Genomic DNA, 57,671 nt, shown 5'->3' with positions numbered 1-57,671 from the left:
ATCCCATTTTTTGTATAATATCCTGTAATTACATTATTATCAGGTGAAATTGTGTAATGATACATATACCCTTGATCTATAGTTTTACCATTAATTACTGATGGAAACACTTTAAAATTCATTTGTCTACCTTCAAATTCTCCTTCACCTTTATATGATTTCCAAATTTTTGTGTTAATATCAATCCAAGAAATAATAATAACAAACCTATTTCCCTCTTGCCAAATATTTAAGCGGTCATCTTGATCTCTTGCTCCCCGATGCGCCCAACTTCCATAAATATTAATTGGTAGTGTTTCTTGTTTTGTAGGTAATTTTATAGTTGAACTTGCAGAGCTAATTTTTGTTCCATTCCATTTTTTAGTCGGCAAACTGCTATTATATCCATATTTACCTATAAAAGATGAAAAGTCTGAATTAAAAATAAATTCGAATTTTCCACTTTTATTACTTCCACTATTACTCCAAGTTCCTATAAGTTTATTTCCATTTAAAGTTGCGTCAATCTTTCCATTACCACTTTCGTAAGTTCCCGTAACTTTAAACCCTTTTTGTTGAAGCGTCATTTCTTTATAATCTGTTTTATAAACGCCTGCAACGTTGTGCAATATAGGTGCGTCTTCTTTAATGGATACAACTTTTGTGTTAGAAGATTTAATTTTAGTTCCATTCCATTTTTTAGTTGGTGAACTGCTGTTATATCCATATTTACCAGTAAAAGATGAACAATCTGAATTAAAAATAAATTCAAAATTTCCACTTTTATTACTTCCACTATTTCTCCACGTACCTACAAGCTTATTCCCATTTAAAATTGCGTCAATCTTTCCATTACCACTTTCGTAAGTACCTGTAACTTTAGTGCCATTTTGCTGAAGTGTCATTTCTCTGTAGTCTGTTTTATAAACGCCAGAAACATTTTGTGAAAACCCACTAAAACTAACAAAAAATGTAACTAGCAAAATAATTAGATGCTTTTTCATTGTCTAAAAATTAATGCGTTAATTAAATGCCTACTCTATCGATTTTCAGCTTTTTCTCGGCTACTCATTTCATTGGTGTCGAATTTCGCTTTCACATTTTCGACGTTGGGTGTTTAGCCCCTTAAAACCTTTATCAAATTTATAATTGTATAAAATGATTGGGTGAAACTTTTTAAATTTTTTAGTTAAAACAGAAAATAAGGGCGAAACAAAAATGAGGTTAAATTCATATTAAATTTAACAAAAAAATACGAACTAAACTTGCTGATATATATTCTTTTATCACCAAATAGTAAATTTTTATAAAAAGCTTTTAATATTTATCTTTTAAAGCGTTAAAAATTCGTTTTATTTTAAATAATCAGCAGTATTTTCTAATTTATATTTTGGATTATTTTCTAAAAAAATATCAAAATAAGCTGTATGAGTGGCACCCAAAATAATTAAAACTCTGTCGTTTTTTTGCAAAGGAATATCACAAAAGTTAGCATACATTCTTAAATTTCTTTTATAAAAATCAGCAATAATATCAGCACCTTCAAAATTATTTTCACTGTGCATTGTAGCTAAAAAATTATAAAAATTAAACGTTTCGTTTTTATAAGCTGATGAATTTATTTTTATAAATTGTTCAAATATTGGTAAACTATTTACTGAATCATAAGATTTCATTATTTTTTCAACAAATAAACTATCGGACTTTTTTTTATTGGCAATTGCAATTAAACTTGGGTAATCAAAACCTATTTGACTATCAATTCCATAAATTTTATGAACACCGCTTAACCTTCCTGTTTCTAAACCAATTGAGTTAATTTCATCAGAATAATTTAATCTATTAGATTGATTTATAATATATTTTTGATAGGTTTCATTAACAAATTCATTGTTATCAGGCTGCATTTCTATACAAATAATAGTGGGTTTGTAGTTAACTAAACAAGTAACTATTTTATTTATAGCATCTTTCACATGCTTATCATCTAAATTTCTATTTGCACTTTTTGCATCTGATGTATATGATAAATGTACCGTGGCAAAATTAAGCACACTAATTTTGTCTGTTGGGTTATTTTCAACTTTAAGGTTTTGTTCCTTTTTAAAACTACAGTTAAAAAAAGTAACTACAACAAATAATAGTAAAAGTTTTTTCATAAATATTTAGCTAGTTTTTAAGTAAAAATTCTAATTGTTTTACCAAAGTATCAATATTTTCTTCATTATAACCTGTTGTTATAAAATTAATTATTCCGTTTTTATCAATTATAAAATTTTTAGGAATTGATCCTGTAGCATAACTATTCCAAATTATTTTATCAGGATCAATTCCAACATTAAACACAATACCCTTTTTGCTTAAATATATCATTTTGTCTTTTACAATTTGCACATCTTCTCCAATTGAAACTGGAAGAAATATAAAATCTTCGTTTTTAAATTTGGTTAAAATTTTTGAAGGAATTTCATAAAATTCTCTAATACAAGGTCCACACCAAGTAGCCCAAAAGTTTAATAACACAACTTTTCCTTTTAAATTGGCTAAATTAATAATGTCACCATTAAGCATTTTTAAATTAAAATCTACAGCAATGTCATTTACTTTTAATAGATATTCATCCTTAATTTTTGTTGGAGTTGATTTTTCTGTAATTGTATTTACTTGCGCTTTTTGTTCATTCATTTCAGATTCGGTAAAAATTTTAATAATTACAATAAATTCCTTTTCACCAAGATTTTCACCAAGTTTACTTTTTAAATTTAAATATTGCTGATCTGTAATGCTGTTTTGCATTTCTTTTATATAACCTTTGCTTAAATATTCCTCTATTTTTTGTTTGGAAACAATTTTTTCATTTACAACAAAAATTGGATCTGAAGCAATTTTATTTTGTGCTAAAAGTGTTAGATTAAAAAAAACTATCACAATTAATGTATTTATTACTTTTCTCATTTATAACGTTTAATTGTTTAAAAATAAATTTAATCAAATATAATAACTATTTTTATAGTTACATAACTAAATAAATAGTTTTTAAACATTTAAATAATAGTAACATAAATTAAACCAATTTAATTTTTATAAAAAGTAGAATAAATAAATTTTTGCGTATTATACAGTAGCGTTATCCGATTTGTTAAAACAAGCTTCAATAAGTTCTAATAATTGATTACTTTGAATAGGTTTAGATATATATTCATCACATCCTGCTTTTATTGATTTTTCTCTATCTCCAGACAATCCAAAAGCAGTTTGAGCAATAATAACAACATTTTTATTGAATTTTCTTATTTCACGAGTGGCTTCATAACCATTTAAACCGGGCATTTGAATATCCATTAAAATTAAATCTATATCGGGATTTTCCTTACAAATTGTAATTGCATCAGTACCTGATGCAGCTGTTAAAATGGTATGAGAAATATTGCCAATAGTTTCTGAAAGGTACATTTTAGATATTTCGTCATCTTCAGCGACTAACACTTTTAAGTGTATTTTTTTAGCAGAAACAGGAACATTCAACTTATGATGTTCTTGGTTTTGACTGCTCAAATTTATATTATAAGGAACTGTAAAATAAAATGTAGAACCTACCCCTTCTTCACTTTCAACTCTAATATTACCACCTAGTAACTCACAGAATGCTTTAGAAATAGACAATCCTAATCCAGCACCTTGACGAGCCATACTATTTTTAATATCCGCCTGAATAAAACGCTGAAATACAAGATCTTGTTTAATTTTTTGAATTCCAATACCCGAATCTTTCACAAAAAATTCATAAAAATTATCTTTTACTTGATAGCCAAATTCAATTATACCTTTATCAGTATATTTAATAGCATTTTTTATAAGGTTTGTAAATATTGAAAGTAGTTTTTCTCTATCAGTTTTAATAACAGCCATTTCAATAGGTAATTTTTTATTAAATATAAAATCAAGACCTTTAGATGTTACTTCTGGTTTAAAAAAAGTATATAAATAATCCCCTAATTCATTTATATTAAACTCAGTAATTTCAAGTTCCATTAAACCAGCTTCAATTTTAGAGATATCAATAATATCGTTTATTATGTTTAGCATTCTTGCTCCACTTTTTTCAATAATATCAATATATTGCTGTTGCTTTTCTCCAGTTAATTCGGGGTTTTTTAATAATTCTGAAAATCCTAAAATTCCATTCATAGGAGTCCGTATTTCATGACTCATGTTTGCTAAAAATGCCGATTTTAACTGATCGCTTTGTTCTGCTTTTTCTTTGGCAATTTTTAAGTTAAAAATTAAATTCTGACGTTCGCTTATATTTCTGATAATTTCTAAATTCCCTATCCATTTGCTATTTGTATCATATAATTTAGCACCAAAGGTTTCACCAGGAAAAACATCATTATTTTTGTTTTTGTACAATGTAAAATAAAAATTATCAGCATTTTTCACATTCTCATCATAAAATTTTGCACCTGCATCTTTAAATTTTTCAATATCAGCGTAGAGTATTTGAGTAGTTTTTCCTAATAAAACTTCTGGATCATACCCAAATGTAGTTTCAATACCTTTATTAGCTAAAATTATTTCTCTTTTTGTATTAGTTATTACTACGCCATCTGTTATGGTATTGAACATAGTTTCAAACAATTTTTTTTGATTGTACAAATTCAATTGATTTTGTTTTTGAGTTGTAATATCTTTTGCTATAGAAATTACAAGTTTTCTACCATCGCTAAACTTACCTAATAAAGCTGAACTAAAATCCCAAACTAATTTAGTGCCTTTTGAAGTTAAGACTTCGTACTCCCCTTCAATCGCTTTTCCATTTAAATCGTAAAAACTCTTATTCTTTTCTCCAATACTTTCAATCTCATTTTCAAATGCTTTATTTATCCAATCAACAATCGTTGGAATATCTTTGAGTGAATAACCCGTTAATTGTTCCCAAGCTTCATTTATAGTTAATACTTCTCCATCATCAGCATAAATCATCGTTGGAAATGGTGATGCCATAATTGCCCTTTTCAATTTATCTTCACTTTCTTCAGCTCGTTCTTTTGCAAAAAGTAGCTTATTATTTAAAATTATTAATTCATCTAATTGTTCCTTAATTTGTAGTTTAATTTTTTCTTTTTGTTTTAATTCAGATGGCAGCCATTTTCTAATAATCATTATTAAAATTAATAACGCAACAATTAAGTTTAAAAGTTTAGGATAAAAAACAATTTTGGGTTGTGCTAAATAATTGAAAATTTCTATTGGAATTATCCCTGATAATGAAGTATACCACGTACCAAAATATATACTTTCAAAAAGCGTTCTAAAAGCATCAATTGCTAGTATAAATAATAAAAGATTTAATAATTTATCACCTTCATTTTTTCTATTAATTTTTTTTAAATAGAAGACAAAAATATAGCCCCAAATTATTACTAGTATCCAATAAATTGCTGGTGTTGCATACTTAAATAATGCTTCCATATAATCTGTTTTGCTATTTACACTAAAAATAACATAATTTTCATAAAAAAATACCTTTCAATTAAAATTTTATTATTCATTGAATCTTTTGTATTTTTGCAAACCAAAAAAAAGAATATGATTTTACCTATTGTGGCTTACGGAGATCCTGTTTTAAGAAAAGTAGGCGTAGAAATTGATAAAAACTATCCAAATTTAGCTGAACTTATTGAAAATATGAGAGAAACCATGTTAAACGCTCAAGGCGTTGGTTTAGCTGCTCCACAAATTGACAAATCTATTCGATTGTTTATAGTAAACACAACACCATTTGGTGAAGATGAAGATTTAGACGAAGTTGAGCGTACATTTTTAGCTAATTTTGACAAAGTATTTATAAATGCTAAAATAATAAAAGAAGAAGGTGATGAATGGGCTTTTACGGAAGGATGTTTAAGTATTCCTGATATTAGAGAGGATGTTTTTAGACAGAGTAAAATTACCATTGAATATTTAGATGAAAATTTTGAAAAACATACTGAAGTAATTGACGGTTTAGCTGCACGAGTAATTCAACACGAGTACGACCATATTGAAGGTATTTTATTTACTGACAAAATTTCATCATTAAAAAAACGATTGCTTAAAAAGAAATTAGAAAACATTTCAAAAGGGAAAGTAAATGCTGATTACAGGATGAAATTTCCAACCTTAAAAAGAAAATAACTATATGGAATTAAAAAATATTGTTGCCATTAATGGTAAACCAGGATTGTTTGAGATTAAAGCACAATCTAAAGGCGGAATTATTGTAGAATCACTAATTGACGGAAAAAAAACACCCGTAACTGCTACACATAATATTAGTGCATTAAATGAAATTGCCATTTACACTTATGAAGAAGAAGTTCCATTACGTATTGTTTTTAAAGCTATAGCCGAAAAAGAAAATAGCAAAGAAGCATTAAACCCTAAAGAAAGTGGCAAAGTATTAACGTCATATTTTAGAGAAGTTTTACCAAATTTTGACGAAGAACGTGTATACACTTCAAATATTAAAAAAGTGCTACAATGGTATAATTTATTAGCTTCTAAAAACTTTGACTTTTCTTCTATTAAAGAAGTTGAAGAAGAAACAACCGAAGAATAATGCACACAAGAGAACAGCAACTTCAAGCATTTGGTCGACTTTTAGACATTATGGATGAGTTGCGTTCTAAATGTCCTTGGGATCAAAAACAAACATTTCAATCACTCCGACATTTAACTATTGAGGAAACTTATGAGTTAGGTGACGCCATTCTTAATAACGACTTACAAGAAATTAAAAAAGAATTAGGTGATGTATTATTACATATTGTTTTTTACGCTAAAATAGGTTCAGAAACAGATGCTTTTGATATTGCAGATGTAGCTGAAGCTATTTCAGAAAAATTAATTCACCGTCATCCACACATTTATGGAAACGTTGAAGTAGAAAATGAAGACGACGTAAAACAAAATTGGGAAAAACTAAAACTAAAAGAAGGAAAAACTTCAGTTTTAGAAGGCGTTCCAAAATCATTACCTGCATTGGTAAAAGCCAACCGAATTCAAGATAAAGTTGCAGGCGTAGGCTTTGATTGGGAAGAACCACAACAGGTTTGGGAAAAAGTACAAGAAGAATTGGCAGAATTAAATGCTGAAATTGAAAAAGGAAATACCGATAATATAGAAGCTGAATTTGGTGATGTGTTATTTTCTCTTATTAATTACGCCCGTTTTATTAAGGTAAATCCAGAAAATGCGTTAGAACGTACTAATAAAAAATTCATCAATAGATTTCAGTATTTAGAAAAAGCAGCAAAAAAAATGGATAAATCATTGCATGATATGTCTTTAGCTGAAATGGACGTGTTTTGGGATGCAGCTAAAAAAATCTACAAATAAAGATTTAGTCAACTTCAATCAATTAATTTTTTTAAATTAGTATTATAAATTCATTTATATGGAAAAAATAGTAATTATTACTGGAGGAAGTAAAGGTTTGGGTCATGGCATTGCTGAAGAATATCATAAAAATGGCTATAGAGTTATTTCCATTGCTAGAACTAAATTAAAAAAGGAATATGCTGTTGAACAATACCAATGCGATTTAAATGATATTATACAAATTGAAAAGACTATTAAAGAAATATTTTCACATTTAAATAGTGAAAACACTTCTATTTTAACACTGTTCAATAATGCAGGTAATTTAGGGACCGTAAATACACTTGAAAATATTGAACCAAAAGATATTAGTTATACTATTCAAATAAATTTAACAGCTCCACTTATTTTAAGTTCTCAATTTATAAAACTTTCAAAAGAGTTTAATTGTAAAAAGAAAATTATCAATATTTCATCCGGTGCAGCTATCAATCCTTATGAAAGCTGGACTATGTATTGCGCTTCTAAAGCTGGATTAGACATGATGACTAAAGTTATTTCTAAAGAACAAAAAGAATTAAAAAATGGCGTTAAAATAGTTTCTGTTTACCCAGGTATTGTTGATACTGATATGCAAGAATTGGCAAGAAATACTCCTAAAGATAACTTTAAATCTGTACAACGTTTTATCGATTTTTATGAGCACGGAGATTTATCAACACCTAAACAAGTTGCTGAACAAATTTACCAACTAGATGTGTCTGGTGAATTAAAAAACGGAAAAATTATTGATGTAAGAAATTACAAATAATAAAAACCTTTTTAGTTATTTAAAATTTATTACAAAATTCAATAAGCTTTTAAAGTAAAATTATTAAAAGTAAAATAATGATTAAAGATCATAAGTTGAATTAACTATCTTTACTTGGATTGAATCTTGGTATTATAAAAGAAGAATAAACTCAACTTTAGGGTATAAAACTATAAAAGAATTTGAAATAGAAATGTATAACCAAAATGCAGCTGCTTAAATCACGCAATTAATTGTACCGTTTTTTATTGCAAGTACAAATTGTTAGACATTAAAAAAAAGGTGTACACCTTTTTTTAATAGTTGCACACCTTTTTTCAATAGTTGCGCAACTTTTAAAATTTGTTGTGCAACTTTTAAAAGTATTGTAAACAAAAAAAGAGCAACCATTTGGCTGCCCTTTTAAATTATTGTCTTTTTAAATTATAAACTACTTATAATTTTTTTGCATTTTTAACTTTCTGCTTCATCAAAGCTAAATCAATTACTTCTCTCATTTCAGTAACATAATGGAATTTTAATCCTTTTAAATAAGATTCTTTAATTTCCAAAATATCTTTTTCATTTTCTTTACATAAAATTATTTCTTTAATATTAGCGCGTTTTGCAGCCAATATTTTCTCTTTAATTCCTCCAACAGGCAATACTTTACCTCTTAAAGTAATTTCACCTGTCATTGCTAATTTTGGCTTTACTTTACGTTGTGTAAATACAGAAGCTATTGATGTAAGCATTGTTATACCTGCACTTGGACCATCTTTTGGAGTTGCTCCTTCAGGAATATGCATATGCATTTTATAGGAATCTAACCATTCTAATTTTATTCCAAAATCATTAGCGTTTGCTCTAATATATTCCATTGCAATGGTAGCAGACTCTTTCATTACATTACCTATATTTCCAGTAATAGTTAATCCTCCTTTACCTTTTGAAATGATCGATTCAATAAATAAAATATCACCCCCAACACTTGTCCAAGCTAAACCTGTAACAACACCAGCAACATCATTACTTTCATATTTATCACGTTCTAAATGCGATGGGCCTAATACTTTCTCAATAATTTCAATAGAAACTTTTGGTTCATAAACCTCTTCCATTGCAATAGATTTAGCTGCATAACGAACCATTTTAGCAATTTGTTTTTCTAAACCTCTAACACCCGATTCACGCGTGTAAGCTTCCACAATTTTTTCTAACTCACGTTTACCCATTTGTAAATGTTCTGTAGTTAAACCGTGTTCTTTTAGTTGCTTTGGTAATAAATGACGTTTGGCAATTTCTACTTTTTCTTCAATAGTATAACCAGAAACATTTATAATTTCCATTCTATCTCTTAACGCCCAAGGAATGGTAGATAAACTGTTAGCCGTTGCAACAAATAATACTTTAGATAAATCGTAATCAAGCTCTAAAAAATTATCATAAAACGTAGTGTTTTGCTCAGGATCTAAAACTTCCAACATTGCTGAAGAAGGATCTCCATTATGACTTGATGATGCTAATTTATCAATTTCATCTAACACAAAAACCGGATTTGAAGTTCCTGCTTTTTTAATATCTTTTATAATTCTACCTGGCATTGCACCAATATATGTTTTTCTATGTCCGCGTATTTCAGCTTCATCACGTAAACCTCCTAAAGACATACGCACATATTTTCTACCAATAGATTCTGCGATTGATTTTCCTAAAGAAGTTTTCCCAACACCTGGAGGACCGTATAAACAAATAATTGGCGATCTCATATCTCCTTTTAATTTTAAAACAGCCAAATGTTCAACAATACGCTCTTTTACTTTCTCTAAACCAAAATGATCTCTGTCTAATATTTTTTGAGCACGTTTTAAATCAAATTTATCAACGGAGTATTCATTCCAAGGTAAATCTAACAATAAATCTAAATAATTACGTTGTACAGAGTAATCTGCCATTTGCGGATTCATACGCTGTAAACGTCCTAATTCTTTATCAAAAATAGCTTGCACTTCCTTTGTCCATTTTTTTGATTTAGAACGCGTTTTCATTTCTTCTAATTCTTCATCAAAAGAAACACCACCTAACTCTTCTTGAATAGTTTTTAGTTGTTGATGCAAATAGTATTCACGTTGTTGTTGATCCATATCCGTTCTAGTTTTAGACTGAATATCGTTTCTCAACTCTAAACGTTGTAACTCTGCCCCCATCTTTTTTAAAGTAAGTAAAGCTCTTTCTTTTAAATTATTAGTTTCTAATAATTCTTGCTTTTCCTCTACTTTTAAATTCATATTTGCCGAAACAAAGTTGATTAAAAATGGATTGCTTTCAATATTTTTAATAGCAAATGTAGCTTCTGTAGGTAAATTTGGATTTTCTTTAATTATCCGAATTGCCATTTCTTTAATAGATTCTATAATTGCATCAAACTCAACATCCTTTTCTTCGCTTCTATCTTCAACACACGCTTTTGTTGTTGCCTGAAAATAGGGTTGTTCTTGCACTATAGATTCTATTTCAAAACGCTTTTTGCCTTGTATAATAACTGTTGTATTTCCATCAGGCATTTTAAGCATTCTTAAAATAACAGCTACTGTTCCAACTTTATGAATATCATTTACAGTTGGATCTTCAATTGCTTCATTTTTTTGTGCTACAACTCCAATTATTTTGTTGCCTTTATTGGCTTCTTTAATTAACTGAATAGATTTATCTCTACCAGCAGTAATAGGAATTACAACCCCAGGAAACAACACCGTATTTCTTAATGGTAATATTGGCAATAATTCTGGTACATCTTCTCTATTTATCTCTTCTTCGTCTTCAGGAGTCATTAATGGTATTAAATCAGCATCATCATCTAAAATATTATCTAATGACAGATTGTCCAGTTTTAAAAATTTTGTATTACTCATAGTATATTATTAGTCATTTTGTCATTTATTTTTTTTATCAAAAAGAAATAACAACCATAAAATTCATTTATTAAATTGATTATCAAGCTTCTAAAAATAAATATTAAATAAGCTCTATTAGTATTTTTCAATTGTTGTGCCAAAATTACGATAAACATCCACTAATTTTTTTATAAATTTAACTAAAAGTGTAACAGTTTAATTTTTACACTGTCTTTTAAGTAGAAATCAATTTTTGAAAACAGAAATTCAACATATTAACCAACTGTTAGAACTTTGTAAAAAAGGGAATGCTAATGCACAATTTACTGTGTATAAACAGTATTATAAAGCAATGTATAATACTGCTATTAGAATTGTAAATGACAGTTTTGAAGCTGAAGATATTATGCAAGAATCTTTTTTAGCAGCATTTACAAAACTAGATTCATTTAGTGGAACTGTATCTTTTGGAGCTTGGTTAAAAAAAATAGTGATAAATAATAGCATTACTGCTTTAAAAAAGAATAAACGAATTGAAACCAAACCTTTAGAAAATTTAAATTTAAGTGAAAACGAAGTAAATGATGTTGAAGATTATGATGCATTAAGCGCAAAAGAATTACTTCAAAAAATAAATGAATTAAAAACAAATTATAAAGTATCACTTACATTACATTTTATTGAAGGATATGATTACGAAGAAATTGCTCAAATTATGGATATATCATACGAAAATAGTAGAACAACCATTTCACGAGCAAAAAACAAACTGAAACAACTTTTATCTGTACAATATGAAAGATAATTTAGAACATATTTTTAAAAACCTTGAAAATCAATTTGACACTGAAGAGCCTACTCTTGGTCATTTTAACAGGTTTGAAAAAAAATTAAAACAAAAAAAAGCTACACCTATAAAAAAAATAAATAGAAGCTTTTTACTGTTACCTATTGCTGCCTCAATTCTGCTTTTTATTGGTATTTGGATTGGTAAAAATTATTCAAACAACGGTTTAGAATTGGCTAGTATTTCACCTAAAATGGAAGAAACACAAAGTTACTTTGTAACCACCATTCAAAAAGAATTAGAAACTATACAATTAGAAAGAAATAGCGATACTGAACAACTAATTAATGATGCATTATTACAACTTAATAAACTTGAAACTCAATACAATCAACTTACTTTAGAGCTCAAAGAAAGTACTGAAGATAAAAGAATTATTTACGCAATGATCTCTAATTTTCAACAACGTATAGAGTTATTACAAAGTTTATTAGCTCAAATTGAAGATGTTAAACAATTAAAAAAACAACAAAATGAAAACCATGTATAAAATAATATTTCTATTTATCCTAATACCACTCACAATTTCTGCTGGAATTAAAGATGGTAAATACACAAAAAATAAAGTCATTAAAAAAGATTTTAATGTTTTAAAAGATGCGTCTTTAACTATTAATAACAAATATGGCAATATTGATATTGTTAGCTGGAACGAAAATAATATTAGCATTGTAGTTAGCATTACAACTAACGGTGATAATGAAGAAAAAGTACAAGAAAAATTAGATGCAATTTCTATAGATTTTAATGGCAATAGTAACAGCGTTTCTGCAAAAACAATTATTGAAAAAATTTCTAACTCTTGGAGTTTTTGGGGAAAAAGCAGTAATGTAAGTATGGAAATTAATTATTTAATTAAAATGCCCATAACAAACAATGTAAATTTAACAAATGATTACGGAAGCATTAACATTGATAAATTAGAAGGAGCCTCAAAAATTAATTGTGATTACGGAAAATTAAACATTGGCGAACTATTAAATAGTAATAATCATATAAATATTGATTACACTAACAATTCTAAAATTCAATTCATGAAAGATGGTGTTATTAATGCTGATTATTCTACACTTCATATTGAAAAATCGGGTAAAATAAAACTAAATGCTGATTATTCTCACCTATCTTTTGGCTTGTTAGAAGATTTAGATTTTAACTGTGACTATGGCGATTTAAAAATTGAAAACGCAGGTAACATACAAGGAAACTGCGACTATATGCATACTACAATTGGTAAATTAAAAGGAAGTGCAGATTTTATAATAGATTATGGATCTTTAAAAATTAGCGATTTAAATACCAATTTTAAGTTTGTAAAAGTACAATCATCTTACACGCATATTAAACTTGGCATAAATACAACTAATGCTTTTAATATAAATGCTTCTTTAAGTTATGGTAGTTTAAAAGGTACAAATGGATTTAATTTCAATAAAGAAATCAGCAATACTTCTTCAAAATATTACGAAGGTTATTATAACAAACCAACATCAAACGCTTCAATTTCTATAAAATCAAGTTATGGAAGCGTAACATTTACTAACAACTAAAATTTAAATTATGAAAAAAATTACAAGCCTATTAGTACTAATTATTTTAAGTTCGCAATTAAGCGCACAAATGTTTTCAAAGAAAATAAAAGGAAACGGTGATATTACAACCACCAACAGAACTGTTGCAAATTATGATAAAATTGGTATTGGAGGCGCATTTCATGTAACTTTATTAAAAGGAAAAGAAGGTGCAATTACTATTAAAGCACAAGAGAATTTATTGCCATATATTATAACAGAAGTAAAAAATGGAGAACTAAATATTAAAACAAAAGATGGCTATCAAATTCAATCAAATAAAAAAATTGAAATAACCATTCCTTTTGAAGAAATTGATGCAATTTCATTAGCAGGTTCTGGACATGTTAATTCAAAAGATATTGTAAATACAAATAACTTAAAATTAAGTTTAGCAGGTTCTGGAAGCATTCAATTAGAAGTTGCTACAAATACTATTAATTCAAATATAGCGGGTTCTGGAAACATTCAATTAAATGGAAAAACCTCAAATCTTACCTGTAGTATTGCAGGTTCTGGAAATGTGAATGCGTACGATTTAAAATCAGACATTTCAACTATAAAAATTGCAGGTTCTGGAAATGTAAAAGTAAATGCAGTAAATGAAATACATGGATCAACTGCGGGGTCAGGAAATATTATTTATTCAGGAAATCCAACAATTGTAAAAGTTAAATCTGCGGGTTCTGGTTCTATAAAAAAAAGAAGCTAAAATAAAATATTCTTTTAAATAACAACGCTGTATAAAATTATACAGCGTTGTTTATTTTAAAAATTTCTATATTTTGTGGTGATATCAAAAACATGAGCTAAAATTTTTTGCTCCTTGTCATCAAACTCTAAATCTCGCCTTTTGTAAACCAACTTTGCAGTTTCTACAGCTTTATTAATTTGATACACTGAGAAACCTGCAGCACCACCCCAACTAAAGGATGGTATAAAGTTTCTTGGAAAATTACTTCCATAAATATTTGCGCTTACGCCAACCACTGTACCAGTATTAAACATAGTGTTTATCGCACATTTAGAATGATCTCCCATTATTAAACCACAAAATTGTAATCCAGTTTTAGCAAAGTTTTCAGTTTCATAATTCCACAACCTAACTTCAGCATAATTATTTTTTAAGTTTGAATTGTTAGAATCTGCACCAATATTACACCATTCACCTAGCACAGAATTTCCCAAATAACCTTCATGGCCTTTACTGGAATATGCAAATAATATTGAATTGTTTACTTCTCCTCCTATTTTGCAATACGGACCAACAGTAGTTGCTCCATAAACTTTAGATCCCATTTTAACTACAGATTCTTCTCCCAAACTAAAAGGACCTCTAATTAAACTTCCTTCCATTATAAGTGCATTTTTTCCTATATAAATAGGTCCAGTACTTGCATTTAAAGTTGAAAATAATATTTCGGCTCCTTCTTCAATAAAAATATTTTCTTTGTTAATTACATTTACACCTTTTGGAATTGGTTGCGAAGTTCTTCCTTCAGTAATTAAGTCAAAGTCTGCTTTTAAAGCTTTTTCATTTAATGAAAATAAATCCCAAGTATTTTTAATTTGAAGAACCTTATCATTAAACTCAATTATTTCATAAGTATCAAAATCAACCTCATCTTGCGTATCATTTGTATAAAAAGCAATTATTTCATCACCTGTAATAATTACCTGATTATTGGTGAGTTCAGAAATTTTTTCTACTAATAATTTATTAGGCAGAAAAGAAGCATTTATCATAATATTTTGCTCCATTTCAACCATCGGAAATTTATCTTCTAAATATTCTTCGGTAAGAGTTGTAATGGTAAAACCAAGGTATTCTTCCCATTTTTCTCGAATTGTTAAAATACCAATTCTTAGTTCAGCTACTGGTCGAGTGTATGTTAAAGGCAATAAGGATGCTCTAACTGTTCCATCAAATAAAATGTAATTCATTATAAACTAATTTTTACAAATGTACAGTAAGTTTTTTCTTCAACAAACCAAAAAAGGTGTTAGTATTATAATACTTTCGTTTTTTTTAGGTAAGTATCTATGCTGTCTGCAGCATCAAAACAAGCGCTTACTGAATTAATTTCAGAACAATATCTAGAGTCAATTGGATGATTTTTACAACCAATTGCACTTAAGTCTATTTTACTAAAATCTTTGTCAATTGCTACACACTTGTCAAATAAACTTGCAATTGTTTCATTACCTTCAAGTTTTGCATTGTGCGATACTAAATAACCTTTTAGGTAATTTTCGATAGCAAATTGTGAATTTTTACATACAGAATAACTTACAAAATCTTCTGCAGGTTTAAATAATTCGTTTTTTGCTTCATTTAATTTTTTTGTTGCTTCTTTAAAAAAAGCTTCTGACCTATCATTCATATCAATTGGTTTTTAAAGAGTTAAAAAAAGTGCTGAATACATTACGTAAACAGCACTTTTTCAGTTAATCAAAATTTATAAATTTTTATAAAGTTCTAATCTTTCCCATTGAGAATCTACTTGCTCTTGTGCTTTTTCTAATAACACGCCAGCTAATTCTGGGTTTTCTTTTGCAACTCTTGTAAAACGAGTTTCTTTATACATAAAGTCTTGAAGAGGTGCAGAAGGTGCTTTTGAATCTAATCTAAATTTCTTTCCTTTTTCTGATTGAGGATTGAATCTAAATAAAGGCCAATAACCTGTTTCTACCGCTTTTTCTTGGTGTGAAGCTCCGTCTTTTAAATCGTAACCGTGTTCACCACAATGTGCGTAAGCAATAATTAAAGATGGTCCTGGATACGCTGCTGCTTCTTCAATTGCTTTTAATGTTTGGTTATCTTTAGCACCAATTGCAATTTGAGCTACATACACATTTCCATAAGAAACTGCTTGCAATGCTAAACTTTTCTTAGATGTCATTTTACCATTAATTGCAAATTTCGCACTTGCTCCCATTGGTGTTGCTTTAGATGCTTGGCCTCCAGTATTTGAATACACTTCAGTATCCATTACTAAAATATTGATATTTTCTCCTGAAGAGAATAAGTGATCTAAACCACCATATCCAATATCATAAGCCCAACCGTCACCACCAAAAATCCAAACGTCTTTTTTACGTAAATACTCAGAAAGGTTTCTTAGTTTTTTAGCATCGTAAGTATCAATTGTATTTAAAATTACGTTTAACTCATCTATTTGATTTAATTTTTGCTCTTTTAAAGTTTCATTAGTTTCATCATTGTTTAAAATATCATTAACCAATGTGCTTCCTATTTTACTTTCTAAAGTTTTTAATAAATCAACTGCTATTTCTTGTTTTTTAGATAAAGCTAGTTTCATACCTAAACCAAACTCAGCATTGTCTTCAAATAATGAGTTAGCCCAAGCTGGTCCACGACCTGCTTTATTTTTAGTATAAGGTGTTGTTGGTAAATTAGCTCCATAAATTGAAGAACATCCAGTTGCATTAGCAATCATAATGCTATCACCATACAACTGAGTAATCATTTTAATATAAGGTGTTTCTCCACAACCAGAACAAGCGCCTGAAAACTCAAACAATGGTTGTAAAAATTGTGATCCTTTTACAGTTGAAGTTACCAACTCTTTTCTGTCGTAGTCTGGTAAATCAATAAAGTAATCCCAATTTACATTTTCAACTTTTTCAACTTCACGTTTATCAGCCAAGTTAATTGCAAATGTATTTGCTACTTCTTTACTTTCAGCTGGACAAACAGCAACACAAAGATCACATCCTGTACAATCTTCTGGAGAAACTTGTAGTATGTAACTTTCAGTTTTTGCATCAAAAGGTCTACCTTTTGCTGGTACATGTTTTAGTGAATCTGGTGCGTTTACTAATAAATCATTTGAAACAACTTTAGCTCTAATGGCTGCGTGCGGACAAATTGCAACACATTTGTTACATTGTGTACATAAATCTGCATCATCCCAAGTAGGTACAAAAGTTGCAATACCACGTTTTTCATATTGTGTAGTTCCTGTAGGGAAAGTTCCGTCTACTGGGAATGCACTTACCGGTAAAGTATCTCCATTACCTGCTAAAATAGTTCCTAAAACTTCTTTTACAAAATTGTCAGCATCACCAGTCATTAATGGCAATAATTGATCTTCGTTTGTTGTATGAAGTGGATATTCAACTTTTTGAAGATTTTCTAATGAAGTATCAACAGCTTTAAAGTTCATTTGTACCACTTTATCTCCTTTATGAGAATATGATTTTACAATAGCATCTTTAATTTTTTTGATTGCTTCATCTTTTGGTAATACACCAGAAATAGCAAAGAAACAAGTTTGTAATACAGTATTTGTACGTTTACCTAATTTAGCTTCTAAGGCTACTTTTGTAGCATCAATAACATAAAATTCAATATTATTTTCAATAATTCTTTTTTGAATTACACTTGGTAGTTCAGCCCAAATTTTATATTTAGAATGTGGTGTGTTTAATAAGAATGTACCTCCTTCTTTTATGTTTTTTAGAATATCATATTCATACACAAAGTTAGGTTGGTGACAAGCAATAAAATTAGCTTTATTAATTAAATAACTTGAATAAATTGGTTCTGGTCCAAAACGTAAATGCGAAATTGTTTGTGCTCCGGCTTTTTTAGAATCGTATACAAAATATCCTTGTACATAATTATCAGTTGTTTCACCAATAATTTTAATAGAGTTTTTGTTTGCTCCAACCGTACCATCAGATCCTAAACCGTAGAACATACAGTTAAATGTTGATTTTCTTGTTTGGAAATATGGATTGATTGGTAAACTTGTATGTGTAACGTCATCATTAATACCAACAGTAAAATGATTTTTTGGCTTTTTGTTTTCTAATTCATCAAAAATACCTTTAACCATTGCTGGTGTAAATTCTTTTGAAGAAAGCCCATAACGACCACCAACAACTGTAGGCATAGATTCACCCATTTCAACAAATGCAGTAACTACATCTAAATATAATGGTTCACCAACACTTCCTGGCTCTTTTGTTCTATCTAAAACAGCTACTTTTTTAACTGATTTTGGTAATTCTTTTAAGAAATCACTTACTGAGAAAGGACGGTATAAACGCACAAATAATGCTCCTACTTTTTCTCCTTTTTCAACCATTGTGTCAATAGTTTCTCTTACAGGTCCTTCTCCAGATCCCATAATAACTACTACTTTTTCAGCTTCTGGATGACCTATATAATAGAATAAGCTATATTTTCTGCCTGTATGTTTGTAGAATTCATCCATTGTTTCTTGTACAATTCCAGGTACTTTTTGGTAATATGTATTACACGCTTCACGTGCTTGGAAAAATACATCTGGGTTTTGAGCTGTACCTTTTATTGTAGGATTGTCTGAATCTAATGAACGCTTTCTATGTTTCATTACTTCTTCCTCAGGCATCATTGCGGTAATTACTGCATCAGGAATAGCATCTATTTTAGAAATTTCATGTGATGTTCTAAATCCATCAAAAATATTTAAAAATGGCACTCTACTTTTTAAAGTAGCCACTTGAGATATTAATGCAAAATCGTGAGCTTCTTGAACGCTTCCAGCAAATAACATTGAAAAACCTGTTGAACGTGCAGACATTACATCTGAATGATCTCCAAAAATTGATAATGCGTGAGTTGCAATTGTTCTTGCAGCAACATGTATAACTGAAGGTAATAATTCACCAGCCATTTTATACATATTTGGAATCATCAATAATAATCCTTGAGATGCTGTAAATGTAGTAGTTAAAGCACCCGCCTGTAAAGAACCATGCACAGCTCCTGCAGCACCACCTTCACTTTGCATTTCTACAATGCGAGGAACGTTATTCCAAATGTTTTTTCTACCCTGAGAACTATAAACATCTACATGTTCACCCATTGGTGAAGCAGGTGTTATCGGATAAATGGCACATACCTCATTTGTTTTGTGTGCAACAATAGCAACCGCTTCATTGGCATCACAAATTAATTTTGAATTCTCTTCTTTCATTATACTTATATTTACACTTAATAAATTGAACTATTTATATTAAAAACAGAAAAGCATTACAAACAATATAAATTATGCTATTCTATTGATGTGGTAAAATTATAGGATTAAAGTAAGAGTTATAATGACATATATCAGCTAAAACGTTTGAAAAACTATTTGGAATGTGTAAAAATAACTTTTTTTAATTACTGACTATCAGCTAAATACACTAATTGGTTTACCAATTTTAAGAAAGACTGTAACAAAATTAACATTAAAATAACATAATTTTTTCTGCTTATTTTATGTATTTACATAGCAAACTCATAAAAAAGTAGTGAGGTATTTTTTATATGTTTTTTTTAAATTTAATGTCAAAAATATAACTTTCTGAAAAACTGTAATACGTGTAAAAAAAGTTGATTTTAAAAGAATTTATGCAAATGAAATATTAATTCAGTCTTTCTTTAATACGGATAAATAACGTTCTCTGGCAAATTTATGTTCCACAATTTCTGGAGCATTTTTAAAATTAGAATTCCACTTTTTAGTATATTTTAAATCTGAGTCAAATTTTTGTTGTTGGGTTAACGGATTAAAAACTCTATAATAAGGTGCAGCATCGCAACCAGTTCCTGCAACCCATTGCCAATTACCGTTGTTTGCAGACAAATCATAATCTAATAGTTTTTTTGCAAAATAAGCTTCTCCCCAACGCCAATCTATTAGTAAATGCTTGCATAAAAAGCTAGCCGTAATCATACGAACACGATTATGCATATAGCCAGTTTGATTTAATTGTCGCATTCCAGCATCTACAATTGGGTAACCGGTTTTACCTTCGCACCATAATTTAAATTCCACTTCATTATTTCGCCAAGGAATATAATTATATTTTTCTCTAAAATTTTGATGTACAACTTTAGGAAAATGATATAGTATTTGCATAAAAAATTCACGCCAAATAAGTTCACTGGCAAATGTTGCATTTGTTTTAATTGCAAAATCTGCCAATTTACGAATGCTAACTGTACCGAAACGCAAATGAACCGATAGGTTTGAAGTTTCTACAAATGGTAAATCTCTAGTTTTATTGTAACTTGAAATACACTTATTATTATATGGTAGTACTTTTATTTCACTTAATTGAAAACCAATAGCACTTAGTGAAGGAAAAATATAAATCTCTTTATGTAAGTTTTCGAGGAATTGTTCAGAGGGAAATATCTTAATTGTATTTTCTGAATACTTTTTTAGCCATTTGTTTTTATAAGGAGTGTAAACTGTATATGGTAATCCATCATCTTTAACAATTTCAGCTTCTTCAAAAATTACTTGATCTTTAAAAGATTTAAACGCTATATCTTTTTCTGAACATAACTGTTCAATTTTTAAATCTCTTTTAATAGCATAGGGTTCATAATCTTTATTTGAATAAACTTCTTTAATATTAAAGTTTTTTAGCAATTTTTCCCAAACTTGTTCAACCGAGCCGAATTCTATTTTTACAGCACTCCCAATTTTAATTAATTGATTATTTAATGCATTTAAAGTTTCATAAATAAATGAAACCCTAGCGTCATTTTTAGGCAATTCGTTTAGAATATCTTTATCAAAAATAAAAATAGGAATTACTGGATAACCCGATTTTAATGCGTGAAACAAGGCACAATTATCGTGTAATCTTAAATCTCTTCTAAACCAAAAAATAGCAATTTCTTTTTTACTCATAACTTATTAGTTGAATACTTTTTTAAACTTTTCAATCAATATTAAGTTGGCAAAAAGCATACTAAACGCGTAAAAAGCATCTTCTATAGGAATTGTGAATAAACGAATTCCTAAATTTTCTGCATTGTCATACCAAACAACTTCCTGATGAATAAAACTTCCAGTTAAAATACCATTTACAATAAAAAATGGAATTAAAATCACTAAAAAAGTAATGTAGAATTTTTGTAAAATAGTATTCTTAGTAACAAAAGCATATATGAGTAAACCAGCAAAAACCAACAAATTAATAAATGTGTACCATTTATCTGTATTGAAAATCAACACAATTGCTGATATTAAAAACAATATAATTGTAATATAATTTGTAACTTTTTTTGATAGTTGAAGATTTGGATAAAAATATCCTACTGCATAATGTGTAAAAATACTTGCGTAAGGAATGCAGATGAAAAATAATATTTCCTCTAACGGAAGTCCTAAAATAGTGAAATTAACATGATACACAGGATTAAAACCCCAAACACCCATTTTGGTGAAAAATATATCCCAAACTAAAAAAAAGAACGCAACAATAAAAATGGAAAGAAAAACAGATTTCCACCACTTTATAAAGCGCATTTTTTTTTCAAAACTATAAACGAATGGAACTATAAATGATGCGATATTTAATACTAAATATAAACTCATTACATTCTAAAATATTTAAAAGGCACAAACAACATACCAAAACATTCCCCTTCTTCTTTTCCTAAATGTTTATGATGCACTTTATGCGCTTTTCTTAAACCAATTAAATACTTATTAGTTGTTTTATTAAACCATTTAAATCGCCTATGAATTAAAACGTCATGCACTAAAAAGTAAGCCATTCCGTAAAGCAAGATTCCTAAACCAATAAAAAAGAAGTAATTCAATCCACCTTGCAAACCAACGTAAAATAATACAATACTAGGAATGGCAAAAATTACAAAAAACACATCATTTCTTTCAAACCAACTTTTGTATTGCGGCTGATGGTGATCTTCATGAAAATACCACATAAAACCGTGCATTACAAATTTATGCGTTAACCAAGTAACACATTCCATACATACAAATGTTATAAGTGTAGTTAAAAAAAATATCATAATTTTTGAATTACTTTGTTTATTTTTGTTGATTGACTTACTGTTAATCCTTTTACTAACAACATTTTACCTAACATTGTTTGTTTAAACTTTAAAGGTAATGAACTATTTACAATGTTATTAACTATAAAAGTATAATCTTCTTCTATATTTTTATGATAGCCTAAAAATTTAGGAATTTCACTTTGAAACAAAAAACGGATATAGCGCATTTCTATATTTTTTGCATCAGTTTTAATTGCATTATCTAATAACTCTGAACCTTCTTTAAAATAACTCCATTTATTAAAAGGAAAAAATGCAAATTTTGCTTTCATTAATAATAGTGCTGCTTTGTAAGCATTTGCTTCTTTTAAGTCACTTTTCTCTAATAACTGAATGTAATTATCAGCTTCTTTAATAGTTTTTACAGTTAAAAAATTATTTCTAATCTCCTCTATTCCTGTTGAATATACAGAAACTGTAACAAATACAAAAAACAGAAAGATTTTCATAATTATTATAATAAATTTAATTTAAATACCAAAAAAGAACGTGCTAATAAACTTACTTTCATTGGGTTAGAAACTCTAATTCTGGTTGTTAAAATTTTCTCTGACGGTGTACTTTTTAATTTTGATAACAATCTTCTATAATAAATATAAGCAGTGTATACACCAAATTTCGCCTCAATTGGCAATAATTTTATGCCTTTATATGCTTCAACAAAATCTTCTTCAATTTCATTAATAATAGATTGCTTTGCATTTAAGTCTAGCGACTTAAAATTTACTCCTGGAAAGTAAGAACGATTTAAAATTTCATAATCATCTTTTAAATCTCTCAAAAAATTTACTTTTTGAAATGCCGAACCTAATTTCATAGCAGGTTCTTTTAAACTTTCATATTTTTCATCATCACCATTCACAAATACTTTTAAACACATTAAACCAACTACATCAGCCGATCCATAAATGTAATTATTATATTCTGCCTGCGTTTCATATTCTGTTTTGTTTAAATCTAGTTTCATACTTGTTAAAAAAGCCTGCACCAAATCATCAGTAATATTATTCTTTTTAACTGTTTTTTGAAAACTATTTAAAATTGGATTTAAGCTAATACCAGCTTCCATTGCGGTATAATAATCTGTTTCAAACTGATTGATTAATTTATTTTTATCATAGCCATGAAATGAATCTACAATCTCATCTGCAAACCTCACAAAAGCGTAAATACTATAAATATCTTCTCTAATTTTTGGTGATAACATTTTTACTGCCAAAGAAAAAGAAGTACTGTATTTTTTTGTAACAATTTTGCTACAAACAAAGGAAGTATCATCAAATATTTGCTTCATAATCTTTAATTTTTTTAGTTAGTAGTAGTATATTTTAAACAGCATTTTTTAAGACCATTTCCGACACAATTTTACCCGAAATTATTGATGGCGGAACGCCCGGTCCTGGCACTGTTAATTGACCTGTGAAAAATAAATTTTGTACTTTTTTACTGATAATTTTTGGTCGTAAAAAAGCAGTTTGAGTTAATGTATTTGCCAACCCGTAGGCATTCCCTTTATATGAATTATAGTCTTCTATAAAGTCATTTACACAATACGATCTTTTAAATAAAATACTGTCTGATACTTTTTGATTTGTTAATTTTTCTAATCGCTCTATAATTACATTAAAATAATGTTCTCTAATTTTTGGATTATCTTCAATACCCGGAGCAATTGGAATTAAAAAAGTAGCCGCTTCTTTATTAATAGGGGCAAAACTATTATCGGTTATACTTGGGAAACTTGCATAAAAAAGCGGCTCTTTTGGCCATTGAGGCGTATCGTAAATATCTACTGCGTGTACATCAAAATCCGTATCAAAAAATAACGTATGATGTGCAACATTTTCTAATTTTTTATCGAAACCTACATAAAACAATAAGGATGAAGGTGCGAATGTTTTTTTACTCCAATATTTTTCAGAGTACATTCTATACTTTTTATCTAGCAACGTTTCTGAATGATGATAATCTGCGCCACTTACTACAATATCTGCAGGCATAAACAAGCCATCAACAGTTACACCAGTAGTTTTTCCATTTTCAACTTCAATTTTTTGCACATTCTGATTTGTTTTAACAGTAACGCCTAATTCCGTGGCTAATGAAACAAATGCTTTTACAACTTCAAACATTCCTCCTTCTGGATGCCAAGTTCCTAAACCAAAATCGGCATAATTCATAAAACTGTAAAAACTTGGAGTGTTTGATGGTTTTGCGCCTAAAAACAATACAGGAAATTCTAATATTTGAATTAACTTTTTGCTTTTAATATTAGCTCTTACTTCTGTACTGATACTTTTAAAAAACTGATTTACATTTTTTATGGTATCAAAAGTGATTAATTCTGTGATAGAATTTCCTGGTTTGTATACCATATTATTCACAGCAATTTCATAATTAAATTTTGCTGCTTTCAAAAACTTCTTCAAGTATTTTGAACTTCCTTTTTCTTCTTTCTCAAAAAGCTCATAAATTTCTTTAATATTATCTGAAATAGTTAATGACTCAAGTACATCAAAATAAACCTGATATGCAGGAGCTAACTTTTTTAAATCGTAATAATCTGATGGTTTTTTATTGAAATCATTAAAAAATTTCTCAAAAACATCTGGCATCCAATACCAAGTTGGACCAATATCGAATTTAAAACCATCCTGTTCTAAAACTCGTGCTCTTCCTCCTACACTTGAATTTTTCTCAAGTATAGTTACGTTAAATCCCTTTTGAGCTAAGTAACACGAAGCTGAAAGTGATGAAAATCCCGAACCTATTATAATTATGTTTCTCATATTTTGTTTAACAAATATACAAAAAGATTAAACAAAACAAAATTTAATAAAAAAAATTACAGAATATTTAACATTGCAGTAGGTGAAGGAAATAAAGATATTTGTGCTGGTGTTTGATAATTTTCTTCAATTTGTTGCAATTTAAAGCCAGTAACCCACAACTTATGCGTTGTATTTATTAGCACATTATTAAATAGCTCTTGTAAATATTCTTCAGTTGAAATTTTACTTGGTTCTACCGTTAAATAAGTAACAAAACAAATTTCTTTATATACATTCTGAAGATCTTTTAAATTCTCTACTGGAACACTTTGCCCTAAATAAATAGAATGCTTTCCTTGAAATAACAATTCAAAATGTAAGTACAATAACCCTAACTCATGAATTTCATTTAAAGGTAAAAACAATACATATTTTTCATTACTATCATTCACATTTAACAATTGAAGTTTTTCAATATTTAAATATAATTTTTGCTTAATTAAATTCGTAATAAAATGCTCATGTGCCGGTGTTATTGAATTTACCATCCATAAAACTCCTATTTCATTTAAAAACGGTAAAAATATTTTTGTGAAAATAGACCTAAATGAGCTATGAGATATTAAACTATTATATGTTTGATTGAATAAGGGTTCATCAAAATTTAACATTGCTAATTTAAATGAGTTTAAGGCGCTGCTTTCAAAACCTTCTTTAAAAACAATTTCCTTCACCTTAATTTCCATTTTATTTTTAGAAAGATCAGCGATTTTAGAAATTTTTAATCCACTATTGTACAGCAGAGTAACATTTAATAATTTTTTTAAATTATCAATATTATAATATCTAATGTTTGATTCTGTTCTTTGTGGTTCAAACAAATTATAGCGTTTTTCCCAAATTCTAATGGTATGTGCTTTAATTCCAGAAAAGTTTTCTAGATCTTTAATTGTAAATTCAGTTTTAATATTGTTCAAACCTTTTGTATTTTATTTAAACAAATGTAATTTTTAAATTTATAAAATCAAAAAAACATTTCAATTTAAACCTTTTTGCATTTTACAAGTCTAATTTCCATAAGTAATTATAAAATAAAAATAATGAGAAAACCAACACTGAATTTTATCATAAATGCTCTAATGTTCTTTTGTATGTCTGCTGTTTTAGGCGTCGGTTTATTAATTAAATACACTTTAATTTCTGGCCAAGAACAAATAAGTAAATATGGAAGAAATGATAAACTTTTATTATTAGGATTGAACAGACATGAGTGGGGAGAAATTCATCTTATAATTGGATTTCTTTTAATTGGATTATTAATTCTCCACATCATTTTACATTGGAAAGCAATTAAAAGTGTATATGAACGGCTATGTTATAAAAAACTAGCTTTAAAGATTTTTTCAATCGTTTTTTTTACTATTTGTTTTTTATTTTTAATTCTTCCTTTTGTTGTGAATCCATCATCTAAAAATATAATAAATCAAAATAAAATTGAACACATCCAATCACATCGTAATCATTAAAATTACAATGTAAAAAAGCCCTTATATTTAAATATAAAGGCTTTTTTTCACTCTTAAGAATATTATTTATTCAAATACATTTTTCTACGAGAATACAATTCATAAAACTGATCGTCTTTTAAACTATCAATAAATAAAATGCTTTCTCCTGTTGATTTCATTTCTGGTCCTAATTTTTTATCAACGTTAGGAAACTTATTAAATGAGAACACTGGTTGTTTAATAGCAAACCCTTCTAATTTAGGATTAAATGTAAAGTCTTTTACCTTATTTACTCCTAACATTACTTTGGTTGCATAGTTAACGTATGGCTCTTGGTATGCTTTTGCAATAAACGGAACTGTACGAGAAGCTCTTGGATTGGCTTCAATGATATAAACCGTATCATCTTTAATAGCAAACTGAATATTAATTAAACCAACCGTTTTTAAAGCTAATGCTATTTTTTTGGTATGATCTTTAATTTGTTGCATCACAAATTCACCTAAATTAAAAGGTGGTAACGTAGCATTTGAATCACCGGAATGTACTCCACAAGGCTCAATGTGCTCCATTATTCCAATAATATACACATCTTCACCATCACAAATTGCATCTGCTTCTGCTTCAATAGCACCATCTAAATAATGATCTAGCAATAACATATTATTTGGAATACTTCTTAGCAATGCAACCACATGTTTTTCTAATTCTTCTTTATTGATAACAATTTTCATTCCTTGTCCACCTAATACATATGATGGACGAACTAAAATTGGAAAATCTAAATTATCAGCAATTGCAGCTGCTTCATCAGCAGTTGTTGCTGTTCCATATTTTGGAAAAGGAATGTCTAACTCAACTAATAATTCAGAAAAACGTTTTCTGTCTTCAGCTAAATCCAGTGCTTCAAAGCTAGTTCCTATAATTTTTACACCCCATTTATCTAATTTTTCAGCTAATTTTAAGGCTGTTTGCCCGCCTAACTGAACGATAACTCCTTCCGGTTTTTCATGTTGAATGATATCATAAATATGTTCCCAAAAAACTGGTTCAAAATATAATTTATCGGCAGTATCAAAATCTGTGGAAACAGTTTCAGGATTACAGTTAATCATAATTGTTTCATAACCAGCTTCCCTAGCAGCTAGCACTCCGTGCACACAACAATAATCAAACTCAATTCCCTGCCCAATTCTATTTGGACCAGAACCTAATACAATGATTTTCTTTTTATCGGTTACAACACTTTCATTATGTGCATAACTGCCTTTTTCTGCAGTTATCATTTTATTTTCAAAAGTTGAATAATAATATGGTGTTTGCGCACTAAATTCAGCCGCACAGGTATCAACTAATTTATAAACTCTATTGATATCTAATTCTTGTCTTTTTGCGTAAACTTCACTTTCAAAACAATCTAACATATGCGCAATTTGTCTGTCGGCAAATCCTTTTTGTTTTGCTTCTAGCAATAATTCATAGGTTAAAGTTTCTAATTTATTGGTAGTAATTTCTCTTTCTAAAGACAATAATTCTTCATATTGCTTTAAAAACCACATATCAATTTTAGTGATTTCGTGAATTCTACTTAAAGGAATACCAATTGAAATAGCATCATAAATTACAAAAACACGATCCCAACTTGCATTCGTTAATTTCTCTATAATTGTTTCATAATTTGTTTCACCTTTTCCGTCTGCTCCTAAGCCATTCCTTTTAATTTCAAGGGATTGTGTTGCTTTATGTAATGCCTCTTGAAAACAACGCCCAATTCCCATTACTTCTCCAACCGATTTCATTTGCAAACCTAAAGTTCTGTTTGCTCCTTCAAATTTATCGAAATTCCAACGTGGTATTTTTACAATTACATAATCTAATGTTGGCTCAAATAACGCCGAAGTAGTTTTTGTAATTTGATTATTTAATTCATCTAAATGATAGCCAAGCGCTAATTTAGCTGCAATTTTAGCAATAGGATATCCTGTTGCTTTTGATGCTAAAGCTGATGAACGCGATACACGTGGATTGATTTCAATTGCAATAATATCTTCTTTCTCATCAGGGCTTACAGCAAACTGCACGTTACAACCACCTGCAAAATCTCCAATAGAGCGCATCATTAAAATGGCCATATCACGCATTCTTTGGAAAGTTTTATCACTCAAAGTCATTGCTGGAGCAACTGTTATAGAATCTCCGGTATGAATTCCCATTGGATCCATATTTTCAATAGTACAAACAATAACAACATTATCGTTATCATCTCTCAAAAGTTCTAATTCGTACTCTTTCCAACCTAATAAAGCTTTATCAATAATAACTTCGTGAATTGGGGAAGCTTCTAAACCTCTACTCAATAATTCATCAAAATCTTCTTTATCATATACAATTGATGCTCCAAAACCTCCTAATGTAAATGATGGTCTAATTACCAACGGAAAACCATATTCTTGTGCAATTTCTTTTCCTTTTAAAAATGAAGTTGCTATGGTTGAAGGTGCTTGTCCAACACCAATTTTAATCATTAACTGTCTAAACTTTTCACGATCTTCAGTAATATTAATAGCATCAATATCAACACCAATTAATTCAACATTAAAATCTTTCCAAATTCCTTTATCATCTGCTTCAATACATAAATTTAATGCAGTTTGCCCACCCATTGTAGGTAACACTGCATCAATTTCTGGGTGCATTTGTAAAATTTCAATAATAGATTTTGTTGTTAATGGTTTTAAATAAACATTATCAGCCAATGACGGGTCTGTCATAATAGTTGCTGGGTTAGAATTGATTAAAGTAACTTCAATTCCTTCTTCTTTTAACGATCTAATAGCTTGTGAACCAGAGTAATCAAATTCACATGCTTGGCCAATAATAATTGGACCTGACCCAATTATTAATATTGATTTAATGTTTGTGTTTTTTGGCATTTGTTAGTATAAAAAATTAATGTGTAAATATCAATAAAATTCGTTTTTTAATAAAAAATAGTTTTCAAAACTTATCAAAAAATCATAAAAAAAGGTGTTACTAATTGAAAGTAACACCTTATATATAAAACTATTGTTTCATTATTTCTTTGGTCTTGGATCAGAAGAAACGCTAATTCTCTTTCTACCTTTAGCTCTTCTTCTTGCTAACACTTTTCTACCCGTTGCAGAAGCCATACGCTCTCTAAAACCATGTTTATTTCTTCTCTTTCTTTTTGACGGCTGATAAGTTCTTTTACTCATTACAAATATCTTTAAAAATCGTGTTTCTTATGTTGTTAGTTATTAGCAAAATCCTCCTGCTAAAAGCGAGGGCAAATATACAATTAGTTTTGTGTTTGACAAATAGATTTTTAAAAAAAATTAAAAAAAATAATTTAATCCAAAAAAATGAAATATTTCCTACATTTATAAAAACCAAAAATACGCAAATTATGTATCAAAAACCAATGTTAAAAGAAGGAAGTTTAAATAATCAAGTTATTGTTATTACTGGAGGAGGCAGCGGTTTAGGTAAATCGATGACAACTTATTTTTTAGAACTAGGTGCTAATGTAGTTATTACTTCAAGAAATATTGAAAAATTAAATAATGTTAAAATTGAACTTGAAGAAAAAACTGGAGGTAAGGTTTTACCTGTACTGTGTGATGTAAGAAATTACAATGAAGTAGAAAATTTACTTGCAGAAACTATAAAACGGTTTGGAAAAGTAGATGGATTATTAAATAATGCTGCAGGAAATTTTATTAGTCCAACAGAAAGATTATCTGCCAATGCATTTGATACTATTATTGATATTGTATTAAAAGGAAGTAAAAACTGCACACTTGCTTTTGGTAAACATTGGATTGATATTAAACAACAAAAAGCTACCATATTAAATATTGTAACAACGTATGCTTGGACAGGCTCTGCGTATGTGGTTCCTTCTGCAACTGCAAAAGCCGGTGTTTTAGCTATGACTCGCTCATTGGCGGTAGAATGGGCAAAATATGGAATCCGTTCAAACGCCATTGCTCCTGGCCCGTTCCCAACCGAAGGTGCTTGGGACAGATTATTGCCCGGAAATTTAAAAGATAAATTTGATATGAAAAAGAAAGTTCCTGTAGGCAGAGTTGGCGTACATCAAGAACTAGCAAATTTAGCAGCATATTTAATGAGTGATTTTTCTGCGTACATAAATGGAGAAGTAATTACCATTGATGGTGGCGAATGGTTGAAAGGCGCGGGAGAATTTAATATGCTGGAAGAAATTCCTGATGAAATGTGGGATATGCTTGAAGCAATGATTAGAAGTAAAAAAAGCAAATAATTTAAAAAATAAATAACTATAAAATTCTTAAAATTTTAAAGAGTTCTTTTTTTGTCAACTAAAATAGAGTTAGTACTTTTGCCCAAACCTACGGATAATGAAAAATACGAAATATGTTTTTGTAACTGGTGGCGTTACATCTTCACTTGGAAAAGGGATAATTGCTGCATCTTTAGCAAAATTATTACAAGAAAGAGGCTACTCGGTAACCATTCAAAAACTTGACCCATACATTAATATTGACCCTGGAACTTTAAATCCTTATGAACATGGCGAATGCTATGTTACCGATGATGGTGCTGAAACTGATTTAGATTTAGGACATTACGAACGTTTTTTAAATATTCCTACTTCTCAAGCTAACAATGTTACCACTGGACGAATTTATCAATCTGTTATTGATAAAGAACGTAAAGGTGAGTTTTTAGGAAAAACTGTTCAAGTGATTCCTCATATTACAGATGAAATTAAACATCGCGTTCAAATATTAGGTAATACTGGAGAGTTTGATATTGTAATTACTGAAATTGGCGGAACCGTTGGAGATATAGAATCTTTACCTTATGTAGAATCTGTTCGTCAATTATTATGGGAATTAGGTCATGAAAATGCCATTGTTATTCATTTAACATTAGTCCCTTATTTAGCTGCTGCAGGCGAATTGAAAACAAAACCAACACAACACTCTGTAAAAATGTTAATGCAAAGTGGTGTAAGTCCAGATATTTTAGTTTGTAGAACAGAGCACGAAATATCAGATTCTATAAAAAGTAAATTGGCATTGTTTTGTAATGTTAAAAAAGAAGATGTTATTCAATCTATTGATGCAGAAACAATTTATGATGTTCCAAATTTAATGTTAGATGAAAATTTAGATTTAGTTGTACTTAAAAAATTACAATTACCACAAGATAAACAGCCAGAATTAAAAGTTTGGAATGAATTTTTATCAAAATTTAAAAATCCAAAATATACTGTTGAAATTGGTTTAATTGGTAAATATGTTGAATTAAAAGACGCCTACAAATCTATTTCCGAAGCTTTTATACATGCTGGTGCTCAAAATGAAGTTCAAGTAAATATTAATTGGATTCATTCTGAAGGTTTAACCGTTGAAAACGTTCCAAATAAATTAAAAAAATTAAACGGAATTTTAGTGGCTCCAGGTTTTGGTGAAAGAGGAATTGAAGGTAAAATTGCTGCAGTTAAATATGCAAGAGAAAACAATATTCCGTTTTTAGGAATTTGCTTAGGAATGCAAATGGCAGTTATTGAATTTTCTAGAAATGTGCTTGGCTTAGCTGATGCTAACTCAAGTGAAATGAATAACAATACCAAAAATCCAGTAATTGATTTAATGGAAGAGCAAAAAAGCATTACCAATTATGGTGGAACAATGCGTTTAGGAGCTTGGGATTGCAAATTAAAAGAAAACAGTAAAATAAAAAATATTTACAAAAAAGAAAATATTAGTGAACGCCACAGACATAGATATGAATTTAATAGTTCTTATTTAAAACAAATTGAAAATGCTGGAATGATTGCCACTGGAAAAAATCCAAAAACAGATTTGGTGGAAGTTATAGAAATACCATCGCATCCTTGGTTTATTGGCGTACAGTATCATCCAGAGTACAAAAGTACCGTACTTAATCCACATCCTTTATTTGTAGATTTTGTAAAAGCATCTTTGGAACACTCTTTGAACTAACATACAATCATTAATAAATACTAATAAATAACAATACATTTAGTACTTTTGTCGGACTTTTTTAAAACTTTTAAAAAAGAAAATGACAAATTGACATTTTATAAACACTCATGGAAGAAAAAAAATTCGACATTAATTCACTCATAGGATTCGTTCTATTAGGTGCAATTATGATTTGGTGGATGTACACCAATCAACCAACTCCTGAAGAATTAGCCGCAGAAAAAGCCAAAACGGAGCAAGTTCAAGAAGAAACACCAACTTCAACAACAACAAAATCAATAGATTCTGATTCAATAATTACACAAGTTACTGATTCGCTTTCTTTTGAAAAAGCTAAAGGTGAACTTGGCGTATTTGCATATTCTGCATCATTACCATCAGCAACCAATAATGAAACTATTTTAGAAAACGACTTGATAAAATTGGTTATTTCTAATAAAGGTGGACAAATTAAAGAAGCTTTAATAAAAAAATACGTTACTCATGATTCTTTACCATTATATATTGTTAAAGATAACAACACATCTTTCAATATTAATTTTGGTACTTCTGATAACAGATCTTTAAATACTAAAGATTTATTTTTTGAACCAAGTGTAACTAAAAATGGAGATAACAAGGTGCTTTCTATGAAATTGAAAGTAGCTGAAGATAAATTTTTAGAATATAGATATGAATTAAAACCTGATGAATATATGATTGATTTCATAATTCGTTCACAAGGTTTAAGTTCAGCTATCAATTCATCACAACAATTAGTTTTAGACTGGGATTTAAAAGCGTTTAAAAATGAAAAAAGTATTCGCTACGAAAATCAACAAACTGAAATGTATTATGAAAAAGAAGATGAAAAAATTGATTATCTATCCGTTGGAAAAGAAGATGATGCCGAAGAATCTGATGTAAATTGGGTAGCATTTAAACAACACTTTTTCTCTTCAATATTAATTACTGATGATGCATTTGAAAAAGCAACTTTAACTTCAAAATCATTGGTTGAAAATGAAGATATTGATACCACTTTTACCAAACAATTTCATTTAAAAGCACCAATTGCTTTAGAAAGTGGTGAAATAAATCATAAAATGAATTGGTACATTGGACCAAATGATTACCAAATTTTAAAAAAATATGATAGAAATATTAAAGAAGTTGTAAACTTAGGTTGGGGAATATTTGGGTTTATTAACAGATATATTTTTATTCCAGTATTCAACTTTTTACAAGGATTTATTGGTAATTACGGTTTAATTATTATTCTGCTAACTATTGTTGTTAGAATTATAATGTCGCCTTTAGTGTATAAATCGTACCTATCAAGTGCCAAAATGAAAGTACTTCGTCCAGAAATGGAAGAAATTAACAAACGTTTGCCTGGTAAAGAAAACGCAATGAAACGTCAACAAGAAACAATGGCGGTACAAAGTAAAGCAGGTGTTAGTCCGCTTTCCGGATGTATTCCAGCACTGTTACAAATGCCAGTTTTCTTTGCTTTATTTAGATTTTTTCCTTCAAATATAGATTTACGTCAAAAAGGATTTTTATGGGCCGAAGATTTATCTGCTTATGATTCAGTCTTTAAATTACCATTTAAAATACCAATGTATGGAGATCATATTAGTTTATTTCCAATTTTAGCATCTGTAGCCATTTTCTTTTATATGAGAATGAGTCAAAGTCAGCAAATGAACATGCAACCTCAACAAGAAGGAATGCCAGATATGCAAAAAATGATGAAAATGATGATGTATCTGTCGCCAGTTATGATGTTGATTTTCTTTAATATGTATGCAAGTAGTTTGAGTTTATATTATTTTGTATCTAACTTATTAACTGTTGGAATTATGTTAGTCATCAAAAATTATATTATTGATGAAGATAAAATACATGCTAAAATTCAGGAAAACAAACTAAAACCTAAAAAGGAAAGTAAATTCCGTCAGAAATTAAATGACGCAATGAAACAAGCGCAAGAGCAACAAGCGAAACAACAAAAAAAGAAATAAAACGAAGTTAAGTGCTTTCAACTAACAATATACCAAAAATTAGTTTTGGTATATTGTTTTTTACCCCAAAAATATTTTTAAATGACCCCATTAAACAGTAATTATCAAATTCTAGAAAAATATAATCTTATTGTAGAATGCCACGAAGGCCCTCTGGATATTGATTCCTATAAAAACTTTAAAGTAAAAGTAATTGACAATCCATCTTATAAAAATTCTTTAAATTACATTATAAATTTTAAAAATGTAGATTTTAAAATGACACCTAATGAAATTGAAGATTATGTGAATTACTTAAAACAAATTCCTAAAATTTTTGGTTACAAAAAACTGGCATTTTTAACCAGAACTCCTAACCAAATTGTTCCTGCTACTATTTATAAAATGAAGCAAAACGAGTTAAACCAAACTGTTGATATCTTTTCTACTTATGAGAGCGCATTAAACTGGTTACAGACAGATTTAACTTCAGAAGAGCTCATTAATATTTTTAAAGAATTAAAAAAATAACAGCTTAATTTTTACTAAATTTATCATAATTTATTTCGAACAGAATTGAAATAAAATTTATAAAAAATGAAATCAATAAATTTCATCATAAAATATTTTATAATTTCAGTACTATTTTTAGCATGTTCAAAAAATAGTGAAAACACTCAAATCCCGACTAATCAAAGTCAAGAAATTACTATATTTCATATTAATGATCAACACGGACAATTAGATAATTTCTCAAAAATTAAACATATTGTTGATGAAGAAAAAAAATTATCTAACGTACTTTTAGTTTGTGGCGGCGATATTTTTTCTGGGAATCCAGTCGTAGATAATCATCCGCAAAAAGGTTTCCCTATGATTGATGTTATGAACGCTGTTGGCTTTGACGTTTCTGTTATTGGAAATCACGAATTTGATTATGGAGAACTTATTTTAAATGATCGTTTTAGCCAATCAAAATTCAGCTGGATTTGTGCTAATGTAAATACTAGTAATAGTACTATTTCACAACCAAATGCTTTTAAAACTATCACAATTAACGGACTTAATATCACTTTTTTAGGGTTAGTAGAAACCTCAGGAAAAGACAATGATATTATTCCATCAACACATCCTTGGCGCGTACAAAATTTAACTTTTGAAAAGTTTGAAAACAGCGTTGTAAAATATGCTAATTTAAAAGAAAGTCAACAAGCAGATGTTTTAGTAGCACTCACCCATTTAGGTGAAAATTCAGATTTTAAACTGGCAAATAATTATCCTTATTTTGATTTAATTATTGGCGGACATTCACATACTGTAACCAATCAAACAGTTAATAACATTCCTATTTATCAAGCCGGTTCAAATTTAAATAATTTAGGAAAAATAAAATTATCTATAAAAAATAAACAAATAGAATCTATTAGTTACCAACTAATTAACCTAAATAATTACACCAATTTTGATGCTGCTATTAAAGAAAAAGTAGATTATTATAATGCCAATTCAAATTTAGATGATATAATTGGTTTTTCCGAAGCGTATCATTCAAAATCTGATGTTGGTAGTTTGTATACTGATATTTTAAGAAAACAAATGAATGTTGATCTAACTTTTCAAAATACTGGAGGTATAAGAAACACTTTAGACGCTGGCAATATATTAAAACGTGAAATATATAGTATTGATCCTTTTAACAATGGTTCAGTTACTTACAGTATGACAATTGCTGAAATTAAAAACTTTTTAAAACAAAGTAAAATTGCTATTTATTATGCCGGAGTTAACATCTTACAAGTAAATAGCACTATTGAAATTAGAGATGAAAATAACCAACAATTAAATGACAACACTACATTGACAGTTGGTTTAAATGATTATATTCCAGCAGTATATGACACTTATTTTACACAAACACCAACAATTAAACCTTACACTACAGCCGAAGGATTGATTGAATATTTACAAAATAATACAGGTGCAATTAATTATACACAAGTGAACAGTTATTTTCAGTATCAATAAACTATTTTTTATTTAAAAAAGCCAACACATTTTTCTCAATACGTTCTGCAATATTGCTAACGTCTGACTTTATAAAAGTTTCACCAGTTATTTTTTCATATAACTCAATATATCTGTCAGAAATTTCGTTTATTTTTTCTTCATTCATTTCAGGAATTACTTGTCCCTCTAGTCCTTGAAAACCATTGGCAATTAACCATTGACGTACAAACTCCTTAGATAATTGCTTTTGAGCCTCTCCTCTATTTTGTCTTTCTTGATAACCATCTGCATAAAAATAACGAGAAGAATCTGGTGTATGAATTTCATCAATTAAAACAATTTTACCATCTTTTGTTTTTCCAAATTCATACTTAGTATCCACCAAAATTAAACCGCGTTTTGCAGCAATTTCAGTTCCTTTTTTAAATAAAGCACGTGTATAATTTTCTAAAACTTCATAATCTTCTTTAGAAACAATTCCTTTAGCTAAAATATTTTCTTTTGAAATATCTTCATCGTGTGCTCCGTTATCTGCTTTTGTTGAAGGCGTAATAATTGGAGTAGGAAATTTATCGTTTTCTTTCATTCCTTCAGGCATTGCAACACCACAAAGTAAACGCTTTCCTGCTTTATATTCACGTGCAGCGTGACCAGATAAGTAACCTCGTATCACCATTTCAACTTTAAACGGTGTACACATATGGCCAATTGCCACATTTGGATCTGGAATAGCAATAATCCAATTTGGAACAATATCTTTGGTTGCTTCCATCATTTTTGAAGCAATTTGATTTAATATTTGTCCTTTAAACGGAATTTGTTTTGGCATAATAACATCAAACGCAGAAAGTCTATCTGAAGCTATCATTACTAATAATTCATTATTTATATTATAAACTTCTCTAACTTTTCCTTTATAAACTGAAGTTTGATTTGGAAAATTATAATTGGTGTTATTAATTGTATTGCTCATTTTTAGTGTTGTGTTGTATTACTTAATTAAATTTCAAAAATACTTCAATTATTCGGTACCTACTTCTAAATTTTTGTAGGCTGTAATTATTTCTTTTACCAATCTGTGTCTAATTACATCTTTATCATCAAAATACACAAATGCAATTCCTTTAATATCTTTTAAAGTTAACATAGCTTCCTTTAAACCAGAAACTTGTCTGCGTGGTAAATCTATTTGCCCAGGATCTCCATTTATAACAAATCGGGCGCTTTTACCCATTCTTGTTAAAAACATTTTCATTTGGTTGTGTGTGGTGTTCTGTGCTTCGTCTAAAATTACAAAAGCATTATCTAATGTTCTTCCTCGCATAAATGCCAAGGGAGCAATTTCAATAATTCCCTTTTCAATATAAGCATCCAATCTTTCAAAAGGAATCATATCTCGTAATGCATCATACAATGGTTGCATATATGGATCTAATTTTTCCTTTAAATCTCCTGGCAAAAAACCTAAGTTTTCGCCAGATTCTACTGCTGGTCTGGTTAAAATAATTCTTCTAACTTCTTTTTCTTTCAACGCCTTTACAGCCAAAGCAACGGCTGTATAAGTTTTCCCTGTTCCTGCAGGACCAATGGCAAAAAGCATATCATTCTTTGCCATTTTATCAACCATTTTACGTTGATTTACGGTTTGTGCTTTTATCAATCTACCACTTACGCCGTGCACTAAAACATCATCTGCAAACTTAGACGTTTTAGATTCTTTTCCATTAGACGTTAAAATTTGCTCAATACTATTTCCGTCTAACTTATTATACTTATTAAAATAATTGATAAGCATTGCTAAACGTTTCTCAAATTCATCCAAAATTTCAGGTTCACCATAGGCTTTTAAGCTATTGCCACGTGCAACAATTTTAAGTTTTGGATAATACTTTTTTAATATTTCTACATGAGAATTTTGTGTTCCAAATAAATCGTTTGGATTAATCTCTGTCAATTCAATAATGCGCTCGTTCAAATGATAAAAGTTGTTAAGTTTAAATAAAAATTAGATTTCCATTAACAGAATAATTGATTAGATTTGTAACAAATTTAATTATATCAACTAATAAAATTTTAATCTTTACAAATAAGTTTTAAACATTTTATTAAGGTATTAATTTTAAAGATTTTAAAAAAAACTTGCGAAAATATTTATGTCAATAATAACGTTAACTACTGATTTTGGAACAAAAGACCATTTTGTAGGAGCCATAAAAGGTACCATTTACAGTGAATTACCTAATGCCAGAATTGTTGATATTTCGCACCAAATTTCACCATTTAATATTGCCGAAACGGCTTATATTTTAAAAAACGCCTATAAAAGTTTTCCAAACGGCAGTATTCATATAATTGGCGTAGATTCTGAATTAAATGATGAGAACAAGCACATTGCTTTATTATTAGACAATCACTACTTTATTTGTCCAAATAATGGTGTTATTTCTTTATTGGCATCTGAAATTAAACCAGAAAAAATTGTTGAAATAAATATTCACGACCGTGTTGAAACTATTTTTCCTGTTTTAGATGTTTTTGTGAAAGTTGCTTGTCATATTGCAAGAGGTGGAACTTTAGAAGTTATAGGAAAAACTATTCCAGATTTTGAAAGGATGGTAGAATTACAACCAACAGTTTCTGGAGACAATAATACTATTTTTGGTAACGTTATTTATGTAGATAATTATGGAAATTCCATCAGTAATATTACAAAAAAAGCTTTTAATGAGATTGGAAAAGGTCGTGATTTTGAAGTTATTGCCAACAGATATTCCTTTAAAAAAATTGTTGAAAAATATAGCGATATTGTAGATTTTTCAGTTCCTAAAGAACTGCGTCAAAAAGATGGCACACGATTGGCTTTATTTAATACAGCAAATTATTTAGAAATTGCCATTTACCGAAGCAATTTAAATACTGTTGGTGGCGCAGCTTCTTTACTAGGTTTAAATTATAGAGATTCAATTACCGTAAAATTTACATAAAATATGTTTGTAAGAATTGTGAAATTAACATTTGAAACAACCAATATTGAAACGTTCCTTACCAATTTTAATGATAATAAAAACAACATACGAAACTTTGAAGGCTGCCGTTTATTAGAATTGTACAGAGATAAAAACAATACAAATATATTTTTTTCATACAGTTACTGGGATTCTGAAAAACATTTAAATAATTATAGAAATTCTGAACTTTTTAAAACGGTTTGGGCAAAAACAAAAGTCCTTTTTTCTGACAAACCAGAAGCCTGGAGTGTAGATAAATTAGAAAGCTTAACATAAAATGATACCAATTTTAAAAAAAGAACTTACATCATTTTTTTCATCACCAATAGGTTATTTAGTAGTTACATTGTACTTACTTGTAAACGGCTTATTTTTATGGGTTTTTGAAGGTGATTTTAATATTTTACACGCCGGTTTTGCCGATTTAAATAGTTACTTTTTTTTAGCACCGTGGATATTTATTTTTTTAATTCCAGCAATTACAATGCGCAGTTTTTCTGATGAAATAAATACTGGAACTATTGAAATTTTAAAAACAAAACCAATTACAACTTGGCAAATTATTTTGGGTAAGTATTTTGGCGCATTGCTTTTAGTTATTATTGCAATTATCCCAACATTAATATATGCTTATAGCGTTTATCAACTTGGAAATCCCGTTGGAAATATAGCTATTGGCACTACGTTAGGTTCTTTTATTGGTTTACTATTTTTAGCAAGTGCGTACACTGCCATTGGTATATTTTCATCAACATTATCAAAAAATCAAATTGTATCATTTTTAGTTGCGGTTTTTACTTCATTCTTTTTATACTACGGGTTTGAAGCCTTAGCAAGTTATAATTTATTAGGAAATTTAGATTATACGGTTCAAAATTTAGGAATGAGCGCACATTTTAACAGTATTGGAAAAGGTGTAATTGACACGAGAGATTTAATTTACTTTTTTTCTGTTACAATTCTATTTTTATTTTTAACCAACTTTAAAATTGAAAATGCAAAGTAAAACATCTAAAATAGCAATTTTTGTTGTTGGTTTATTTTTGATAAACTTTTTAGGAAACAAAATATACAAACGTTTCGATTTAACGGAAGATCATCGTTATACACTTTCTGAAACCACAAAAAATATAGCAAAAAAAGTAGATGATATTATACTTGTTAAAGTGTATTTACAAGGTGATTTTCCTGCGGAATTTAAACGCCTTCAAACAGAAACAAAATTGCATTTAGAAGAATTAAAATCTGTTAACAAAAACATTCAATACCGTTTTATAAATCCAACAGATATTGCTGAAGAATTAATTGCTAGCGGATTAGAACCAAGTAGCTTGCAGGTTCAGGAAAATGGAAAATTATCTGAAATGGTTTTATTTCCGTATGCTGTCATCAATTATAAAAATAAAACCGAAATAATTCCATTATTAAATGATGTTTTTTCCAATTCGCAAGATGAACAATTAGAAAGTTCTATCCAAAATTTAGAATACGCTTTTGCAAATGCTATTCATAAAATAATAGCAACCAAATCAAAAAAAATAGCCGTTTTAAGAGGAAATGGTGAATTACCTGATATTTATATTGCTGATTTTTTAAGAAAATTAAATGAGTATTATTTATTAGCGCAATTCACTTTAGATTCTATTGAAAACCAACCTCAAAAAACACTGTTCGATCTTGCTAAATTTGATTTAGCAATTATTGCAAAACCAACTGAAAAATTTACTGAACAAGAGAAATTTGCACTAGATCAATTTGTAATGAATGGCGGTAAAACGCTTTGGATGATTGATAATGTTCAGGCAGAATTAGATAGTTTACAACAAACCGGAGAAACTTTAGCGTATCCAAGAGATTTAGGATTGACAGATTTCTTTTTCAATTATGGTATTCGCATAAATTCAGATTTAGTAACCGATTTATATTGCTCACAAATTCCTTTAGCAACTGGTAATATTGGCAATCAAACACAATTTAGTCAGTTTCCTTGGGTTTATTTTCCGTTAGCAATATCAAAAAATAATCATCCAATTAACACCAATATTGAAGCCGTAAATTTAAGATTCGCTAATAATATTGATACTTTAAAAAATAATATTAAAAAAACGGTTTTATTACAAAGTTCTCCTCTTTCAAAAATTATTGGAACACCTTCAATTATTAGTTTAAAAACAATTGGTGAACAACCAAAAAAAGAAGCGTACACTAATGGAAACCAGCCTTTAGCTGTTCTTTTAGAAGGTGAATTTAAATCGGCTTATAACGGCAGAGTTAAACCTTTTAAAACCATAAAACCAATTGATAATAGCAGTGCAAATAAAATGATTGTAATTTCTGATGGTGATGTTATTGCTAATGAAATATCAAAAGGACAACCGCTAGAATTGGGAGTTGATAAATGGACGAATCAACGCTATGGAAATAAAGATTTTCTATTAAATTCCGTTAATTACTTATTAGATGATACTGGCTTATTAAATATTCGATCAAAAAAGATTAAAATTAATTTTTTAGATAAACAAAAAGCATTTGAAGAAGCCAATAAATGGCAATTTATAAATATTGCCTTTCCATTAATTATATTAGCTCTTTTTGGTTTTTTATTTTACTATTTAAGACTTAAAAAGTACCAATAATAAAAATAAAATTTCTTCTTAAGAAAGTGTTAAAATTAAAAGTCTAAAAAAAATAGGCTTTTAAAATGTTATATTTGTTAATAAACTTAAAAATATAACTATTATGCTAAAAAAATTATCAATATTATTTGTATTCGTTAGTTGTGCACTAACTGCTAACGCACAAATTAAAACACCGCAACCTAGTCCAACATCAAAAATAGAACAAGTAGTTGGTTTAACCGATGTAACTGTTGAATATTCTCGCCCTGGAATGCGTGGAAGAACAATTTTTGGAGATTTAGTACCTTATGGTCAAGTATGGAGAACTGGAGCAAATGCAAATACAAAAATTACTTTTAGTGATAATGTAACTGTTGATGGTAAAGAGTTAAAAAAAGGAACCTATGCTATTTATACAATTCCTGGTGAAAAATCATGGGAAGTAATATTTTATTCTGATTCAAATAACTGGGGAACTCCTCAAAAATGGGACGAATCAAAAGTAGCAGCAAAAACAACTGTTGAAGTATTACAAATGCCAATGAAAGTTGAAACTTTCACAATTACTTTTGATGATTTAGCTACAGGTTCTGCAGTTTTAGGAATGCTTTGGGAAAATGTTTATGCTGGCGTTAAATTTGATGTTCCAACAGATGCTATTACTACAAAAAGTATTGAAACTGTTATGGCTGGACCATCAAGCAATGATTACTTTCAAGCAGCAACTTATTACCATACAGAAGGAAAAGACTTAAAACAAGCATTATCTTGGATGCAAAAAGCTACTGCAGGTGAAAATCCTCCATTTTGGTATTTACGTAGAATGAGCCTAATTCAAGCTGATTTAGGTGATAAAAAAGGAGCAATTGCAACAGCTCAAAAATCATTGGCAGCTGCAGAAAAAGCAAATAATGCCGATTATATTAAGATGAACAAAGAATCAATAGCCCAATGGCAAAAATAATACATATGAAAAATTTTAAATTAACCATTATTTTATTAATGCTAACCACCATTGTGTTTGCACAAAAAAGTCCTAGAAAGCAAGTGAACGGAACAATCGGACACGTTTCTGTAGATATCGATTTTGGCGCACCAAGTGTTAGAGAAAGAGTAATTTGGGGAGAGTTAGTTCCTTATAATCAAGTTTGGAGAGCTGGAGCAAATGAAAATACTACTATTTCATTTGATGAAGAAGTTACAATAAAAAACAAAGCCATTTACGCTGGCAAATATGGTTTTTTTATTATACCTAAAGAAGATAGTGACTGGACCATTATTTTAAGTAGTGAAAACGATGCTTGGGGTTCAAATTCTTACAACGAAAATGAAGATGTTTTAAGAATGAATGTTACACCTCAAATTGTAGAAGAAAACCAAGAAGAATTGAATTATAGTATAAATAATGAAGGAATTGAAATTGCTTGGGAAAAAGTGAGATTATTCATTCCTATAAAATAAATAAAATATTAAATCATAAAAAAAGCAACTAATAATTAGTTGCTTTTTTTATTATTTTTTAGAAGTGAGAAATTGAATTAAAATTGCCATAAACATAACTAATGAGCAACCAAATAAATTTAACCATAAATAAGGCATCCAATCATAATACCAACCAACAATTACTATTATTTGTGTAATTAAAGCTGCAATAAAAACAGCGTTACTTTTTACGTATTTGATAAAAAATGCCAACAAAAATATTCCTAATACATTTCCATAAAAGATAGATCCAATAATATTTACCAATTGAATTAAATTATCGAACAAATTTGCAACACAAGCAACAGAAATAGCAATTAATCCCCAAAGTAGCGTAAACCATTTTGATACTTTAACATAATGGTCGTCCGTTTTATCTGAAATAACATTTCTTTTATATAAATCAATAACTGTAGTACTTGCTAAAGCATTTAACTCCGACGCAGTACTTGACATTGCTGCTGACAAAATTACGGCCAACAACAAACCAATTAATCCTCTCGGCAAATTGTGTAAAATAAAATGTATAAACACGTAATCTTTATCATTAGTTTCAACCGATGAATTTGCTTTTTTTATTAATTCTTTAGCCTGATCTCTATTCTCTAAATCCAATGAATTTATTTGCTGAATATTTTCAATTAATTCCGCATTCATTAATTCATTACCGTATTTCAAACTAGCTATATACTTCTGTTTCTCAATTTCTAATTGCCTTTCTTCCAGCAATTTATACTCATTCGCATATTCGGAGTTTTTAACAGCATTATTTGCAGCCGGATTAAAATTTAAAGGTGAAGGATTAAACTGATAAAAAACAAAAACCATAACACCCACCAATAAAATAAAAAATTGCATTGGGACTTTTAATAGCCCATTAAAAATTAGCCCTAACTGCATCTCTTTTAATGATTTACCAGACAAGTAACGTTGTACTTGACTTTGATCTGTACCAAAATAGGACAACGCTAAAAAAGAACCTCCAATAATTCCACTCCAAAATGTATATCTGTTTTCTAAATTAAAAGAAAAATCAAGAATATCCATTTTTCCACTTGCACCAGCAATTTTTATAGCTTCAATAAAAGAAATATCTTCAGGCAAATAACTTACTATTAAGTAAAACGCAACAAACATTCCTCCAAATATTACAGCCATTTGCTGTTTTTGTGTAACACTAACTGCCTTTGTACCACCTGAAACTGTATAAATTATCACTAAAACACCAATAATAATGTTTAGCATCGTTAAATTCCAACCTAATACTGCCGATAAAATAATGGCAGGTGCAAAAATGGTAATTCCTGCAGCCAACCCTCTTTGAATTAAAAATAAAATAGCTGCTAAACTTCTTGTTTTTAAATCGAATCTGGTTTCTAAATATTCATAGGCTGTAAAAACTTTTAATCTGTGGTAAATTGGAATAAAAACCAAACAAATAACCACCATTGCAATTGGCAATCCAAAGTAAAATTGCACAAAACCCATTCCGCTATGAAATGCTTGTCCTGGGGTTGATAAAAAAGTTATGGCACTAGCTTGTGTTGCCATAACAGATAAACCTATGGTCCACCATTTGGCTTCACTTCCTCCTTTTATATAATCATCAACATTTTTGCTGCCACGTGTTTTATATGCTCCGTAAGAAACAATAAAAAGTAACGTACCAATAAGTATTATCCAATCTAGTTGTTGCATAATTTTAAGTGAAAATTTCCATTAAAATATAAAACACTAAAATATAAAAAGCATTCAGTAATAATACAGTAGTATACTCACTTTTCCAATGATATTTTTGATTGTCCATATTAGTTTTTAATTATTTTTTCTGATGGATTTTTTCCAACTGAAAGCATATTTGCAAATAATTTATATGCTCCAGAAACTCCTGCAGGCAATTCTCTAAAAAAACTTAAACCTGTATACATAAAGTTCCCTTTGCCAAATTTAGCAATTAATAAACTACCATCGCTTGCTGATTCATTTTTATCATTCATACTAAAAAGCGCCTCAAAATGATTGTCCCATTCATTTGGAAAATATAAGCCTCTTTCTTGCACCCAACCATCAAAATCTGCTTGTGTAATTTTATTTGGGAAATTTAACAACTCATGTTCTGGATTTAGTATTCTAACTTCAGCATCTTCTTCCGTAACTCTATCTCTTGATAATTTTAAAGGATACGGTGCAACTTCATCAACTTTTAACCTAAAATTTGTATTGTATTGCACAATTAAATTCCCTCCATTTTTAACATAATTATGTAAATATTTTTGATAAAATTTAGCTTTATCATTGGTATTATATGCTCTAATTCCTAACACTATTGCATCAAAGTTAGTTAATTTTTCTGGTGTAATTTCATCTTCATTTAATTCTACAACCGTATAACCAATTTGTCGTAAACTAGTTGGAATTTCATCTCCAGCTCCTTGAATATAGCCTATTAATTGTCCTTTTTTCTCAATATTTAAACGTACAACTTTTGCTTCTGATGGCATTACAACCGATTGAAATGGGATGTGATTGTAATCAATCTCAACCAATTCATTTCTAAATAATTTACCATAAATATCAATAATAGGCGAAATAACACCTTCCGATTGACTTTTAGGTGGAAAAACTTCAAAACTAAAAGTTTGCTCCTCTCCTTTTTGGGTTAATTTGAAAGGAATACTTTCTGGTAGAACTTTCCAATTTTCAGGATAACATAATGTTAATTTCCCCACTACATTATCTTTAACCGATTTCACTTTTAATGAAATTTTTTGAGAATTTTCAGTTGAAAAAACAAAAACTTTCTCGGTAAATGTTGCTGAAATTTCAGGAAGAATTTCAAAAGGTTTGTAAACTTCACCTTTCACAGGATCGTTGTATTTAAAAATAATTTCTTTATTAATTGGTATTATTACGCCATCAATTTCAACAAAAAAAGTAGCTACAATTTCACGTGGCGTTTCTGGTAAACTTATAAAATTAGTGTTTTCAGCTTTATACATTCCTAAACTACCCTTTTTTGTGAGCCAATATGGAGCAGTATTTTTTATTTCAGCAGGAATTTCAACATCAAAATTAATAGATAAAGGCTCATTATTTTTTAACTCAATATTCTCTAATTTACTGATATTTAAAGTTTTAATATCAACAGATTTTAAAATCACTTTTTTATTACTTCTGTTAATAACATCAATAGAAATTTTATTTTTTGAGTTTGTAGTTGTCGACGATTCGTTTGAAACAGCTTCTACATACAAACCTGAACAAGCTGCAATAATATCAACAATTTCTTTAGATTTAATAGTTTTCCAATGATTATCTTTTAAATTTTGAATTAAAACATATGCTTGTACCAAATCAGAAATACTAGCAGAAGGATTATTAAAATTATATTCATCCGCTACTTTTTGTAAAATTTCATCAATTTTAGCACCACCATCTACTCTATTCCACGTAGTATCAATCCCATCAAAAACAGTTTTATTTGTTGGAAAATCACCTTTTAAAAACTCTAAATATTCGGTTTGGTTTCCTCTGGAACCTGTACTTCCAAATCCTTGCGATTGATGTTGACTGCGACTTAAAGCTGCAATTTCACCATTAGACAAACCTAAATTTTGATAATATCCACCAACTTCAACGCTTAATAAATTGGATTTATCGGCTTTATTAAAATTTTCTTCACTTCCATAAAACCACCACGATGTATTAAAAAATAATCGTTTTGGTTTCCAAACTTCATCATTTTTCAAATATGTTTTATATGTATTATCATCGGCCAAATCAAAAGCTTCAACGCTTAACATGGCTGATGAAGTATGATGTCCGTGTGTACTTCCTGGCGTATTTGCATTAAATCTGTTCACAATTACATCAGGCTTAAATTTTCTAATTACTGCTACAACATCTTGTAAAACTTCATCTTTGTTCCAAATTTCCAACGTTTCATCTGGATGATTTGAGTAGCCAAAATCATTGGCTCGTGTAAAAAATTGTTCTCCTCCATCAATTTTTCTAGCAACTAATAATTCTTGGGTTCTAATAACACCTAATAATTCGCGCAATTCAGAACCTATTAAATTTTGACCACCATCACCTCTTGTTATGCTTAAATAAGCTGTTCTTGCTTTTACATCATTAGCAAAATATGAAATTAAACGAGTGTTTTCATCATCAGGATGTGCGGCTAAATATAAAACAGAACCTAAAAAATTTAATTTTTCAATAGATTCATAAATTTCACCAGAAGTTGGCTTTTTAGGCGCTTGCGCAATTGAAAAATTAAAAAAGAATATTAAAATTAAAAGAACTGAGTAGCGTTTTTTCATGAAAAATCTAATTTTTTAGTAGAAAAACAAATATAAAATTAAATTACGCCATTACTAATTTAGTTAACATTTATTAACACAATTATAACTAAATAAAATTTAGAAAAAAAATCAAAAAAGTGTTTACAACCATATAAAAGTGTTAATAACTAACATTTTTTAAAACAACATATTTAGAATATATTTGTAACTTATTCCATTAAAATAATCATAAATGAAATTTATAGTATCAAGTAGTCAATTATTAAAACAACTTCAAGTATTAGGCGGAGTAATTAATAGCAGTAACACATTACCTATTTTAGATAATTTTTTGTTTGAATTAAAACAAAATGAATTAAAAATTTCAGCATCTGATTTAGAAACAACAATGAGCACCGTTATAGAAGTAGAATCTAATTCTGAAGGTTCTGCTGCCATTTCTGCGCGCTTATTATTAGATACCTTAAAAACATTTCCAAATCAACCATTAACTTTTAAAACGGAAGAAAATAACACTATTGAAATTAGCTCAAGTCAAGGAAAATATGATATGGCTTATTTTGATGGAAGTGAATTTCCAAAAGCAGTTTCTATACAATCGCCAAGTAGCACAGTTGTTCCTGGTGATGTTTTAGCCACAGCTATTTCAAAAACTATTTTTGCAGCTGGAAATGACGATTTAAGACCTGTAATGAGTGGCGTATTTTTTCAGTTTAGTAACGACGGATTAACTTTTGTTGCAACAGATGCGCACAAATTAGTAAAATATACAAGAACAGATGTCACTGCAAATACTGCAGCAGAATTTATTATGCCAAAAAAACCTTTAAACTTATTAAAAGGAATTTTAGCTGGATCTGAAAGTGACGTAACTATTGAATATAATGAAGCAAACGCGAAATTTATTTTTGATAATGTTGTATTAATTTGTAGATTAATTGATGGAAAATATCCAAATTATGAAGCAGTTATACCAAAAGAAAATCCAAACAAATTAACTGTAGACCGAGGTACTTTTTTAAATGCTGCACGTCGTGTTTCTATTTTCTCTAGCAAAACAACACATCAAATCAGATTAAAAATGGCAGGAACAGAATTAAATATTTCTGCTGAAGATATTGATTATTCTAACAAAGCTGAAGAGCGTTTAGTTTGTGAATATCAAGGAGATGATATGCAAATTGGTTTTAACTCTCGTTTTTTAACAGAAATGTTAAGCAATTTAAATTCTAATGATGTTTTAATTGAAATGAGTTTACCTAACAGAGCCGGAATTTTAACCCCTGCAGATGGTGTTGATGAAGGTGAATTTATTACAATGTTAGTAATGCCAGTGATGCTAAATAGCTAAAACCATCCAAAAATATTAAATATCAAAAATCCGCTTTTAGCGGATTTTTTTGTATCATTGTTTTTAAATTTTTCCTATGAATTTTTTGGCACATTTATACCTTTCAAAAAGCAATGAAAACATATTAATTGGTAATTTTATTGCTGATGCTGTGAAAGGTAAAAAATTTAATAATTACCCAAAAGAAATTAAAGCAGGAATTTTATTGCACAGAGAAATTGATAATTATACCGATAATCATCCAATTGTAAAAATTAGCAAACGTCGCTTAAACGAAAGATACAGACATTATAATGGTGTTATTATTGATATTTTATACGATCATTTTTTAGCAAAAAATTGGTATAAATACTCAGAAATACCCTTAAAAGTATATGCTAAAAATATTTATGCTTTTTTAAAACAAAATAACCACCAACTTCCTTTAAGAGCACAAAATATGTTACCGCATATGATTGAATATAATTGGTTGGTCAGTTACGCTTCTATTGAAGGAATTGCCAAAGTTTTAGCTGGCATGAATAGAAGAACCAAAGGTATTTCTAAAATGGATTTAGCTGTTGAAGATTTACAAATTCATTACCTAGAACTTGAAAAAGATTTCACAGTTTTTTTTGAAGATTTAATTGATTTTACTAATAAAAAAACTAAATTTTTACTTGCACAATGAAAAATGTAATTTTAGCATTCGTTACTTCGTTGCTTTTTATTCAATGTAAACCAACAAAAATTTCAACAGAAATAACAGGCCTTATTGTTGAAAATGCTATGGTAGTTTCTGCACGTGAAGAAGCTTCAAAAATTGGCATTAACATATTAAAAAAAGGAGGTAATGCTTTTGATGCTATGATTGCAACGGAATTAGCTTTAGCTGTTGCGTATCCATTTGCAGGAAATATTGGCGGCGGTGGTTTTATGGTATACAGAACAACTGATGGAAAAACTGGCGCATTAGATTATAGAGAAAAAGCGCCTTTAGCAGCTTCAAAAAATATGTATTTGAATGAAATTGGCGATATTATTAATGAAAAAAGTACACTTGGTGCTATGGCAATTGGAGTTCCTGGAACAGTTGACGGACTTTTTAAGGTCTACGAAAAATTTGGAACATTACCATTTTCAGAATTAATTCAACCTGCCATTGATTTAGCTTACAAAGGTGTTGTTGTAACGGAAAAACAAGCTGAAAGAATTTATAAATACAAACCATTATTTAGCAAAGTAAACGATACAACTATTTTGTTAGATGCTAATTGGAAAACAAACGATACTATAAAATATATTCAACTTGCAAAAAGTTTAGAAAGAATACGCGATAACGGTAGAGATGGTTTTTACAAAGGCAAAACTGCTGAATTATTAATAACCTACGTCCAAAAATTAGGTGGAATTATAACGCATCAAGATTTAGAAAAATATGAAGCTAAATGGCGAAAACCTATTGAATTTACATATAAAGATTTAAAAATAATTTCTATGTCGCCACCATCAAGCGGTGGAATTTGTAATGCGCAAATTTTTAAAGCCATTGAGCCATTTAACATTGCTGAATTTGGACATAATTCATTAAAATCGATACAATTAATTACCGAAGCAGAAAGAAGATCTTATGCAGATAGATCTTTTTATTTAGGAGATCCAGATTTTGTAAATATTCCAATCGATACGCTAATTTCATCAAAATATATTCAAAAAAGAATGGCAAATTTTACTTGGAAAAAAGCAACTCCATCATCAACCATAAAACACGGAACTGTTGTTGGTTATGAAAGTGACGAAACCACGCATTATTCAATTGTAGATAGTTTTGGGAATTCAATTTCTGCAACTACAACTTTAAATGGCGCTTATGGTTCAAAAGTTTTTGTTTCGGAAGCTGGCTTTTTTCTAAATAACGAAATGGATGATTTTAGTTCAAAACCAGGAACTCCAAATATGTTTGGATTGATTGGTGCAGAAGCTAATGCAATTGCTCCAGAAAAAAGAATGTTAAGCTCTATGACTCCAACAATTGTAGAAAAAGACAATCAGTTTTATATGTCAGTTGGTTCACCTGGCGGATCTACAATTATCACTTCTGTTATGCAAACTATTTTAAATGTGTATGAATTTGGTTTTGGAATGCAAGAAGCCGTAAATTTGCCGAGATTTCATCATCAATGGTTGCCAGATGAAATAACAATGGAACCTAAAGGTTTTTCAACAAAATTAATAAAACGTTTAAACAAAAAAGGATATACCATTAAACAAGAAAACACCACAATAATTGGAAAAGTTGATGCAATTTTACGTTTGCCAAATGGCAAATTAGAAGGCGGAGCAGATTATAGAGGTGACGATACTGCCATTGGATTTTAAAAAACAGTACTATGAATTCAAATACAATTACAAACGGAATTTTAAAAGCATTAGCAATTATATTTGGAATTGGGCTCTTATTATTTTTTCTGTATAAAATACAATCCATATTAATTTATATCGCCATTGCGGGTGTTATTTCATTAATTGGCAGTCCAATTATTCGTTTTTTAAAATACAAATTAAGGTTTCCAAACACATTAGCAGTTATTTCAACAATGTGTGTGTTTTTAGGAATTTTATCGGGACTTATAAGTATGTTTATTCCTTTAATTATAAAACAAGGAGAAAATTTATCATTATTAAATACAGATCAGCTACAATACACAATTGCACATCTATTAAATGAAATTAATGATTATTTTTTAGCGCAAAATATTGATATTTTAAATGAACTAAAAAATGCCGATTTATTTAAAAATTTAACAGCAATTCCAAACTTATTAAACTCAGTTATAAGCACATTAGGAAATTTAAGTATTGGGTTGTTTTCAGTACTTTTTATTACCTTTTTTTTAATGAAAGATACTGGAATTATGGAAAAATCAATATACGTTTTAGTAAATGATAATAGTGAAAGTAAGCTTCGTAACTCATTAAAAACAATTCAAAACCTTTTATCAAGATATTTTATTGGTCTTGTTTTTCAAATTACAATTATATTTATAATTTACACATTGGTATTAGTAATTTTTGGTATTGAAAATGCTATTGTTATTGCTTTTTTATGCGCTTTATTAAACTTAATTCCATATGTTGGGCCAATTATTGGTGGTATTTTAATGCTATTTTTATCAATGAGCAGTAATCTCGGTGAAGATTTTCAAACAGTAATACTTCCTACCACAATTTATGTAATGATTGGTTATATAATTGCACAATTAATTGATAATTTTTTAAGTCAACCTTTAATTTTTTCTAATAGTGTAAAATCACATCCTTTAGAAATATTTTTAATAATTATGATTGCTGGAATTTTGTTTGGCGTAACAGGAATGATTGTAGCCATACCAACTTATACTGCTATTAAAGTAATTTTAAAGGCGTTTTTAGCCGATAATAAGATTGTAAAGTCATTAACTAAAGATTTATAAAATGAACACTTATATTGCGCTTTTAAGAGGAATAAATGTTTCTGGGCATAACAAAATTAAAATGGTTGATTTACAACAACTTTTTATCAATAACGGCTACACAAATGTTACAACCTATATACAAAGTGGTAACGTAATTTTTTCTTCTGATGAATTAAATACTTCTAAAATTGAACATACAATTATAAATGAAATTAAAAAACAGTTTAGCTACGCAATTAAAGTTCTTGTTTTAAAAAAAAGTGAGCTAACAGCAATTTATAACTTTAATGCGTTTAAAAATATTACTGAATTAGATTTTAAAAATGTTTGTGTTACAATTTTAAAAGAAAACCCTGCTGAAGAAGGAATTGAAAAAGTAAAATCCTTAGCCGCTCCTGATGAAAAAATAATATTTAAAGAAAGAAACGTGTACATTTATTGTCCAAATGGATTTGGAAGAACCAAACTTTCAAACACTAATATTGAAGCTAAGTTAAAAGTTTATGCAACCTCTAGAAACTGGAATACCATTACAAAACTTGTTGAATTAAGCAACATCTAAATTGAATTTAAATATTTTACATACCGAAGTTCAGGATTTTATAAATTCAAATTTAAAAACTGATATTACCAAACTAATTTTAAAAGGAAGTCCTTTTCAAAATGTTTCCATACAAGAAATCGCAGCACAAATTGTATCAAAAAACAAATGTGAAACAAAATTACCAACGTGGTTTTCAACAGAAAACATATATTTCCCTAACAAATTAAACATTGAACAAACTTCCTCAGAAATTACAGCAACGTATAAAGCTAATTTGGTTTCAGGAAATACATTAGTAGATATTACTGGTGGTTTTGGCGTAGATGCTTATTTTTTTTCACACAAAGTTAAAAATGTAACACATTGCGAAATAAACAGTGAATTGTCAGAAATTGTTACACATAATTATCAACAAATAAAAGTAACTAATATTGAAACTAAAAATAATGATGGCCTAGCATTTTTAACAGAAAAAAATCAAAAATTTGATTGGATTTATACTGATCCTTCCAGAAGAAATGACACAAAAGGTAAAGTATTTTTATTAGAAGACTGTTTACCAAATATTCCTAAAAATTTAGAACTTTTATTTAACCATGCAGAGTCTATTTTAATTAAAGTATCTCCAATTCTTGATATAACAAGTGCTATTAGAGAATTAAATTTTGTAAAAGAAATTCATATAGTTGCCATTGAAAATGAAGTAAAAGAGCTATTATTTATTTTAAAAAAAGATTACATAAAAGCTATTGAAATTAAAACAATGAATTTTAACAAAAATGGTAATCAAAAATTTGATTTCATTTTTAATGAAGATAGCAATGTAACATATTCTGAGCCAAAAAAATATTTGTATGAGCCAAATTCAGCTATTTTAAAAGCTGGCGGATTTTATCAAATATCAAAAAAATTAACCATTGATAAATTACACCCACATTCACATTTATATACTTCTAATGAGTTAGTTGATTTTCCAGGAAGAACGTTTAAAATTGAACACTGCATTTCTTACGACAAAAAATTAATTAAAAAATTAATCCCTTCAAAAAAAGCAAATATCACTACGCGTAATTTCCCTGAGTCTGTTGAACAAATCAGAAAAAAAACTAGCTTAAAAGACGGTGGAAATCAATATCTTTTTTTCACAACAAATTATAATGATAAACTTCAAGTAATTATTTGCACAAAAAATTAATAGAATAATTTAAATTAATCAACACCAAAATTTTTCTAATTAAATAACCTTTAAAAATCCAACAAAACAAAATACATCATAAATTGAATAAATGGTTGTTTTTTTTTAATAAACGGTATTTTTAATTGAATTAATTGCAATATTTTTTGTTTATATAAATATCTTTAATTATATTTGCAACATAAAGGCGTCCCTATAATTGCAAATTTTTACGGAGAGGATTTGTAATTTATCGTTTTTAAGGATTAAATCACCCAGTTTTATCCAATTAAAAATGAAATTAGCTTTTAAAACATCTCCAAAATAGAAATTTTATACACTAAAATTTGAAAGGATTTAACACCTTAAAAAGTGCTCTAACACTTGAAAAATAAGGAAAAATCACTTTCACATACACTTAATTTTTAAAATTTTTAAAAATTTAAGCGGATTTTTATTGCTTGTAAGTAAGATTTTTTGTAAGTTTGATGTTCTTACTAATCATTTAATTCTTACTAAAAATGAAAAAATTAAAGTTAATTTTCGGATTACTTATGGTAACTGCTTTTGTTGCCGTAACAGTATTAAGCTATACTTCTGGTGATGAACAAGCTATCAGAAGAGATGTAATTTTACCTACAGGAGCTTAACAAATAGTCAATTTTTTTGACAAATTATAATTTACCACATTGAAAAAAACAATGTGGTTTTTGTGTTTATTAATAATAATAACTATATTTGATTACATTAAAATTTATACCCCTAAAATCTAATGAAAAACAAGAAAAGACTTTCATTAATTGCTAGTAGTTTAATTGCTATAATAATTATCACAATCCCTTACTTACTATATTTTCATAAAAGTATAGACCCAGATATTGAAAATTTAGAAACTATTTTTGGAACAATTAGAGGTGGGCATTATAAATTTGCACAATCATTTATTTATTTTTTATTTGCTAAACTTGTTCCTTTAATTCTATTATTTATTTGGTTTATAACCAATAAACATTGGTGGGTTCATGCCTTAATTATACCCATTACAGTTTATTTATTTCAATTAATAGGAATATTTAATGATAGTTTAAAATATGTTGATGAGGTTGAATTTATATATACTGTACCTATTGCAGCAGTTATAATGGGGTTATTATATTTTGTAAGGAGTAAAATTTCCATATATATTCAAGCAGTAGACCTTAAAAAAGAAATGGATGACAATATGAAAATACCCAAAAAATTTAAATAATTATTGAGATTTTTTTAATAAAAAATGTCTATTAAAATTAATAGACATTTAATAATAATTTAATTTATAGTTTACTATCTTACTTTTTCAATAATTTCCAAAGCACTTTTTACATCTTCTGTTAGCTTTGTATAATTTTTACTTGATAATATTTCTTTTGATATTAATTGTGATCCCATTCCAACACAAGTTACTCCTGCACTAAACCAGCTTTTTAGGTTTTCTTCTGTAGGTGAAACACCTCCTGTTGGCATTACACTCGTCCAAGGTTGTGGTCCTTTTATTCCTTTTACAAATTGTGGTCCGTAAATATCTCCAGGGAATAATTTTACAATTTCACAGCCCAATTCTTCTGCTCTAGCAATTTCTGTTAATGTTCCACAGCCTGGTGACCATAATACTTTGCGTCTATTACAAACTACTGCGATATCTTCTCTTAAAACAGGTGTTACTATAAAGTTTGCCCCTAAAGCCATATATAATGAAGCTGCGCCAGCATCGGTTACGGATCCAACTCCCATAATCATTCCTGGTAATTCTTTAATCGCATATTTGGTTAACTCTCCAAAAACTTCGTGTGCAAAATCACCTCGTGCCGTAAATTCCATCAATCTTGCTCCGCCATCATAACATGCCTTTAATACTTGTTTACTTACTTCTAAATCATTACTGAAAAATAAAGGAATCATCCCTGTTTCTTTCATTGCTGTTGCAACTTCTATTCTTGTAAATTGTGCCATTTTTTATTTATCTTTTTTTAATGAAGCTTTTCTTAAAATGGATTGTTGAGTCGTGTTTTCTACGACTCAACTTTCCGATTTAACCAAACTTAATTATAATACTTCTTTGTTATCGTGCTACTCTTCCTGAGGCATCACCACCCATTAATTTAGTTACTTCATCTACAGTTACTAAGTTGGCATCTCCTTTTATGGTGTGTTTTAAACAAGAGGCTGCTACTGCAAAGTCTAATGCGTTTTGATCATCATCTGGATACGTTAATAATCCGTAAATCAATCCGCCCATAAAACTATCTCCACCTCCAACTCTATCTACAATATCAGTAATTTGATACTGACGTGTTTGCAATAGTTGTTTTCCATCATATAAAACGCCGGCCCAAGTGTTATGAGATGCTGAAATTGAACCTCTTAACGTAGTAATTACTTTTTTAGCTCTTGGGAATTTCGCCATCATTTGCTGACAAACCGATAAAAACGCTTCTGCCTTTACATCATGTCCGTGTGTTTGAACTGCTGCTCCTTCTGGCTTAATGCCAAAGTGCATTTCTGCATCTTCTTCATTGCCTAAAATAACATCACAATACGATGTTAACTCGGTCATAATTGCTTCTCTATCTCCACCATATTTCCAAAGTTTTGCTCTATAGTTTAAATCTGTGGAAATGGTTAATCCTAATTTGCTGGCTGCTTTTACTGCCTCTAAACAAACATCCGCTGAACTTTGTGAAATTGCTGGAGTAATGCCTGTCCAATGAAACCACTCGGCTCCAGCAAAAACTTCCTCCCAATCTATCATGCCCAATTGAATTTCAGACATAGATGAATGTGCTCTATCATACACAACTTTTGAACCTCTACTAACTGCGCCTGTCTCTAAAAAGTAAATTCCTAAACGATCTCCTCCCCAAACAATCTTATCTACTCCAACGCCTCTTTTACGCATTTCCATCATCGCACATTCTCCAATGTCATTTTTTGGTAAACGTGTTACAAAATCTACTGAAACACCATAGTTGGCTAAAGAAACTGCTACGTTTGATTCTCCGCCTCCATAAACAACATCAAAATTGTCCGCTTGTGAAAATCTTAAAAATCCTTGTGGTGATAATCGCAACATAATCTCACCAAATGTTACTACTTTACTCATTT

The 57,671-nt window shown here is 28.8% G+C and carries 51 protein-coding genes (1 of these 51 running past the window's edge); 28 read left to right on the top strand and 23 right to left on the bottom strand.

All coding sequences use genetic code 11. The features are described from left to right. From BM335_RS00250 to BM335_RS00235, 4 genes are all read right to left on the bottom strand, one after another. Positions 1 to 983 carry the 5' portion of a hypothetical protein gene (locus BM335_RS00250; RefSeq protein ID WP_090221749.1) on the bottom strand. The gene continues 52 nt to the left of window position 1, outside the view, so only the first 983 of its 1,035 coding nucleotides appear in the window; its start codon is at positions 981 to 983; its stop codon lies off the left edge, out of view. Between the two features lie 348 nt (positions 984 to 1,331). Further along, the gene (locus tag BM335_RS00245) at positions 1,332 to 2,138 is read right to left on the bottom strand and encodes a DUF5694 domain-containing protein (RefSeq protein WP_090221747.1); all 807 of its coding nucleotides are present in this window, start codon (positions 2,136 to 2,138) and stop codon (positions 1,332 to 1,334) included. 10 nt (positions 2,139 to 2,148) lie between these two features. Continuing rightward, positions 2,149 to 2,934, bottom strand: coding sequence for a TlpA family protein disulfide reductase (locus tag BM335_RS00240; protein ID WP_090221744.1), 786 nt, complete (start codon positions 2,932 to 2,934; stop codon positions 2,149 to 2,151). A 159-nt stretch (positions 2,935 to 3,093) separates the two neighbouring features. After that, positions 3,094 to 5,451, bottom strand: coding sequence for a PAS domain-containing hybrid sensor histidine kinase/response regulator (locus BM335_RS00235; RefSeq protein WP_090221742.1), 2,358 nt, complete (start codon positions 5,449 to 5,451; stop codon positions 3,094 to 3,096). A gap of 117 nt (positions 5,452 to 5,568) precedes the next feature. On the opposite strand from BM335_RS00235, the gene def reads away from it, so the two are divergent. Genes def through BM335_RS00215 form a run of 4 tightly spaced genes read left to right on the top strand, consistent with a single transcriptional unit; the run spans position 5,569 to position 8,152 of the window. Beyond that, entirely contained in the window at positions 5,569 to 6,156 is a 588-nt protein-coding gene (gene def, locus BM335_RS00230) for a peptide deformylase (RefSeq protein ID WP_090221740.1), read from the top strand. Between the two features lie 4 nt (positions 6,157 to 6,160). Beyond that, positions 6,161 to 6,580, top strand: coding sequence for a DUF5606 family protein (locus BM335_RS00225; protein ID WP_090221737.1), 420 nt, complete (start codon positions 6,161 to 6,163; stop codon positions 6,578 to 6,580). Continuing rightward, entirely contained in the window at positions 6,580 to 7,359 is a 780-nt protein-coding gene (gene mazG / locus BM335_RS00220; protein WP_090221734.1) for a nucleoside triphosphate pyrophosphohydrolase, read from the top strand. Before BM335_RS00225 ends, mazG begins: the two co-directional genes overlap by 1 nt. A gap of 58 nt (positions 7,360 to 7,417) precedes the next feature. After that, positions 7,418 to 8,152 (top strand): SDR family NAD(P)-dependent oxidoreductase, encoded by a 735-nt coding sequence (locus BM335_RS00215; RefSeq protein WP_090221732.1) that lies wholly within the window; start codon positions 7,418 to 7,420, stop codon positions 8,150 to 8,152. A 434-nt stretch (positions 8,153 to 8,586) separates the two neighbouring features. On the opposite strand, the gene lon is transcribed toward BM335_RS00215, so the two are convergent. Continuing rightward, positions 8,587 to 11,043, bottom strand: coding sequence for an endopeptidase La (lon, locus tag BM335_RS00210; RefSeq protein WP_090221729.1), 2,457 nt, complete (start codon positions 11,041 to 11,043; stop codon positions 8,587 to 8,589). Positions 11,044 to 11,278: 235 nt separating this feature from the next. Here lon and BM335_RS00205 point away from each other — a divergent pair, with 235 nt between their 5' ends. Genes BM335_RS00205 through BM335_RS00190 form a run of 4 tightly spaced genes read left to right on the top strand, consistent with a single transcriptional unit; the run spans position 11,279 to position 14,155 of the window. Continuing rightward, positions 11,279 to 11,830 (top strand): RNA polymerase sigma factor, encoded by a 552-nt coding sequence (locus BM335_RS00205; protein ID WP_090221727.1) that lies wholly within the window; start codon positions 11,279 to 11,281, stop codon positions 11,828 to 11,830. Further along, positions 11,820 to 12,362, top strand: coding sequence for a hypothetical protein (locus BM335_RS00200; protein WP_090221724.1), 543 nt, complete (start codon positions 11,820 to 11,822; stop codon positions 12,360 to 12,362). The genes BM335_RS00205 and BM335_RS00200 overlap by 11 nt, the downstream gene beginning before the upstream one ends. Beyond that, a complete protein-coding gene (locus BM335_RS00195) occupies positions 12,346 to 13,422 on the top strand; it encodes a hypothetical protein (RefSeq protein WP_090221722.1) in 1,077 nt (358 codons plus the stop codon). The genes BM335_RS00200 and BM335_RS00195 overlap by 17 nt, the downstream gene beginning before the upstream one ends. A 10-nt stretch (positions 13,423 to 13,432) precedes the next feature. Beyond that, on the top strand, positions 13,433 to 14,155 hold the full coding sequence (locus tag BM335_RS00190; protein ID WP_090221719.1) for a head GIN domain-containing protein: 723 nt from the start codon (positions 13,433 to 13,435) through the stop codon (positions 14,153 to 14,155). A 56-nt stretch (positions 14,156 to 14,211) separates the two neighbouring features. Here BM335_RS00190 and BM335_RS00185 read toward each other — a convergent pair whose 3' ends face one another. From BM335_RS00185 to BM335_RS00140, 10 genes are all read right to left on the bottom strand, one after another. After that, the gene (locus BM335_RS00185; protein ID WP_090221718.1) at positions 14,212 to 15,387 is read right to left on the bottom strand and encodes a GlmU family protein; all 1,176 of its coding nucleotides are present in this window, start codon (positions 15,385 to 15,387) and stop codon (positions 14,212 to 14,214) included. A 65-nt stretch (positions 15,388 to 15,452) separates the two neighbouring features. After that, positions 15,453 to 15,827 carry a HEPN domain-containing protein gene (locus tag BM335_RS00180; RefSeq protein ID WP_090221715.1) on the bottom strand — a complete coding sequence of 125 codons (375 nt, stop codon included), beginning with the start codon at positions 15,825 to 15,827 and terminating at the stop codon, positions 15,453 to 15,455. Positions 15,828 to 15,902: 75 nt separating this feature from the next. After that, positions 15,903 to 19,433: a pyruvate:ferredoxin (flavodoxin) oxidoreductase gene (nifJ, locus tag BM335_RS00175; protein ID WP_090221713.1), complete on the bottom strand. Its 3,531-nt coding sequence runs from the start codon at positions 19,431 to 19,433 to the stop codon at positions 15,903 to 15,905. Positions 19,434 to 19,871: 438 nt separating this feature from the next. Continuing rightward, complete coding sequence (locus tag BM335_RS00170; protein WP_090221711.1) at positions 19,872 to 21,146, bottom strand: cryptochrome/photolyase family protein; 1,275 nt, start codon at positions 21,144 to 21,146, stop codon at positions 19,872 to 19,874. Positions 21,147 to 21,152: 6 nt separating this feature from the next. Continuing rightward, on the bottom strand, positions 21,153 to 21,836 hold the full coding sequence (locus BM335_RS00165) for a lycopene cyclase domain-containing protein (RefSeq protein ID WP_090221708.1): 684 nt from the start codon (positions 21,834 to 21,836) through the stop codon (positions 21,153 to 21,155). Next, positions 21,836 to 22,276, bottom strand: a complete 441-nt coding sequence (locus BM335_RS00160) for a sterol desaturase family protein (RefSeq protein ID WP_090221705.1) — start codon at positions 22,274 to 22,276, stop codon at positions 21,836 to 21,838. Before BM335_RS00160 ends, BM335_RS00165 begins: the two co-directional genes overlap by 1 nt. Next, a complete protein-coding gene (locus BM335_RS00155) occupies positions 22,273 to 22,770 on the bottom strand; it encodes a hypothetical protein (protein WP_090221703.1) in 498 nt (165 codons plus the stop codon). Before BM335_RS00155 ends, BM335_RS00160 begins: the two co-directional genes overlap by 4 nt. 5 nt (positions 22,771 to 22,775) lie before the next feature. Then, on the bottom strand, positions 22,776 to 23,615 hold the full coding sequence (locus BM335_RS00150) for a phytoene/squalene synthase family protein (protein WP_090221700.1): 840 nt from the start codon (positions 23,613 to 23,615) through the stop codon (positions 22,776 to 22,778). A gap of 34 nt (positions 23,616 to 23,649) precedes the next feature. Further along, positions 23,650 to 25,110: a phytoene desaturase family protein gene (locus BM335_RS00145; protein ID WP_090221698.1), complete on the bottom strand. Its 1,461-nt coding sequence runs from the start codon at positions 25,108 to 25,110 to the stop codon at positions 23,650 to 23,652. A 56-nt stretch (positions 25,111 to 25,166) separates the two neighbouring features. Beyond that, entirely contained in the window at positions 25,167 to 26,069 is a 903-nt protein-coding gene (locus BM335_RS00140; protein ID WP_090221695.1) for a MerR family transcriptional regulator, read from the bottom strand. 123 nt (positions 26,070 to 26,192) lie between these two features. On the opposite strand from BM335_RS00140, the gene BM335_RS00135 reads away from it, so the two are divergent. Then, positions 26,193 to 26,618, top strand: a complete 426-nt coding sequence (locus BM335_RS00135; protein ID WP_143102355.1) for a DUF4405 domain-containing protein — start codon at positions 26,193 to 26,195, stop codon at positions 26,616 to 26,618. Between the two features lie 62 nt (positions 26,619 to 26,680). On the opposite strand, the gene carB is transcribed toward BM335_RS00135, so the two are convergent. Together carB and rpmH are read right to left on the bottom strand one after the other, a co-directional pair. Then, positions 26,681 to 29,533, bottom strand: a complete 2,853-nt coding sequence (gene carB, locus BM335_RS00130; protein ID WP_090221692.1) for a carbamoyl-phosphate synthase large subunit — start codon at positions 29,531 to 29,533, stop codon at positions 26,681 to 26,683. Between the two features lie 141 nt (positions 29,534 to 29,674). Then, positions 29,675 to 29,836 (bottom strand): 50S ribosomal protein L34, encoded by a 162-nt coding sequence (rpmH, locus tag BM335_RS00125; RefSeq protein WP_090221690.1) that lies wholly within the window; start codon positions 29,834 to 29,836, stop codon positions 29,675 to 29,677. Between the two features lie 191 nt (positions 29,837 to 30,027). Here rpmH and BM335_RS00120 point away from each other — a divergent pair, with 191 nt between their 5' ends. The 5 genes from BM335_RS00120 to BM335_RS00100 all read left to right on the top strand — a co-directional run bounded on the left by BM335_RS00120 (position 30,028) and on the right by BM335_RS00100 (position 36,630). After that, complete coding sequence (locus tag BM335_RS00120; RefSeq protein ID WP_090223165.1) at positions 30,028 to 30,906, top strand: SDR family oxidoreductase; 879 nt, start codon at positions 30,028 to 30,030, stop codon at positions 30,904 to 30,906. A gap of 97 nt (positions 30,907 to 31,003) precedes the next feature. Beyond that, a complete protein-coding gene (locus BM335_RS00115; protein WP_090221684.1) occupies positions 31,004 to 32,617 on the top strand; it encodes a CTP synthase in 1,614 nt (537 codons plus the stop codon). A 110-nt stretch (positions 32,618 to 32,727) separates the two neighbouring features. Further along, the gene (yidC, locus tag BM335_RS00110) at positions 32,728 to 34,626 is read left to right on the top strand and encodes a membrane protein insertase YidC (RefSeq protein ID WP_090221681.1); all 1,899 of its coding nucleotides are present in this window, start codon (positions 32,728 to 32,730) and stop codon (positions 34,624 to 34,626) included. Between the two features lie 81 nt (positions 34,627 to 34,707). Further along, positions 34,708 to 35,136: a hypothetical protein gene (locus BM335_RS00105; RefSeq protein ID WP_090221679.1), complete on the top strand. Its 429-nt coding sequence runs from the start codon at positions 34,708 to 34,710 to the stop codon at positions 35,134 to 35,136. 66 nt (positions 35,137 to 35,202) lie between these two features. Then, a complete protein-coding gene (locus BM335_RS00100) occupies positions 35,203 to 36,630 on the top strand; it encodes a bifunctional metallophosphatase/5'-nucleotidase (RefSeq protein WP_090221676.1) in 1,428 nt (475 codons plus the stop codon). Between the two features lies 1 nt (position 36,631). Here the strand turns inward: BM335_RS00100 and BM335_RS00095 are convergent, their stop codons facing one another. Next, a complete protein-coding gene (locus BM335_RS00095) occupies positions 36,632 to 37,585 on the bottom strand; it encodes a phosphoribosylaminoimidazolesuccinocarboxamide synthase (RefSeq protein WP_090221674.1) in 954 nt (317 codons plus the stop codon). Between the two features lie 48 nt (positions 37,586 to 37,633). Beyond that, entirely contained in the window at positions 37,634 to 38,587 is a 954-nt protein-coding gene (locus tag BM335_RS00090; protein ID WP_090221671.1) for a PhoH family protein, read from the bottom strand. A 178-nt stretch (positions 38,588 to 38,765) separates the two neighbouring features. Here BM335_RS00090 and BM335_RS00085 point away from each other — a divergent pair, with 178 nt between their 5' ends. The 6 genes from BM335_RS00085 to BM335_RS00060 all read left to right on the top strand — a co-directional run bounded on the left by BM335_RS00085 (position 38,766) and on the right by BM335_RS00060 (position 43,699). Next, on the top strand, positions 38,766 to 39,596 hold the full coding sequence (locus BM335_RS00085) for an SAM hydrolase/SAM-dependent halogenase family protein (RefSeq protein ID WP_090221669.1): 831 nt from the start codon (positions 38,766 to 38,768) through the stop codon (positions 39,594 to 39,596). 3 nt (positions 39,597 to 39,599) lie between these two features. Beyond that, complete coding sequence (locus tag BM335_RS00080; RefSeq protein ID WP_090221666.1) at positions 39,600 to 39,896, top strand: putative quinol monooxygenase; 297 nt, start codon at positions 39,600 to 39,602, stop codon at positions 39,894 to 39,896. A 1-nt stretch (position 39,897) separates the two neighbouring features. Then, positions 39,898 to 40,626 (top strand): gliding motility-associated ABC transporter permease subunit GldF, encoded by a 729-nt coding sequence (gene gldF, locus BM335_RS00075; protein ID WP_090221664.1) that lies wholly within the window; start codon positions 39,898 to 39,900, stop codon positions 40,624 to 40,626. After that, positions 40,616 to 42,256 carry a gliding motility-associated ABC transporter substrate-binding protein GldG gene (gene gldG / locus BM335_RS00070; RefSeq protein ID WP_090221659.1) on the top strand — a complete coding sequence of 547 codons (1,641 nt, stop codon included), beginning with the start codon at positions 40,616 to 40,618 and terminating at the stop codon, positions 42,254 to 42,256. The genes gldF and gldG overlap by 11 nt, the downstream gene beginning before the upstream one ends. Before the next feature lie 103 nt (positions 42,257 to 42,359). Further along, positions 42,360 to 43,202: a DUF2911 domain-containing protein gene (locus tag BM335_RS00065; RefSeq protein WP_090221658.1), complete on the top strand. Its 843-nt coding sequence runs from the start codon at positions 42,360 to 42,362 to the stop codon at positions 43,200 to 43,202. Between the two features lie 5 nt (positions 43,203 to 43,207). Continuing rightward, on the top strand, positions 43,208 to 43,699 hold the full coding sequence (locus tag BM335_RS00060) for a DUF2911 domain-containing protein (protein WP_177219113.1): 492 nt from the start codon (positions 43,208 to 43,210) through the stop codon (positions 43,697 to 43,699). Between the two features lie 51 nt (positions 43,700 to 43,750). Here the strand turns inward: BM335_RS00060 and BM335_RS00055 are convergent, their stop codons facing one another. Next, positions 43,751 to 45,418 (bottom strand): sodium:solute symporter family protein, encoded by a 1,668-nt coding sequence (locus BM335_RS00055; RefSeq protein ID WP_090221656.1) that lies wholly within the window; start codon positions 45,416 to 45,418, stop codon positions 43,751 to 43,753. A gap of 110 nt (positions 45,419 to 45,528) precedes the next feature. Further along, positions 45,529 to 48,045, bottom strand: a complete 2,517-nt coding sequence (locus BM335_RS00050) for a PIG-L family deacetylase (RefSeq protein WP_090221655.1) — start codon at positions 48,043 to 48,045, stop codon at positions 45,529 to 45,531. A 214-nt stretch (positions 48,046 to 48,259) separates the two neighbouring features. On the opposite strand from BM335_RS00050, the gene dnaN reads away from it, so the two are divergent. The 8 genes from dnaN to BM335_RS00015 all read left to right on the top strand — a co-directional run bounded on the left by dnaN (position 48,260) and on the right by BM335_RS00015 (position 55,779). After that, entirely contained in the window at positions 48,260 to 49,378 is a 1,119-nt protein-coding gene (gene dnaN, locus BM335_RS00045) for a DNA polymerase III subunit beta (RefSeq protein WP_090221654.1), read from the top strand. A 76-nt stretch (positions 49,379 to 49,454) separates the two neighbouring features. Further along, positions 49,455 to 50,048, top strand: coding sequence for an acyl carrier protein phosphodiesterase (locus BM335_RS00040; RefSeq protein WP_090221653.1), 594 nt, complete (start codon positions 49,455 to 49,457; stop codon positions 50,046 to 50,048). Further along, positions 50,045 to 51,736, top strand: a complete 1,692-nt coding sequence (ggt, locus tag BM335_RS00035) for a gamma-glutamyltransferase (protein WP_090221652.1) — start codon at positions 50,045 to 50,047, stop codon at positions 51,734 to 51,736. Before BM335_RS00040 ends, ggt begins: the two co-directional genes overlap by 4 nt. An 11-nt stretch (positions 51,737 to 51,747) precedes the next feature. Continuing rightward, positions 51,748 to 52,830, top strand: coding sequence for an AI-2E family transporter (locus BM335_RS00030; RefSeq protein WP_090221651.1), 1,083 nt, complete (start codon positions 51,748 to 51,750; stop codon positions 52,828 to 52,830). Between the two features lies 1 nt (position 52,831). After that, a complete protein-coding gene (locus tag BM335_RS00025; RefSeq protein ID WP_090221650.1) occupies positions 52,832 to 53,374 on the top strand; it encodes a DUF1697 domain-containing protein in 543 nt (180 codons plus the stop codon). A 1-nt stretch (position 53,375) separates the two neighbouring features. Continuing rightward, positions 53,376 to 54,551 (top strand): class I SAM-dependent methyltransferase, encoded by a 1,176-nt coding sequence (locus tag BM335_RS00020; protein ID WP_090221649.1) that lies wholly within the window; start codon positions 53,376 to 53,378, stop codon positions 54,549 to 54,551. A gap of 500 nt (positions 54,552 to 55,051) precedes the next feature. Beyond that, on the top strand, positions 55,052 to 55,180 hold the full coding sequence (locus tag BM335_RS15945) for a hypothetical protein (protein ID WP_262493851.1): 129 nt from the start codon (positions 55,052 to 55,054) through the stop codon (positions 55,178 to 55,180). A 122-nt stretch (positions 55,181 to 55,302) separates the two neighbouring features. Further along, positions 55,303 to 55,779: a hypothetical protein gene (locus BM335_RS00015; protein ID WP_090221648.1), complete on the top strand. Its 477-nt coding sequence runs from the start codon at positions 55,303 to 55,305 to the stop codon at positions 55,777 to 55,779. 74 nt (positions 55,780 to 55,853) lie between these two features. Here BM335_RS00015 and BM335_RS00010 read toward each other — a convergent pair whose 3' ends face one another. Together BM335_RS00010 and BM335_RS00005 are read right to left on the bottom strand one after the other, a co-directional pair. Next, positions 55,854 to 56,519 carry a bifunctional 4-hydroxy-2-oxoglutarate aldolase/2-dehydro-3-deoxy-phosphogluconate aldolase gene (locus BM335_RS00010; RefSeq protein WP_090221647.1) on the bottom strand — a complete coding sequence of 222 codons (666 nt, stop codon included), beginning with the start codon at positions 56,517 to 56,519 and terminating at the stop codon, positions 55,854 to 55,856. Positions 56,520 to 56,628: 109 nt separating this feature from the next. Further along, positions 56,629 to 57,669 carry a sugar kinase gene (locus BM335_RS00005; protein WP_090221646.1) on the bottom strand — a complete coding sequence of 347 codons (1,041 nt, stop codon included), beginning with the start codon at positions 57,667 to 57,669 and terminating at the stop codon, positions 56,629 to 56,631. Positions 57,670 to 57,671 lie beyond the last annotated feature (2 nt).

Source organism: Lutibacter maritimus (genome assembly GCF_900116115.1).
Taxonomy (GTDB): Bacteria; Bacteroidota; Bacteroidia; order Flavobacteriales; family Flavobacteriaceae; genus Lutibacter; species Lutibacter maritimus.
Note: the sequence above shows the minus strand (reverse complement) of the source record. Positions and strands in the feature narration are given on the sequence as shown.

Excerpts from the sequence above, each read along its gene's own strand:
- BM335_RS00245 (WP_090221747.1), bottom strand. The coding sequence starts at position 2,138 with ATGAAAAAACTTTTACTATTATTTGTTGTAGTTACTTTTTTTAACTGT.
- BM335_RS00240 (WP_090221744.1), bottom strand. The coding sequence starts at position 2,934 with ATGAGAAAAGTAATAAATACATTAATTGTGATAGTTTTTTTTAATCTA.
- BM335_RS00235 (WP_090221742.1), bottom strand. The coding sequence starts at position 5,451 with ATGGAAGCATTATTTAAGTATGCAACACCAGCAATTTATTGGATACTA.
- def (WP_090221740.1), top strand. The coding sequence starts at position 5,569 with ATGATTTTACCTATTGTGGCTTACGGAGATCCTGTTTTAAGAAAAGTA.
- BM335_RS00225 (WP_090221737.1), top strand. The coding sequence starts at position 6,161 with ATGGAATTAAAAAATATTGTTGCCATTAATGGTAAACCAGGATTGTTT.
- mazG (WP_090221734.1), top strand. The coding sequence starts at position 6,580 with ATGCACACAAGAGAACAGCAACTTCAAGCATTTGGTCGACTTTTAGAC.
- BM335_RS00215 (WP_090221732.1), top strand. The coding sequence starts at position 7,418 with ATGGAAAAAATAGTAATTATTACTGGAGGAAGTAAAGGTTTGGGTCAT.
- lon (WP_090221729.1), bottom strand. The coding sequence starts at position 11,043 with ATGAGTAATACAAAATTTTTAAAACTGGACAATCTGTCATTAGATAAT.
- BM335_RS00200 (WP_090221724.1), top strand. The coding sequence starts at position 11,820 with ATGAAAGATAATTTAGAACATATTTTTAAAAACCTTGAAAATCAATTT.
- BM335_RS00195 (WP_090221722.1), top strand. The coding sequence starts at position 12,346 with ATGAAAACCATGTATAAAATAATATTTCTATTTATCCTAATACCACTC.
- BM335_RS00190 (WP_090221719.1), top strand. The coding sequence starts at position 13,433 with ATGAAAAAAATTACAAGCCTATTAGTACTAATTATTTTAAGTTCGCAA.
- BM335_RS00185 (WP_090221718.1), bottom strand. The coding sequence starts at position 15,387 with ATGAATTACATTTTATTTGATGGAACAGTTAGAGCATCCTTATTGCCT.
- BM335_RS00180 (WP_090221715.1), bottom strand. The coding sequence starts at position 15,827 with ATGAATGATAGGTCAGAAGCTTTTTTTAAAGAAGCAACAAAAAAATTA.
- nifJ (WP_090221713.1), bottom strand. The coding sequence starts at position 19,433 with ATGAAAGAAGAGAATTCAAAATTAATTTGTGATGCCAATGAAGCGGTT.
- BM335_RS00170 (WP_090221711.1), bottom strand. The coding sequence starts at position 21,146 with ATGAGTAAAAAAGAAATTGCTATTTTTTGGTTTAGAAGAGATTTAAGA.
- BM335_RS00165 (WP_090221708.1), bottom strand. The coding sequence starts at position 21,836 with ATGAGTTTATATTTAGTATTAAATATCGCATCATTTATAGTTCCATTC.
- BM335_RS00160 (WP_090221705.1), bottom strand. The coding sequence starts at position 22,276 with ATGATATTTTTTTTAACTACACTTATAACATTTGTATGTATGGAATGT.
- BM335_RS00155 (WP_090221703.1), bottom strand. The coding sequence starts at position 22,770 with ATGAAAATCTTTCTGTTTTTTGTATTTGTTACAGTTTCTGTATATTCA.
- BM335_RS00150 (WP_090221700.1), bottom strand. The coding sequence starts at position 23,615 with ATGAAGCAAATATTTGATGATACTTCCTTTGTTTGTAGCAAAATTGTT.
- BM335_RS00145 (WP_090221698.1), bottom strand. The coding sequence starts at position 25,110 with ATGAGAAACATAATTATAATAGGTTCGGGATTTTCATCACTTTCAGCT.
- BM335_RS00135 (WP_143102355.1), top strand. The coding sequence starts at position 26,193 with ATGAGAAAACCAACACTGAATTTTATCATAAATGCTCTAATGTTCTTT.
- carB (WP_090221692.1), bottom strand. The coding sequence starts at position 29,533 with ATGCCAAAAAACACAAACATTAAATCAATATTAATAATTGGGTCAGGT.
- rpmH (WP_090221690.1), bottom strand. The coding sequence starts at position 29,836 with ATGAGTAAAAGAACTTATCAGCCGTCAAAAAGAAAGAGAAGAAATAAA.
- BM335_RS00120 (WP_090223165.1), top strand. The coding sequence starts at position 30,028 with ATGTATCAAAAACCAATGTTAAAAGAAGGAAGTTTAAATAATCAAGTT.
- BM335_RS00115 (WP_090221684.1), top strand. The coding sequence starts at position 31,004 with ATGAAAAATACGAAATATGTTTTTGTAACTGGTGGCGTTACATCTTCA.
- yidC (WP_090221681.1), top strand. The coding sequence starts at position 32,728 with ATGGAAGAAAAAAAATTCGACATTAATTCACTCATAGGATTCGTTCTA.
- BM335_RS00105 (WP_090221679.1), top strand. The coding sequence starts at position 34,708 with ATGACCCCATTAAACAGTAATTATCAAATTCTAGAAAAATATAATCTT.
- BM335_RS00100 (WP_090221676.1), top strand. The coding sequence starts at position 35,203 with ATGAAATCAATAAATTTCATCATAAAATATTTTATAATTTCAGTACTA.
- BM335_RS00095 (WP_090221674.1), bottom strand. The coding sequence starts at position 37,585 with ATGAGCAATACAATTAATAACACCAATTATAATTTTCCAAATCAAACT.
- BM335_RS00085 (WP_090221669.1), top strand. The coding sequence starts at position 38,766 with ATGTCAATAATAACGTTAACTACTGATTTTGGAACAAAAGACCATTTT.
- BM335_RS00080 (WP_090221666.1), top strand. The coding sequence starts at position 39,600 with ATGTTTGTAAGAATTGTGAAATTAACATTTGAAACAACCAATATTGAA.
- gldF (WP_090221664.1), top strand. The coding sequence starts at position 39,898 with ATGATACCAATTTTAAAAAAAGAACTTACATCATTTTTTTCATCACCA.
- gldG (WP_090221659.1), top strand. The coding sequence starts at position 40,616 with ATGCAAAGTAAAACATCTAAAATAGCAATTTTTGTTGTTGGTTTATTT.
- BM335_RS00065 (WP_090221658.1), top strand. The coding sequence starts at position 42,360 with ATGCTAAAAAAATTATCAATATTATTTGTATTCGTTAGTTGTGCACTA.
- BM335_RS00060 (WP_177219113.1), top strand. The coding sequence starts at position 43,208 with ATGAAAAATTTTAAATTAACCATTATTTTATTAATGCTAACCACCATT.
- BM335_RS00055 (WP_090221656.1), bottom strand. The coding sequence starts at position 45,418 with ATGCAACAACTAGATTGGATAATACTTATTGGTACGTTACTTTTTATT.
- BM335_RS00050 (WP_090221655.1), bottom strand. The coding sequence starts at position 48,045 with ATGAAAAAACGCTACTCAGTTCTTTTAATTTTAATATTCTTTTTTAAT.
- dnaN (WP_090221654.1), top strand. The coding sequence starts at position 48,260 with ATGAAATTTATAGTATCAAGTAGTCAATTATTAAAACAACTTCAAGTA.
- BM335_RS00040 (WP_090221653.1), top strand. The coding sequence starts at position 49,455 with ATGAATTTTTTGGCACATTTATACCTTTCAAAAAGCAATGAAAACATA.
- ggt (WP_090221652.1), top strand. The coding sequence starts at position 50,045 with ATGAAAAATGTAATTTTAGCATTCGTTACTTCGTTGCTTTTTATTCAA.
- BM335_RS00030 (WP_090221651.1), top strand. The coding sequence starts at position 51,748 with ATGAATTCAAATACAATTACAAACGGAATTTTAAAAGCATTAGCAATT.
- BM335_RS00025 (WP_090221650.1), top strand. The coding sequence starts at position 52,832 with ATGAACACTTATATTGCGCTTTTAAGAGGAATAAATGTTTCTGGGCAT.
- BM335_RS15945 (WP_262493851.1), top strand. The coding sequence starts at position 55,052 with ATGAAAAAATTAAAGTTAATTTTCGGATTACTTATGGTAACTGCTTTT.
- BM335_RS00015 (WP_090221648.1), top strand. The coding sequence starts at position 55,303 with ATGAAAAACAAGAAAAGACTTTCATTAATTGCTAGTAGTTTAATTGCT.
- BM335_RS00010 (WP_090221647.1), bottom strand. The coding sequence starts at position 56,519 with ATGGCACAATTTACAAGAATAGAAGTTGCAACAGCAATGAAAGAAACA.
- BM335_RS00005 (WP_090221646.1), bottom strand. The coding sequence starts at position 57,669 with ATGAGTAAAGTAGTAACATTTGGTGAGATTATGTTGCGATTATCACCA.